The organism is Phytopseudomonas straminea (assembly GCF_900112645.1).
Lineage (GTDB): Bacteria > Pseudomonadota > Gammaproteobacteria > Pseudomonadales > Pseudomonadaceae > Aquipseudomonas > Aquipseudomonas straminea.
In genome coordinates, this window is record NZ_FOMO01000006.1 from 168,586 (window position 1) to 225,620 (window position 57,035).

Below are 57,035 nucleotides of genomic sequence, written 5' to 3' on the forward strand. Positions count from 1 at the left end.
CCTGGCGGCCGGCTGGGGGCAATTCGGTTTCCTGTTCGCGCCCAAGGCGCTCAAAGTCGACTTCAACAAGCTCAACCCCTTCGCCCAGCTCAAGCAGATGTTCTCCGGGCAGAACCTCTCCAACCTGTTGATGAGCGTGCTCAAGGCCATCGTCATTGGCTACACCCTCTACCTGTTGCTGGAGCCGGAACTGGGAACGCTGATCCTGCTGGCCAACTCCGATCTCGACACCTACTGGCAGTCGCTGCTGCAGGTGTTCCGCCACATCCTGCGCATCACCCTGGGGTTGCTGCTGGTGCTGGCGGCCATCGACTTCGGCCTGCAGAAATTCTTCCATGCCAAGCGACTGCGCATGAGCCACGACGATATCAAGAAGGAATACAAACAGTCCGAGGGCGACCCCCACGTCAAGGGCCAGCGGCGCCAGTTCGCCTTCGAGATTCTCAATCAGGAACCCGAAGCCGCGCCGCGCCCGGTGCAGGAAGCCGACGTATTGGTGGTCAACCCGACCCACTACGCCGTCGCGCTGTTCTACCGGCCCGGCAAAACGCCCCTGCCGATGATCCACTGCAAGGGCGAAGACGACGACGCCCTGGCACTGATCGCCCAGGCCAAGGTCGCCAAGGTGCCGGTGGTGCAGAGCGTGTGGCTGGCACGCACCCTGTACAAGACCCGGACCGGCCGCTACATCCCCAGGGCCACCCTGGAAATGGTGGCGCAGATCTACCAGTTGGTGAAGCAGCTCGACGAGGTCGACGACCAGGTGATTCGTACCGATCACCTATGAGTACGCCCTGAACAGCAGCCCCCGGCGTGCTGTTCGGGCACCGGACAAAGTCTCGGGTCAGGCGGCGCGAGGATTGCGCATCAGGTATCGATCAACGTCCTTGCCGTAAAAATCAGGATTCACCTGCCGCCCAAACACGGGATCGAAATGAGCGAGGCGGCCTTCGTTATCCCGACAGGAAAGAATGGTATGCCGCATGAAATCGACCGTATCGGTCGCCTGCCGAACGGAAGCGCCTGGAACATCGGCAACGGAGAAACTCATGGGCGTTGAGAACTCATGGCGTGCAAGATCGTGACTGCCCGCCGCTTGCGCCAGCATTTCAAAGACGGTCGAAAACGTCTCACAGTCTCCCTGTGGCGTCGTCACCATATCGAAGGGGTCTCGCTTGACATCGGCGTGGTAGGAAAGCAACTGAAGCGTTTGATTTTCGCGAGCCAGCTGCGCCAAAAGATCCATGGATGACTCGAACGCCGTTATCCGCGAAAACAACGGATGGTAAAAATCTGCAAACTTCCTGGCTTGGTCGAGCTCAAGCCGATTCTTTTGAATAAGGAACTTGTTCCATTTTGGTATCTCGCGTGACTCGACGATCTGTAGGCGGTCGTTGGCGATTTTATCCAGATTCGCCCTGGCCTCCTGCCGTAAATCAGATCCGCTGGTTTCGGCGTTTTCAGCACCTCGCCCGAGCCCTATTAACACGCTGTTGAGCATCGTTCTGGCTTGAGACGAGTTGCCGTGACTCGGTACGTGTGGCCTGTGGACGACCACTCGCTCATGGCTCGGTCGACTGGCGCCTGATGACCGAGAGGCCTGGCCATGATCGATGCCGATGTGTGCGCTGGCCTGCAGATCACTGACTTGAGCGGTGGGTGGTGACACGGGGATCGTGAGGCACTGAGGGGGGATGCGCATAGTCAATTAAGCCTCGGTGAGTGAGCGACGCGAGGGCCATCATGGCAGGTGCTCCAGCCCTACAAGGGCGAGTTGCTCCTGGCAGATATGGTCGAGGGAGACGATGTCGGTGTCCTGTATGGGCGCCGCATGCCAGACCACCAACTCTCGCTGCAGATTGAGAAACAGGAAGAACTGATCGTAGCGATCCGCCTCGCAAAAACGCCGCGCCAGGGTGGCACGCAGTTGATCGGGGCCCAGGGCCTCCACCTCCACGTGCAACGCAATGCCCCAGCATCGGTGATCGCGGCGACTGATGAATGCCACCCCGGAAGCAAGCGGCCAAACCGCGCCGCGCTCGGCAGCGGCGTGTTCGAGGAAGGTGCGCTTTTCCGAGGTCTGCATCATGCTCAGTTCTCCAGCGGCGTGACGGTGTAGTCCAGGTCGCGCTGGCGATCCTGCTCATTGAGCCCCTGGCGCATGTCGTCAGGCCACCAGATCACCAGGCTCCTAGGGGTGGAGTCAGGACGCTTGCACGCCTGACCTGAACAACCTTTGGGGCTGGCACAACCGGCCAGCACACCGACTATCGACACAACGGCCAATACGCGAAACATCATCATGGCTCCTTATCGCCTAGCAGCGAGGGGCGAAGTTCGAGGGAAGGGTCCAGGGCCTTGGCCTGGCGCATGGCGATGAAAACCTCGCTCTGCTCGCCGGGCTGCAGCCAGGCTTGCGGCCAGGCGCTCACGCCCAAGACCCAGCGACCGCCACACTGGCTCTCGTCGATACGCATGGGCATAGCCGAATCATTGCGCACAGCCACCACTGCCACGCCCCAGTCCTTGCGGGCGAACCACTGGGAGTGCTCGGCATTGACCGTCAGCCCCGGGTCGAACCGGCACAGGGTGTTGTGCTGGAACGAGGCCCTGGCAGCACTGAAGCCCTGCGGCAGCGTGCCGGCGACCAGGTTTTCGAATGCCTCGCGAACATCGTTGCGCGTCGGCCGGTCGGTGACACCGCGACGCGCCTGAACTTCCTTGAGCTGGCGATCGAGGTCATGGGGATTGGCGTGTTGCACGTAGCGCGCTGGATTGACCTGGTCACCGATCAACCGCGGGGTGAGGATGAACAGCCGCTCGCGCTGGGTGTATTCACGGCTGCGCGACTGGAACAGCAGCTTGCCGATGACGGGAATATCGCCCAGCAGCGGAATCTTGTTGAGCCGGTCATTGGCCTCCACGCCATGAAAACCGCCGATCACCAGGGAGCCGTGTTCGGCGATCACCGCCTGGGTGCTGACGTTGCCACGACGCACGGACGGCTGTTCGTCCTTGATCTGCGATTCGACGATCTGTCCATCTTCGATATCGACAATCAACTGAACCTGGGAGCGACCGTTGTGATTCAACGAACGTGGAATTACCTGCAGGCTGGTGCCAGCGGTGATGGGTGCGATATTGGCGACACGCTCGGCCAGTGCGGTGAGGTACTCGGTGCGGCTGAAATCGATGACGGCCGGCTGGTTTTCCAGCGTCAGGATCGACGGGTTGCCGACGATCGAGGCGGCGCCATTGCCTTCAAGCGCTCGGAGGTCGGCGGAGAATCGCCCGGCATCCTGGATAAACAGCGTCGAGGGCGCGCCTGGCTGGAGGAGGTTGGCACCGCCCGTCACACTGCCGGCCGTGAGCGACCAGCGGCTGGACAGTTCAGCCAGCTCGTTGCGATCGATGTCGAGAATCACCGCATCGATCTCGATCACATTGCGCGGCACGTCCAGCTGGGCAATCAGCCCCTGGTACATGGCCTTGCGCGCCGGCAGGTCGTAGATCAGCACCGCGTTGTTGCGTACATCGGCGCTGACGCGGATCTTGCCACTGGTGCGCGAGCTGGCGCTTCGGCTGTTCGATCCCGACGCAGGCGTCATCCCCAGGCCGCGCTCTATGCCGGTGCCGAGGACGGGACCGTCCATATTGGCCAGGGCGTCGTAGGCCAGGGATATCGAGTTGGAGCCCCCGGCGCCTCCGGCGAGTCCACTGATGCTCGAGGCGCCTTGCGCGCCGCTCTGACCGCTGGTTCGAGAGCGTGACTCCAGCAACTCCTGGAGGATGCGGGCCACCCCGGCGACCTGCAGTTGCTGGTCGCGGTAGCTGATGGTGCGGTCGGCCGCGTTGGCGTACTTCAGGGGAAAGACGATGACATCCTGCTTCTCCGCCTCCTCCGGCTCTTCGACCTTTTCGCTGTAGTCACGGATCAATTGCACGTACTTGGCCGGGCCGCGTACCAGCACCGCCCCCTCATCCGCCAGCAGCCCCCAACCGAAGCGGGGATCGAGCAGGCCGATGCTGCCGAGCGCCGCTTCAAGATCGTCCACCGCCTCCGCAGAAACCTCGATGCGCGCGGAGGTCTGCTCCTGGGTCGGGCTGATGTACAGGGTGTCGTTGAAGACGAACCACTGGAAGTGGTACTCGCGCCCCAGCCGATCGAGAAACCCCTGGGGATTGTCGGCGCGAATGCGCCCGTCGACCACGCCGTCCATGGGTGGCATATCGAGCGCCAGGCCGAACTCGCGGGCGAAGTCGCCCAGCGCGGTCATCAATTCCGCCTGCTGAGCGTCATAGGCGTAGGCCGTACGCTTCCAGCTTTCCGGCGGGAGCGCGAGTGCAGGCATCGCGACAACGAAATACAACCACGGTAGCCATCTCAGGGCCTTGCGCATCGGTTACTCCTGTCAGCGGGCGTCAATGCCCTTCGGGTTGAACGGGGTGGAATCGGTAAAATCGAACGGGCGAGCACTGGCCAGGCTGAGCATTGCGGCCCGCTGGTTGGCCAGGTTTTCCAGGGACGTCAGGATCTGCGAGGCCTGGATGGGCAGTGGGAACCACTCCACCAGAACCAGGGCATGCGCCTGGGGATCGAAAGCCAGGGCGCCCCGGCAGCCACAGGCTAGGCCAGCACCCGCCTCGCCCAGCAAGACGGCAATGCGCGCAAGGTCCCAGCCCTGACAGATCTCCAGGCTGCAGCGCAAGCCTGCGCCATGCGGGCTTACCTGGAACGGAGCGTCATCGACCCAGCACTCGAGGCTGGCCGGATACCCTTCGTCGCACCATGCCGCGAACGCCTGGGTGAATTCACTGAATGCCATCGATGATGGCCTTGGTCAGGCCATGCTGCGCACGCAGTTCCTCGCCCACTACCGTGCCGGTCAACTGGGCTCGGCGGGCGGCATCGGTATAGGCCTCGAAGTCTTCGAGGCTGCCGGTATCGACCACCTGCCCCAGGGCATCCTCCAGGCCGCTCTTGGCGTTCTGGTGTGCCCGGTCCAGACTGTTGCGCAACGCATTGATACTGGTCATGCCTGTTCTCCTTGTTGATGGGGAAATACCTGCGAGTGCTGCAGCGGCGGCGCCTGGCCGGCGAGCGCGCTGCGCAAGCCGTCCCAATCGAGTTCCAGCGCCCCCTGGGCGTGGCTCAGGCGTAGCGCCTGCAACCCGAGCTGGGAGCTCTCGTGCACGGTCCACAGGCTGGCGAATGGCGAAGCGTCCAGCCAGGCCCGTACCGCTTGCGCCTGCTGCGGATGACAACTGAGCGTAGCCGCGGCCTGGGCAGCCGGACTGGCGCCCAGATTGCGCAGCACGGCGTGGATACGCTGGGGCAGATCCGTCTCATCGAGCAGGCGACTCAGGGCCTGGCTCAGCAGGCGGTCGAGACTGCCCAGCACCTCGTGCTGAAGTGCCGCGTGCTCGTCGGCGAAGGCCTGCAGCTGGAGATTCGCCTGCTCCCAGAAAGCCGCCTGGGCATCCTGCAGGTACTGCTGACACTGCTGTTCTGCAGCCTGAAGTAGTTCATCCGCCTGTTGCCTGGCCTGCTCGAGCAACTGCTCGGCGCGCCGCACCTCGTCGAGGGTCTCACGACGCAGCAGCGGCTCGTGCAGCACCTGCTCGGGCACCGCCAACCTACGCTTGACCAGCATGCTCACCTCCCCGCGCCACGCGCCAGAGCACCGCTGACCAGAGCGTATCCAGGCGATGGCCAGGCAGCCCGGGCGGAAGCCCGTCGAGCGCCGCCGACGGCCACTGCAGCCGTACCCTCGCCCAGCGCTGCGGCCCGACCCAGGCGCCCAGCAGAAGACGCGCGTCGACCGGCCCAGCGGGTAGCCAGAGCCCAGGGCGTAACGCTTTCGCCAGGCTGCGGCACCAACGCTCGTCGACACTCGGCAGTGCGTCACAAGAACGCGACAAGGCGCATACGCCTTCGACAAGATGCAGCGTGAAAACCTGTTCGGCTTCGGACAAACCGATCCAGCGTAACAGCCCCTGGTGAGGCTCCGGGGGTTGCGCCAGTCGCACCGCGCGGCTTTCTGCGATGCACGCATGGCGGCTGATGGGTGAGCGAAGGGCCAGGGCCATGTGCTCGGCATTGGCACCGACGGGCCATCCCGGGGAAGCGGGGTCGCCGGCCGCATACCACCAGCGAATCCAGCCGGCTGCCAGCCCGTCCATCAGGTACGGCTCGGCAAGGTGGTGGTGGAGCGCCGCGGCGCAAGGCGCGAAAGCAATGCCTGCCGCCAGTCGGCACGCGCGGCCAGAACGATGACCAGCAACAGCAGAATGAGAAACGCTGGCGCGCCCCATAGAACCCGCTGCCAAAAGCCCAGTTGGTGCTCCTCAAGCAGGAAGGGCCCGAACCTGACAAGGGGCTCGGCGTCGTCGAAGGCCGCTGCCGGAACGAAGACGATGGAAAACTTTCCGGAGTCGGCACTGACCGTGTCGGCCATGCCGGGAATGCTGCTGGACACCATCATCTGGATGCGCTGACGCACGGCATCCGGCTCCAGCCGTTCCGAGTGCTTGATGAATACCGCGGCCGACGCCGGCTGTACGGGCTCACCGGGCGCGACCCGCTCCGGCAACACCACGTGTACACGGGCGACGATGACGCCATCGATCTGCGACAGCGTTGACTCAAGTTCCTGGGATAGGGCATAGATGTAACGCGCCCGTTCCTCCAGCGGCGTGGAGATGACGCCCTCTTTCTTGAAGATTTCACCGATGCTGGTACGGGCACGGCGCGGCAGGCCGGCGGACTCCAGGATACGAATGGCGCGGTTGGTATCGGCGCGATCCACGGAGACGACGATGCCACTTTTTTCCGTGCGCTTGCCGGTGTCGATCCGGTAATCGCCCAGGGAGGCGATCACGTCATTGGCATCCTGTTCGGACAGCCCGCTGAACAGGTCGGTCTGCTCGCTGCAACCTGCAAGCAGCAGTACACAGAGCCCTACCACTAGACATCTTTTCACAGTGCGGCCTACTGCATGTTGGTCAGCTTTTCGATGGCCTGGCCACCCTTGCTGATTGCCTTGGTGGTGATGGCCATTTCCAGCGAGTACTGCGACAGCGCCCTGCTCATCTTCGCTATCGAGGTCGGGTCGTTGTCCATCACCGCCTGTTTCATGCTGCGCATGGCATCGTCCGAGAGCCGATCCACCGAGCCCATGCGCCCGCCCACCGCCTCGGCCAGGAAGGCGCCACTCTGACTCGGCTCCTCGACGGCCGCCCCACGCATCAGCGAGTTGAACAGTTCGATATCGGCTCGCGACGGCTCGTTGACCAGGCCCTGCTCAAGCTCCAGGCCCCCGTTCTTGACCACTTTCTTGAGGTCGTCCATTGCAGAAATGCTCATGCCACTCAACTCCAGCAAAGGTGATCGATTGAATACGGCGCACCCGAGGTGCTCGACCCCACGCCAGTGGCATGGGGCCAGGCGCCGCCCATCAGGCCTGCTGCTTGCCACCCGGCAGCATCAGATTGACTATCGCGTCGGCCGCATCCCTGGCGCCCTGTTCGACATTGCGCGACTCGAGCTTGCTGGTGAGGTTCTGCAACTCGTTCACCACACCACCCAGCAGTTGCGTCAGCTCCTTGAGAATGTCGCCCTGCGCCTGACCGGGATTGCCCTCCGGGCTGCCCAGACCACCGGAGCCGCCCAGCGAATCCTGACCGGGCGCTGCGCCTGATGCAGAAGCACCACCGGGTACCTGCTGCCCCGATGCCCTGGCATCGAGCTGAGAGCCGATCATGTCGATGGCCGACTGAAACGACTCGGCTTCGCTCTTGTTGAAGTGCTTGTCCTCGATCAGCTCCTTGCCCCAGGACCCCGCATCGGGCGGCGGAAACTGCTGAGGATTGGCATCCATGAACTTGGCGACTTCCATCATCATGCCGGCGTCTTTCTGCTCGAACTTACTACCCTCGCCATCAGGCTTGAGCATGCCGTCCAGCGAAGACTTGGCCAGGCCGCTGAGAACACGGTCGAGCAGATCACCACCTCCCTGCTGCCCCATGCCGGGCGCACCACCGCCCTCCGTGCCACCCGCTGCGCCAGGACCACCGCCGCCGGCTGGCGACTGACCGAAATCCTTGCCCAGCTTGTCGGAGATCAACTGCTCCAGGATCTTAGTCAGCAGTTGCTCGATGCCCCCGCCCAGGCCGCCGGCCTGGCCACCGAGCCCACCAGCGCCGTTGCCGCCGCCGCTGCCACCGGACATCTTGTCCTTGACCATCTGCCCCAGGCCGGAATCGGCGTTACCGCCAGCCTTGAGCAGTGCCTGAACCAGTTGCTTGATGACGTCTTCCAGCCCCTGCGCACCGTTCTTTCCCTGCAGCGGCCTGTCTGTGAAGCCAACCAGGCTACTTTGCTCAGCGGCCGGTCTGTTGATAACCATGTTCATGTCCATGCCTCCTTCATCAGGCGCCCTCTGCCGGAGAGGGCATCAATCAGTAGCTGATACCCTTGGCGTTCTGCGCCGAGGAACTGATCGCCTTGTTCGAGGCATCCTGCTGCGCCGAATTGATGGAAGAGGCCACGTTCTGGCTTTGCACGTTGCGATTGGCCTCGCCCTGGATCTTCTGCAGCTCGGCAGAATGCGCATCGTTTTTCTTGTTCTCGCTGCGGATGGCATCGAGGGCGGCACTGTCGGTGGAGGTATCCCGGAGCCCGTTGGCACTGTCCTGACGCGCCGTGGTTTGGCCGAGATATTGAGCGGTGGTGTTGTAAGCGTTCTGCACGCCTTTAATCGGATCCATTGGTTCTATCCTCTCGATGATTGATGGCAACGCTCGGTGGTTGCGTTGGATGGGTGGCAAGGACCCGAAGATCGGTTCCAAACAATCCGCAGAGCGTTCTCGCCCCGGCAATGGTCGGCGGGCTCACACATCGAGATCCTTCATCCGCTGGTAGAGGGTGCGGCGAGGGATATCCAGCTCACTGGTGACCGCGGCAATGCAGTGGTCATTGCGCTTGAGCGACTGCTGGATGAGGGTCTTCTCGATCAGCCGCAACTGGTTCTTGAGGCCAGTTTCCGAGGACTCGTCCGGGTCGTCGTCGATCAGAGGCATGCCGAGTACGTGGCGTCGAGCGGCGGATTTGAGCTCGCGGTAATTGCCAGGCCAACCATGGCTGAGCAGCAGCACTTCGACCCGCTCGTCGATCACCGGGGCAGGCATGTTGAGCTCGACCTCGGCGGTGGCAACGAAATGCCTGAAAACCGACACGATATGACCGGGACGCTGACGCAGCGGCGGCAGGCTGAGACTCATCACACTAAGCCGGTAATACAGATCGCGGCGAAACAGCCCCCCCTCCATCAGCAGATCGAGCGAACGCTGGGCGGAGGCCACTACACCTATATCCAGGGGTATGACCCGAGTCGATCCCAAGCGCTCAACCTGGCGGCTCTCCAAGACCCTCAGGAGCTTGACCTGCAGATTGAGGGGCATGCTGTCGATCTCGTCGAGATAAAGCGTGCCCCTGTGTGCCGCTTCGAAATACCCGCTGCGGTCTCTATCCGCCCCGGTGAAAGCCCCGGCATTGACACCGAATAGTTCGCTCTCGAACAAGGTCTCCGGGATGGCCGCGCAATTCACCGCGACGAAGGGCCCCTTGGGCCTTGAAAGTTTGTGTAGATGTCGCGCGACCGTATCCTTGCCAGTGCCCGTTTCACCCAACAGCAGCACATCAATACCCAACTCGGAAATACTCTGTCCTAATACGTCCAAACTCGAAATTCCATTCTCGAGCACCAACAGATCTAGAGCAGACTCCATACTTCATCCCCGACCACTGGAATATTACCTATGCGACTAGTCAACCCTGAAGTGATTGCTCCTTGAGCGCACCGGTAGTACACGCCAGTTCCCTGATACGAAAATGCAGGGTTCGCCTGGGAACACTCAGCTCTTTGGCTACCGCTTCCAGGCGCCCCTCATGGCGGTGCAATGCATCGGTGATAAGTGCTTTTTCAATTCGCTTCATCTGCACTCTCAAACCGGTATGAGTGCTGACATGTTCCATTGCTAATGCTTCAGAATTCAGTAAAGAGACACCCATCACAAAACGCTTGGCCGCCGCTTGCAGTTCACGAACATTACCAGGCCAGGAATGACCGAGTAACAGCATCGCAACGGGAGACTCGAGAACAGGTACTTCTCGCTTCAGACGAGTTGCCGCCGTGCGCGCGAAATTTTCAAACAATGGCAATATTTCGCCGCGTCGCTCGCGCAACGGTGGAAGTCGAACAGTCACCTCATTGAGACGAAAGAACAGATCACTGCGAAAACTTCCTTGTTTCACCAACTTTGCCAATGGTCGTTGGGCGGAAGCGATGACTCTTAGATCAAGGGGAATAAAGTCCGTACTGCCGAGCCGACCCACGCCGCGCTCTTCCAGCACACGTAGGAGCTTGGCCTGGAGCGCCAGGGGCATGCTGTCGATCTCATCAAGGTACAAGGTGCCCTTGTCGGAGGCCTCGATATAGCCTGACCGCGCGCGCAAAGCCCCGGTATAGGCACCACTGGCAGCACCGAACAGCTGACTTTCGGCGAGCGACTCCGGGATGGCTGCACAGTTAATCCCTACAAAGGCACCAGGCCGCCCAGAATGTTTGTGAATGAGCTGCGCCAGCATGTCTTTCCCCGTGCCGGTTTCCCCGCAAACGAGAATATCGACATTCTGACTGATCATCGGTAGGGAAACGCCCAGTTTCAGAGTGTCACTCAGGCACTTGCAGGGTCCCTGGCAATTGGAGATTGTTTCAACCATCAAAAAGCCTCTCAACAGTTCCCGCCGATACGTGGCGCGCTCTCGAGAGGTATGTCGAACAGACAATAAGCCTCTCAGCCGCTAACTTTTGAAGAGCGATCAGTATCGACATTATGATTATTTTCTCGGCGGGAACCTTGCAACGCTCAGCTGCAGTGATAACCGCCTTTGGAACGCTTTTGCCCGAAGTAGTGACTGCCCACAAAAGGATCAGTTCAATGGCGGTTTAAAAAAACACCGCTCCGACGTAATGCCATACCGTTTGTCTTTTTAATCCATTCTTCAATGCAGCCAATCCCAAACAACCAAACTACCGTGACACCCATTAGCAAGTACCATGCGCTCTGCCGCGAGGCTTTCGACGAAGACCGGGCATTATCGTCGACAACACAATGCCTCCCAGCGAGAGATCAATTAGCCAGTATAAAATACTTAACTCGGATAATTATTAATTCGTCTAGCAAAACTGCTGAGCAGCCAGACGTACACTCCCTCTCAATCAATTAAATACATATTAGAGCTTAGAGAATTACTGTTGCATCTTGGTTTCAAGCGATAGCAAAGCAAAAAAGTACATATCTCCTCGATCGCCAAAGTTCGCAAATGAAAAGCGCCTCCCCAGCAGAAACAAATTGATACATATGCTTACAAGCACGCCTCTCCGAGCAATGTCTATTGCGACGCCGCGATCAGCACCTATAAATGGCTATTCGAGTTATGGCCGCGAGTGGCCGTCAGGCGGGCACTTATTCATAGGGAAATGGTGTGGAGATAGGTGGCGCCTTCCAGCCAGCTTGCCTAGCCATACCGTTCAAGATCGAGCAGATACGCCGGGGCGCAGTGCCTATAGGCAAAGAGACAGACCACGTGCTGGTGCTTCCCATGACGGAACCTCACGCTTGTCATTATAGTTGTACGCCACGAAGGGCGCTGAGTGTCATCTCTTTGCAGATGCTGTGCCAGAAAGCCAAGTGCCCTATATAGAGCATCAGCACCCGCCCAAGAAAGGTACTAGCTGGCGGGAAATTGCCTGCGAGAGTCGCAAGCTGGCGGAATCTTGCTAGAAAACGCTGGATGAGCCACGCATGTACCGACACAGCAGCGGCCCGAGTCATTCAAACTCGCTGGCGGCCATATGCAAGCAGGCATCTACTGTGTCGACGCGGCGCCTCATGCGAGTGCGCCGGGCCCGATCTATGAACGCAATTAAGGGGCGTGTTAAACCGCCTTGAGCCGCAGCTCCTTGGGCATGGAGAAGGTTACGTTCTCCGGGCGGCCGTCCAGCTCCTGAACGTTGCCGGCTCCCCACTCGCCCAGTTTGTCGATCACCCCGCGCACCAGCACTTCCGGTGCTGAGGCGCCGGCGGTGATGCCGATGCCATTGGCGCCGTCGAACCACTCGCGCTTGAGATCCTCGGCGCCGTCGATCAGATAGGCGGGGGTGCCCATACGCTCGGCAAGCTCGCGCAGGCGATTGGAGTTGGAGCTGTTCGGGCTGCCGACCACCAGCAGGACGTCGCACTCGTCGGCCAGTTGCTTGACCGCATCCTGGCGGTTCTGGGTGGCGTAGCAGATGTCGTCCTTGCGCGGTCCGCCGATGCTGGGGAAGCGCGCGCGCAGAGCGTCGATGACCTTGCTGGTGTCATCCATCGACAGCGTGGTCTGGGTGACGAAGGCGAGATTTTCCGGATCGCGCACCTGCAGCTTGGCGACGTCGTCCTCGTCCTCGACCAGATAGATGGCGCCGCCGTTGCTGGCATCGTACTGGCCCATGGTACCTTCGACTTCCGGGTGGCCTTCGTGGCCGATCAGGATGCACTCGCGGCCGTCACGGCTGTAGCGCACCACTTCCAGATGCACCTTGGTGACCAGCGGGCAGGTGGCGTCGAACACCTTCAAGCCGCGGTTGGCGGCTTCGTTGCGCACCGCCTGGGACACGCCGTGGGCGCTGAAGATGACGATCACGTCATCGGGCACCTGATCCAGCTCTTCGACGAACACCGCGCCACGGTTGCGCAGGTCCTCGACCACGAACTTGTTGTGCACCACTTCGTGGCGCACGTAGATCGGCGGGCCGAACACCTCAAGGGCGCGGTTGACGATCTCGATGGCGCGGTCGACACCGGCGCAGAAACCGCGGGGATTGGCGAGTTTGATTTGCATGGCACGCTCGGCACGGAAAGCTTGAGTGGAGAGTCTATCCCACGAGCCGCGATGGGCTCAGGGGATAGACAGCGCGTTCACGAGTAATGTCCGCCTGCGACTGACGCCCGGTCAGATCGCCTGCACGTCGATGATCTCGACGTCGAAGGTCAGCGTCTTGCCGGCCAGCGGGTGGTTGAAGTCGATGGTCACCTGGGCGTCGTCGAACACCTTGACCACGCCTGGCAGCTCGGTGTTGGCGGCGTCGTTGAAGATCACCAGCAGGCCTTCGGACAGTTCCATGTCCTGGAACTGCGAGCGCGGCATCACCTGCACGTTCTGCGGGTTGTGCTGGCCGAAGCCCTGCTCAGGCTCGACGGTCAGGCTGCGCTTGTCGCCCGCCTTGAAACCGTAGAGCGCGGCTTCGAAGCCCGGCAGCAGGTTGCCATCTCCGACCTTGAAGGTCGCCGGCTGCTTGTCGAAAGTGCTGTCGACCACATCGCCGTTATCCAGCTTCAGCGCGAAGTGCAGGGTCACCTGCCGATCCGGGCCGATACGTACATCAGTCACGTGCCACCTCTTCTTCGGGCTTCTTGCTCTTGAACATATCCAGCGCCAGCAGGACAGCGCCTACTGTGATGGCGCTGTCGGCGATGTTGAACGCCGGGAAGTACCAGCTGCTCTGCCAGTGCACCAGAATGAAGTCGACCACGTGGCCGAAGATCACCCGATCAACCAGATTGCCCAGCGCACCACCGAGCACCAGGGCCAGGCCGACGGCCAGCCAGGTTTCATCGGCCTTGAGGCGTTTCATCCATACCACCAGTACCACGCTGACCGCTACGGCGATCAGGGTGAACAGCCAGCGCTGCCAGCCAGACGCACCGGCCAGGAAGCTGAAAGCTGCACCGGTGTTGTAGGCCAGGGTCCAGTCCAGCACATTGGGGATCACGGTGATGCGTTCCCACATCTGCAGGTTGTTGTCGAACCAGAACTTGGTGACCTGGTCGATCACGAACACCACGACGCTGAGCCACACCCAGCCGAGCTTGCCGAAACGGGCGCTCATTGATTCATCTCCGCGAAGCGGGCCAGGGCGTTACGCATGGTGGCGCACCTCACCCGAACCTTCGATGTTGCTGATGCAACGGCCGCACAGCTCCGGATGCTCGGCGTGAGTACCGACATCAGCTCGCAGGTGCCAGCAACGACCGCACTTGGCGTGGGCAGATTTGACGATCTTCAGCTTCAGGCCTTCGACTTCGGTGACCACCGCATCGGCCGGCGCATCGCTCAGCGGTGCGGTGGCGGCAGCGGAGGTGATCAGCGCGAACCGCAGTTCGTCGCCGAGCTTGGCCAGGTCATCACGCAGGGCGTCGTCACCGAACAGAGTCACTTCGGCCTGCAGGCTGGCGCCGATGGCCTTGCTCGCGCGCAGGTTCTCCAGCTCCTTGTTGACCGCGCCCTTGACCGCCATGACGCGCTCCCAATAGGCGTTGTCCAGTTCGAAGCCTTCCGGCAGACGGGCCAGGTTCTCGTACCAGGTGGCCAGCATCACCGACTCGGCGCGCTCGCCCGGCAGGAACTGCCAGATTTCCTCGGCGGTGAACGACAGGATCGGCGCGATCCAGCGCACCAGCGCTTCGCAGATGTGGAACAGCGCGCTCTGGCAGGAACGGCGGGCGACGCTGTCCGGCGCGGTGGTGTACTGGCGGTCCTTGATGATGTCCAGGTAGAAGCCGCCCAGCTCCTGCACGCAGAAGTTGTGCACCTTGGAGTAGACGTTCCAGAAGCGGTATTCGCCGTAGGCTTCGGTCAGCTCGTCCTGCAGATGCGCGGTGGCGTCGACGGCCCAGCGGTCGAGATCGAGCATCTGCTCGACCGGCAGCAGGTCGGTAGCCGGGTTGAAACCATTGAGGTTGGCCAGCATGAAACGCGCAGTATTGCGGATGCGCCGGTAGGCGTCGGCGCTGCGCTGCAGGATCTGGTCGGAAACCGCCATCTCGCCGGAGTAGTCGGTGGAAGCCACCCACAGGCGCAGGATGTCGGCGCCCATGCTGTCGATCACCTTCTGCGGCGCGACCACGTTGCCGAGGGACTTGGACTGCTTGCGGCCCTGCTCGTCGACGGTGAAGCCGTGGGTCAGCAGTTCCTTGTACGGCGCGTGACCATCGATGGCGCAGCCGGTCAGCAGCGAGGAATGGAACCAGCCACGGTGCTGGTCGGAACCTTCCAGGTACAGATCGGCAACCGGGCCATCGGCATGCGCCAGCTCGGCGTGGGAGCCACGCAGCACGTGCCAGTGAGTGGTGCCGGAGTCGAACCACACGTCCAGGGTGTCGCGGCTCTTGTCGTACTGGTCGGCCTCGGCGCCCAGCAGCTCGGCGGGGTCGAGCTTGAACCAGGCTTCGATGCCCTCTTGCTCGACGCGCTTGGCGACTTCTTCCATCAGTTCGACGGTACGCGGATGCAGCTCGCCGCTTTCCTTATGGGTGAAGAACGGGATCGGCACACCCCAGTTGCGCTGACGCGAGATGCACCAGTCCGGACGGCCGGCGATCATGCTGTGCAGGCGGGCCTGGCCCCAGGCCGGAACGAACTTGGTGTCTTCGATGGCCGCCAGGGAGCGCTCACGCAAAGTGCCGCCCTCCTTCGGCTTGCTGTCCATGCCGACGAACCACTGCGCGGTGGCGCGGTAGATCAGCGGCGTCTTGTGGCGCCAGCAGTGCATGTAGCTGTGGCTGATGGTGGCGTGCTTGAGCAGCGCGCCAACTTCTTCGAGCTTGGCGACGATCGCCGGCGTGGCTTTCCAGATGAACTGGCCGCCGAAGAACGGCAGCGAGTCCACGTACACACCGTTGCTCTGCACCGGGTTGAGGATTTCGTCATTACTCATGCCGTAGCGCTTGCAGCTCTGGAAGTCGTCCTCGCCATAGGCCGGCGCGGAGTGGACGACACCAGTACCGGCGCCCAGCTCGACGTACTCGGCCAGGTACAGCGGCGACAGGCGGTCATAGAACGGATGACGGAAGTTGATCAGTTCCAGCGCCGAGCCCTGGGCGGTGGCGACCACCTGGCCTTCGAGGCCGAAGCGCTGCAGGCAGCTCTCGACCATTTCCTCGGCAAGCAGCAGCAGGCGGTCGCCGACGTCCACCAGCGCATAGGTGAATTCCGGGTGCACGTTCAGCGCCTGGTTGGCCGGAATGGTCCAGGGCGTGGTGGTCCAGATAACGATGGCGGTCGGCTTGCTCAGGCTGCCCAGGCCAAAAGCGGCGGCCAGCTTGTCGGCATCTTCGACCGGGAAGGCCACGTCGATGGCTTCGGATTTCTTGTCCTGGTACTCGACCTCGGCCTCGGCCAGCGCCGAGCCGCAGTCGAAGCAGAAGTTGACCGGTTTGAGGCCCTTGAACACGAAGCCGTTCTTGACCATTTCCGCCAGGGCGCGGATCTCGCCAGCCTCGTTGGCGAAGTTCATCGTCAGGTACGGGTTGTTCCAGTCACCCAGCACACCGAGGCGGATGAAGTTGGCCTTCTGCTCCTCGACCTGCTCGGCCGCATAGGTGCGGCAACGCTCGCGGGTCAGGTCGGCCGGCTGGTTCTTGCCGAAGGTAGTCTCGACCTTGTGCTCGATCGGCAGGCCATGGCAGTCCCAGCCCGGCACGTACGGCGCGTCATAGCCGGCCAGGGTCTTGGAACGGGTGATGATGTCCTTTAGGATCTTGTTCAGCGCGTGACCGATGTGAATGCTGCCGTTGGCATAGGGCGGGCCGTCATGCAGCAGGAATTTCGGGCGGCCTTCGCCGGCCTTGCGCAGCTTTTCGTAGAGACCAATATCAATCCAGCGCTGCAGGGTCTGCGGCTCGCGTTGCGGCAGGCCAGCCTTCATCGGGAAGGGAGTATCGGGCAGGTTCAGCGTGGCTTTGTAATCGGTCATGTCGGGCTCTTCATCAGCGGTTGGCGCTGCCAGTGGTCGCGGGCAGCGGCAATGTCGGCCGCAATGGCCGTCTTCAATGCCTCGAGCGAGGCGAAACGCTGCTCATCGCGCAGCTTGTGGTGGAAAGCCACCGTCAAACGCCGGCCATACAGGTCACCGGCAAAATCCAGCAGGTGCACCTCGAGGTGGGCGCTCCCGTCACCGGCCACGCTGGGGCGCACACCGATATTGGCAACGCCCGGCCATGGCTGGCCGTCTATCTCGACACTGACCAGGTACACCCCGGTCAGCGGTACACGTTTGCGCTTGAGCTGCACGTTGGCGGTCGGCGCATTGAGCTGACGACCGAGCTTCTGGCCGTGCAGCACCCGCCCGACGATGCGAAAGGGCCGGCCGAGCATGCGTTCGGCGACGATGAAATCGCCGCTGGCCAGGGCCTCGCGCACTCGCGTGCTGCTGACGCGCTGCCCATCGATCTCCACGGTCTTGGCCGCTTCGACAGTGAAGCCTTCACGCTGCGCGGCCTCGGCCAGAAAAGCAAAGTCACCGGCGCGGTCGCAGCCGAAGCGGAAATCGTCGCCTACTTCCAAGTGCAATACACCGAGCCCATCAATCAGCGCACGCTGCACGAACTCCGCAGCGCTGAGCTCACGCAGGCGCGGGTTGAAGGTCAGGCACAGCACCCGATCAACACCTTCGGCGGCCAGCAAGGCGAGCTTGTCGCGCAGCCGGCTCAGACGTGCCGGAGCGCCTTCGGGATCGAAGTATTCACGCGGCTGCGGCTCGAACAGCACCACGCAGCTCGGCACGCCCAGCTCTGACGCGCGCTCACGCAAACGCGCCAGAATCGCCTGGTGGCCACGGTGAACGCCGTCGAAATTACCGATGGTGGCGACACAGCCCCGATGCTGGGGCCGCAGATTATGAAGGCCTCGAACCAGCTGCATAACGCGCTTCTTGCTCACAAAGTGGCCAATTATACGCACAGCGGCCGGCGCCGGGTAGCGGATACGCCGCGCTCATTTGGCGCTGCCAGTCAGCGCCGTACTGCCCATCAGGCAATCGAACGGCGGGAGAAGTCGCGCAGACGGAACCCCAGGATACCCAGCACAGCGAAATAGCTCAGCGCACCGGCTGCGACCAGCGCAGCAAGGCGCAGCAGGCGGGCCAGCATGCTGCCCTCGCTCCAGTCCGGCATCAGCCAGAGCATGCCGACCAGCACCACGACCATCACCAGCACCGCCGCCAGCAGCTTGCTGGCGAACATCGCCCAGCCCGGTTGCGGCTGGTAGAAGCCGCGGGCGCGTAGCTTCCAGAACAGCAGGCCGGCGTTGATGCAGGCCGCCAGGCCAATGGACAGCGCCAGGCCAGCATGGGCCAGGGGGATGACAAAGATGAACAGCACGTTCATCACCTGGGTCATCAGCAGGGTGAACATTGCGATGCGCACCGGCGTGCGAATGTCCTGGCGCGCATAGAAGGCCGGCGCCAGCACCTTGACCAGCAGCATGCCCAACAGGCCCAGCGAGTACGCCAGCAGAGCACGCTGGGTCATCTCGGCGTCAGTGGCGGTGAAGTTGCCGTACTGGAACAGCGACACCACCAGCGGCTCGGACAGCAGCGCCAGCGCCAGGGCGCAGGGCAGCGCCAGCAGGATGCACAGGCGCAGGCCCCAATCGAGCAGTTTCGAGTAGGCGGCCGGGTCCTCGGCGGCGTGGGTCTTGGCCAGCGAAGGCAGCAGAATGGTACCCAGAGCGACGCCTAGCACCCCGGACGGCAGCTCCATCAGGCGGTCGGCGTAGTACATCCACGACACGGAACCGGCGACCAGAAAGGAGGCGAAGATGGTGTTGATGATCAGCGAGATCTGCGCCACCGACACACCGAGGATCGCCGGGCCCATCTGCCGCAGCACGCGCCACACACCACTGTCGCGAAGATTCAGGCGCGGCAGCACCAAGAGGCCGATCTTGCGCAGGTGAGGCAGTTGATAGAGCAGCTGCAACAGGCCGCCGACCAGCACGGCCCAGCCCATGGCCATTATCGGCGGGTCGAAATACGGGGTCAGGAACAGCGCGAAAATGATCATGCTGACGTTCAGCAGGGTCGGCACGAAAGCCGGCACGGCGAAACGGTTCCAGGTATTGAGCAGCGCGCTGGCGAACGACGACAGGGAGATCAGCAGAATATAAGGAAAGGTCACCCGCAGCAGATCGCTGGTCAGCTCGAAGCGCTCGGGGTTGTCGCTGAAACCGGGTGCCGAGGCCCAGACGATCCAGGGCGCGGCCAGCACGCCGAGCAGGGTCACCAGGGCGAGAATCAGCGTCAACTGACCGGCGACATAAGCCACGAAGGTGCGGGTTGCTTCTTCACCCTTCTGCGTCTTGTACTCCGCCAGAATCGGTACGAATGCCTGGGAAAAGGCGCCCTCGGCGAAAATGCGGCGCAGCAGGTTGGGCAGCTTGAAGGCCACCACGAAGGCATCCGAGGCGATCCCCGCACCGAAGATCCGGGCCATGATGGTGTCGCGCACGAAACCCAGAACCCGCGACAACATGGTGATGGAACTGACGGCGGCCAGCGACTTGAGAAGATTCATTCGGCAGGGATGCTCAATCGGCAATTACGGGATCGAATTCGGCGCGCGCAGCACACGCCAGCAACAGACCGCGCCGACACACGAAGGTGCGACGACGCCAGTGCGGCCGGGAGTGTAGAATCGCCGACGCGATAAAGCATCCTTCGCGTCGCATGCCCGACGACGACTGACGCAGTATCGACCTTGACAAGTGCCGCGCTCGCCTGCATGATTCGCGGCCTTATTTGTCAGTAACCCCTAGTTTTCGAGGAGCTTGACGGTGGCCAATACACCTTCTGCCAAAAAACGCGCAAAACAGGCTGAGAAGCGTCGTAGCCATAACGCCAGCCTGCGCTCCATGGTTCGTACCTACATCAAGAACGTAGTAAAGGCTATCGACGCCAAAGACCACGAGAAAGCACAAGCTGCTTACGTTCTGGCTGTGCCTGTTATCGACCGTATGGCCGACAAAGGCATCATCCACAAGAACAAGGCCGCTCGTCACAAGAGCCGCCTGAACGGTCACGTCAAAGCACTGAGCCAAGCTGCAGCTGCCTAAGCGTACCGCTTCATGAGAAACCGGCCTCAGGGCCGGTTTTTTATTGCCTGCAGAAAAGCACCTCCACGCCCAAACCGCCCAACCCACCAGAGCCATTCAAGCCACAAGCGAAGCGGCCGATATCCAGACCGATAGCGCAAACACCTGCGCGCGACCGGAAGGAAACGAGTCATGTGGTTGAGAGGTTTGGACATTGGCAAACGTGCCAGCCTGGCGTTCGCACTGCTTGCAGCAATCGTGCTGGGGCTCGGAATTTTCTCGCTGTCGCAGATGAATCGTATGGACGATGCCTCGGACGATCTGCGCGACAACTGGCTGCCCTCGCTAATGGCCGCCGAGGAAATCAGCAACGGCATCAGCCGCCTGCGCGCCCTCACCCTACGGGTGACAATACTGAGCAATGAAGGCGACCGGCAGAGCACACTCAACCTCCTCGACGAGCTCGCCAAAACCATACCGAGCCAATTCGATGCTTACGTCCCACTGATCAGCGGCCCCAACGAGCGACAACTGTACGACCAGCTGCGAAGCGCCTACGAAAGCTACGCCAATGTGCAACAACAGGTCGTGAATGCCGTGCGCAACGACCGCCCAGGCGATGCCGTAAGCCTGATCAACGGGCCACTGGTGGGCCTCGCCGACGAACTGGCAGCGTCCATCACCCAACTCGCCAACTTCAACAACGCGGGCGCGAAGCAATCGACCGACACCAGCCAGAGCGCCTTCAACAGCGCAGTGGCGATGGTCATCGCCACGCTGGTTGCCAGTCTTGTCGTCACTATCATTCTGGCCCTGGTACTCACCCGGAGCATCGTGCGGCCACTGGGCGAGGCCCTCAATGCTGCCGACGTTATCGCCTCTGGCGACCTGACCCAACGTATCCAGATCCGCGGCAGCGACGAGCCGGCACGCCTGATGGGCGCCCTGCAGACCATGCAGAAGAATCTGCACGGGGCGATCCAGAGCATCGCCGACTCCTCCAACCAGTTGGCCTCTGCTTCCGAGGAACTGCACGCGGTAACCGAAGACTCCACCCGCGGCCTGCACCAGCAGAGCACCGAAATCGATCAGGCCGCCACAGCGGTCAATGAGATGACTGCCGCCGTGGAGGAAGTGGCGCGCAATGCGGTGAGCACCTCGGAAGCCTCGAAGGAGTCAAACACCACCGCACTACGCGGCCGCGAGCAGGTGCGCGAAACCGTCGACTCGATCAGCCAGCTGGCCCGCGACGTGACCGACACGTCCGGGGAAGTGGAACGCCTGGCCGAACAGATTCGCGAAATCAGCAAGGTGCTCGACGTGATCCGCTCGATTGCCGAGCAGACCAATCTGCTGGCCCTCAACGCAGCCATCGAAGCAGCACGCGCCGGGGAAGCCGGCCGTGGCTTTGCGGTGGTTGCCGACGAAGTACGCGCCCTCGCCCACCGCACGCAGCAGTCGACCCAGGAAATCGAAGGCATGATCGGCGGCATTCAGAGCGGCACCGAGAAAACCGTGACTGCCATGCAGCACAGTAATCAGCGCGCCCATTCGACCCTTGAGGTCGCCAAGGCCGCCGGCAGCGCCCTGGAGCAGATCACCAAAGCCATCGCCATGATCAACGAGCGCAACCTGGTGATCGCCAGCGCCTCGGAAGAGCAGGCTCAGGTGGCGCGGGAGGTCGACCGCAATCTGGCGAACATCCGCGACCTGTCGCTACAGACCTCGGCCGGCGCCAACCAGACCAGCGCCTCCAGCCAGGAGCTGTCGCGCCTGGCGGTGGACCTCAATGCACTGGTGACGCGCTTCAAGATCTGATGATCGGCGGCGAAGGCCCTCGACTCAGCTACCTTTCGGCCAGGGCAGGATCGGAATAGCAGTTACTGCGTTCTGCGGACTGCCTTCGATGATGCGGTCGCTATAGACCAGGTACACCAGAGTGTTGCGCTTCTGATCGAAGAAGCGCACGACTTGCATGGTCTTGAACACCAGCGAGGTACGCTCACGAAAGACCTCATCGCCATCCTTGAGCTCACCAGCAAAGCTGATCGGGCCGACCTGACGGCAAGCGATCGAAGCTTCGGCGCGATCCTCGGCCAAGCCGAGACCACCCTTCACGCCACCGGTCTTGGCGCGCGACAGGTAGCAGGTAACCCCTGAAACCTTGGGATCATCGAAGGCCTCAACGACGATCTTGTCATTGGGGCCCAGCCACTTGAATACCGTGGAAACCTGGCCGATCTCCTCGGCCATGGCGCCCAGCGGCAGCGTTATCAGCGTCACAGCAACCAACAGAAGCTTACGCATCGCCACCTCCCAGAAGATCAGACCAGAATCAGATTGTCGCGGTGTACCAGCTCCGGCTCATCGACATAGCCGAGCAGGCGCTCGATCTCGTCCGACGGGCGACCGATGATCTTCTGCGCCTCCAGGGCACTGTAGTTGACCAGACCGCGCGCCACCTCACGACCATCCGGCGCCACGCAGACCACCATTTCGCCGCGACGGAAGCTGCCCTGCACGGCCTTCACGCCAACCGGCAGCAGGCTCTTGCGGTCGGAGACCAGCGCCTTGACCGCGCCATCGTCCAGCACCAGGGTGCCGCGGGTCTGCAGGTGCCCGGCCAGCCACTGCTTGCGCGCCGCCAGCATGCCGCGCTCGGGCACCAGCAGGGTGCCGAGCAGCTCGCCCGCCTTGAGGCGTGCCAGCACCTGCTCGATGGCGCCACCAACGATCACCGTGTGAGCACCGGAACGAGCAGCCAGGCGCGCCGCGCGCAGCTTGGTCTGCATGCCGCCACGCCCCAGGGCACCACCCACGCCACCGGCCACGGCGTCGAGCGTCGGGTCGTCGGCACGGGCTTCGTGGATCAGCTGGGCATCGGGGTTGTTACGCGGATCGGCATCGAACATGCCGTCGCGGTCGGTAAGAATCACCAGCAGATCGGCTTCCACCAGGTTGGCCACCAATGCGGCCAGGGTGTCGTTGTCACCGAAACGGATGCCCTCGGTGACCACGGTGTCGTTCTCGTTGATCACCGGCACCACATCGAGGTCGATCAGGGTACGCAGGGTGCTGCGCGCATTGAGGTAGCGCTTGCGGTCGGACAGGTCGTCATGGGTCAGGAGGATCTGCGCGGTACGTCGACCATGCTCGCCGAAGCTCGACTCCCAGGCCTGCACCAGGCCCATCTGGCCAATCGCGGCGGCCGCCTGCAGCTCGTGAACGGCACTCGGGCGCGCCGTCCAGCCCAGACGGCTCATGCCCGCCGCCACGGCACCGGAGGAAACCAGCACCAGCTCGACGCCCTGCGCCCGCAGCGCGACCATCTGCTCGACCCACACCGCCATGGCGCCACGGTCGAGCCCCTTGCCATCGGCGGTCAGCAAGGCACTACCAATCTTCACGACCCAGCGCTGCGCACCGCTTACCTTGTCACGCATGTTTTCCAACCCCAGCCAGAAGCACATTTTCGCAAGCCGTCACCGGCGGCAACGGCCAAACCTACAAAAACGCCGCTAAAAAAAGCGGCGTCTGTCGTCCATCAATCCCGGACGTAAATGATTTCCGGTCCGTCCTCGTCGTCTTCCTCGTCCCAGAAGCTGTCGTCCTCGTCGACATCGCCCACTGCCCGCACACCGGAGCGGCGCAGCGCACGCTTGTCGTCCAGCGCCTGCAGCTGGGCACGCGCCTCATCTTCGATGCGCTGGTCGAGCTCGGCAAGCTCGGCGGCGTATTCGGGGTTCTCCTGAATACGCTCGGCGCGCGCTTCGAGGAAATCCATGATGTCGTAGCACAGCTGCTCGGTGCCTTCTCGCGCCAGAGCGGAAACCACGTAGACCGGGCCTTCCCACTCCAGCCGCGCGACGATCTCGGCGATGCGCTGCTCCTTCTCCTCATCGAGGATCTGGTCGGCCTTATTGAGCACCAGCCAGCGCTCACGATCGGCCAGCGCCGGGCTGAACTTGGTCAGCTCCGCGACAATGGTAGCCGCAGCCTCGGCCGGATCGGTCTGATCCAGCGGCGCCATATCCACGAGGTGCAGCAGCAGGCGGGTACGCGCCAGGTGCTTGAGGAAGCGAATACCCAGGCCAGCACCTTCGGAAGCACCTTCGATCAGCCCCGGAATGTCGGCGACCACGAAACTCTTGTAGCGATCAACGCTGACCACACCCAGGTTCGGCACCAGAGTGGTGAACGGGTAGTCGGCAACCTTCGGCTTGGCAGCCGACACAGCACGAATGAAGGTACTCTTGCCAGCGTTCGGCAGACCGAGCAGGCCGACGTCGGCCAGTACCTTCAGTTCCAGCTTGAGATCACGAGCCTCGCCCGGCTTGCCCGGCGTGGTCTGGCGCGGAGCACGGTTGGTGCTGGACTTGAAGCGGGTGTTGCCCAGCCCGTGCCAGCCGCCCTGGGCGACCATCAGGCGCTGACCGGCCTGGGTCAGGTCGCCAATCACTTCCTGGGTACCGGCATCGATGACCGTGGTGCCGATCGGCACCGGCAGGATCAGGTCTTCACCCTTGGCGCCGGTGCAGTCGGTGCTGCCGCCCTTCTCGCCATTGGGCGCCTGGAAACGGCGGGTATAGCGGTAATCCACCAGGGTATTGAGGTTGGCCATGGCCTCGATGTAGATCGAGCCGCCATCACCACCATCACCGCCGTTGGGGCCGCCGTTCTCGATGAACTTCTCGCGACGGAAGCTCATCATGCCGTTGCCACCATCGCCGGCCTTTACAGAAATCGATACTTCATCGACGAATTTCATGGGTACACCTCCCGCCATAATCGCGGGTTACTGAAACAGGAAACACCGGGTGCTTGCGAAATTGCCCTGAAACCACCCGCATCAACCCAGGACAGTTTGGCAAGAACCCACAACCCTGTACGCCTGCTGCAAGCCGAATCGGACGAAGCGGTAAACCGGGCGCAACAGGATACAGAAACAAAAAAGCCCCGTCGCAGGACGGGGCTTTTCCAGCAACTTCGCGATTAGGCCGCGACGACGCTTACGTAACGGCGACCGAAGGCACCTTTTACTTCGAACTTGATCACGCCTTCGATTTTCGCGAACAGGGTGTGATCCTTGCCCATGCCAACGCCGTAGCCAGCGTGGAACTGGGTGCCGCGCTGACGCACGATGATGTTGCCAGGAACGATTTTCTGGCCGCCATACATCTTCACGCCAAGGCGTTTGGCTTCTGAGTCGCGACCGTTGCGGGTACTACCGCCAGCTTTTTTGTGTGCCATGAGTTCAATACTCCTATAAAGGGCTCAAGCGAAATGAATCAGGCCTGAATACCGGTGATTTTGATCTCAGTGAACCACTGACGGTGGCCCTGACGCTTCATGTGGTGCTTGCGGCGACGGAACTTGATGATGGTCACTTTATCGTGACGGCCTTGGGAAACGACTTCAGCCGAAACCTTGGCACCTTCGACGACAGGAGCGCCGATGGTGACGTCATCACCGTTGCCAACCAGCAACACGCGATCGAAAGTCAGAGCTTCGCCAGCGGCCAGCTCCAGTTTCTCGACCTTGAGGAATTCGCCTTCGGTGACTTTGTATTGCTTGCCACCAGTAACAATTACTGCGTACATGGTAAATCTCCGTTGATCCTGCTCACCCAGCGCTTTATAGGAATAACTGTTGGCTGGCATGGCTGCTCGGGGCCGGATGGACACCCGTGCAATTGCGTAAGGCAGGGAAATACCCAGGGGGAAGTTCAGGGTGCGCGATTGTACGCAAGCCTCTTCAGCAGCGCAAGCGCCGCCTGCCGTCGCCTTGACAGCCCCCACCCTGCCCCCTAGCATGCCGCGCAAACTAGGGCCTATTAAGGCCGATAGTGCCTGTCCAAGGAGCTTATGTCGCTGATGCAACCCCAGACTTTCTACAGTGTGGTAGCGGATGATTTCGCCGCTGTTGACGGCATTATCCGTCAGCAAGTGGTGTCCCGCGTCCCGCTGGTCGAGAAGATCGGCGACTACATCATCTCCGCTGGCGGCAAGCGCCTGCGCCCGCTGCTGGTACTGCTCAGTGGCAAGGCGCTGGGCCTGAACGACGAACGCCTGCGCCTGCTGGCTGCCACCATCGAATTCCTGCACACCGCCACCCTGCTGCACGACGACGTGGTCGACATGTCCGACATGCGCCGTGGCCGTAGCACCGCCAATGCCCAGTGGGGCAACGCACCGAGCGTGCTGGTCGGCGACTTCCTCTATTCGCGCTCGTTCGAAATGATGGTCGAACTCGACTCGATGCCGGTGATGCGGATTCTCTCCAAGGCCACCCGGGTGATCGCCGAAGGCGAAGTGCTGCAGCTATCAAAGATTCGCGACGCCAGCACGACCGAAGAAACCTACATGGAAGTCATCCGCGCCAAGACCGCCATGCTGTTCGAAGCTTCGACCCAGAGCGCCGCGGCACTGGCCGAAGCGAGCGCCGAGCAGAACGAAGCGCTGCGCCTGTTCGGTGATCACCTGGGTGTGGCCTTCCAACTGGTCGACGACCTGCTCGACTACAAGGGCGATGCCGCCACTCTGGGCAAGAACGTCGGCGACGATTTGGCCGAAGGCAAACCCACCCTGCCGCTGATCTACACCATGCGCGAAGGCAACGCCGAGCAGGCTGCCCTGGTGCGCAAGGCGATTCAGAAAGGTGGCCTGGAAGACCTGGAAAGCATCCGCGAAGCCGTGCAGGCCGCCGGCGCTCTGGACTACACCGCCAATCAGGCACGCCAGTACGCCGAGCGTGCCATCGCCTGCCTGGAAGTGCTGCCGGCCAGCGTCTACCGCGACGCCCTGGTCGAGCTGAGCCACTTCGCCGTGGCCCGCACGCACTGACCACTCAGGCACCGCATCACAAGAAGCCCGCCCCCGCGACGGGCTTTTTTATGCCCGCCCCTTTCCACTCCGTCAGCCACGCCATCGACGAGCGGTGCGATTAAACCTTGCTATTAAAGTAATAAGAATTATTCTCATATCTACCAATCACTCAGGGAGATGCGAGCATGACCTATCTAATCGACGCCTGGCTGGACCGCCCTCATCCCTACCTGCGCATCCTGCACCGCGAGACCGGCGAAGTCTGCGCCGTACTCGAAGAGGAGGCACTGGACGAATTGCGTAAACAGGGTGACCTGGATCTGCACGAGCTGAGCTCGAGCGAGCCGCTGATCCTCAAGGAACTGGTGCGCAGCCTGTTCCTGTATTGCTATGCCCGGGCCTTGCGCCCGTGATACTTATCCGAAGGCTCGCAAGCTAGAGCCCTGCAATGCCTATGCGTCCCCACGAAAATAGGCGAAGAAGTGGCCGGGGTCGCGACCGACTGTACTGTCGTACATGAGCTTCTCGCCTATTTTTAAACGCCGCAGGGCCGACGCGCAGCAGCCTTCGCAGGTGCTTACAGGATGTCGAGCAGCTCGACATCAAACACCAGCACGCTGTGCGGCGGGATGCTGCCAACGCCCTGGGCGCCATAGGCAAGCTCGCTCGGCACGTACAGGCGCCATTTGCTGCCGGTACCCATCAGTTGCAGGGCCTCGGTCCAGCCGGCGATCACGCCGCCGACCGGGAATTCCGCCGGCTGGCCACGTTCGTAGGAGCTGTCGAATACGCTGCCGTCGATCAGGGTGCCATGGTAGTGGGTGCGCACGCTGTCCTCACGCGATGGCTTGGCGCCCTCGCCTGCGGTCAGCACTTCGTACTGCAGGCCGGAGGCCAGCACGGTGACGCCTTCGCGCTTGGCATTCTCGGCCAGGAAGGCCAGGCCGGCGCCGGCAGCCGCGTCGGCCTTGGCCTTGGCTTCGGCCTGCATGACGTCGCGGATTACCTTGAAGCTGGCCGACAGTTCGGCCTCGCCGACGCGGCTCTCCTGGCCGGCGAAAGCATCGCGCAGACCAGCCAGAATGGCATCCAGGCTCACGCCCGGCGGCGGGTTGTCGCGCAGCTGGCCACCAAGTTGACGGCCAATGCCGTAGCTGACGCGTGCTTCGTCAGTGGAAAGATCGAGTTCGGACATATCGCCGCTCCGCTAGTAGGAAAAAAGGCCGGCTAGCCTATCACGGCTCCCGCCGTCGCCTGTGCCTTAGAACCTGTTCACGATCTAGCGAGCTAGAGCCATACAAGGCAAAAACAGGCGAGGAAGCGGAGTTTACGTGCTGTAAATGAGCATTCTGAGACTGTTTTTAACGCCGTAGGGCCGACGCGCAGCAGATCGTGAACAGGTTCTTACCAGCGGCTGCGCAGGCCGACCGGCACACGCAGGGCGTCGCGAGTGCCGCTCGGCAAGCCGCACATCTCGTCGTAGGCCGAGGCATGCACCAGAAACAGCGGCACGTCCGGCAGCTCTTCGAGCAGGTCACGAGCATGTTCCACCGAGCGCAGGTGCAGGTTGCGCCCCGCCTCGTCGCGCAGGTAGGCGCGTTGCTCGACGCCGAGAATCTGCAGCAGGTAGATGCCGCCTTCCAGGGAAATCAATTCGAGTTCGCTCACCGCACCATCGCGAGCCGCTCGCAGCAATTCGGGCAGAGTCATGGCATGTCCTCCCAGGCAAGAAGTACCACTATACGATTGTCACCACGCCGATAACAAAACGCCCGGCGTTCCACAGGGAAGGCCGGGCGTTGCGCAGGCAACGGGATCAGTGCTTGGTCAACTTGTCCAGGTAACCCATGGCAAAGGCCGAGACCACGAAGGTCATGTGGATGATCACGTACCACTTCAGGTGCTCGGGATCATGATTGCGCGCGTCCATGAACACCCGCAACAGGTGGATCGAGGAAATCGCCACGATGGACGCCGCGACCTTCATCTTCAGCGAGCTGGAATCCATCTTGCCGAGCCAGGCGAGCTTTTCCTTGCTGTCGTCGATATCCAGCTGGGAAACGAAGTTCTCGTAGCCGGACATCATCACCATCACCAGCAGGCCGCCGACCAAGGCCATGTCGACCAGCGACAGCAGCACCAGGATCAGATCGGCCTCGGCCATGCTGAAAATGCCGGGCAGGATGTGGAAGATTTCCTGGAAGAACTTCAGGGCCAGCGCCAGCAGGCCCAGTGACAGACCGAAATAGATGGGGGCCAGCAGCCAGCGCGATGCGTACATCGCGTTCTCGATAAAGCGTTCCATGGGCTCTCACAGGTGGTGAACAGGCGAGCGAGTATACCCAGCGCTCAAGTACAGGCAAGCCGCGGCGCATGGGCTGAATACGGCCAAGCTCAAGGCCTATCGGTGATTGTGGATAAGATTTTCTGCCGTGCGTTTCCGGGCTGACCAGCCGGTCGCCCTACGAACGGTTCCACACTGCCGCTTCAGCTCTCGGGCCACGACAGCGATACGGGCCGGGACGCGCCGTGAGCACCATTCAAACGGCGCAGCTGAGCCTGGGCGTGCAGGCGCCAGATCAGCGGTTCGTGGCAGGGGCCATAACCTTGGGCGGCGAGGCTTTCGGCAATGTCATCGAGCAGGCGCTCGACCACCAGAGGCCCGTGGAATGGGCCTTGCGCCTTGACAGCGGAGGGTTGTCGGGCAGTCAGGCCGGCGACGCAGATCAGCGTCCACAGCCCTTGATCGCCCGCCAGGGGCAGCGCCACACACTCGATGCGCGTGGTCACGCCGAGGCAATCACGGGTCAGGCAGAGGCTACGCGACATGGCGGCGATCCTCGCAGAGACAGACCTGCAGCCTACACCTGTAGCGCCCGCTGGCAAAGACAGGTTTATACACACAAACTGTGGATAACCTTGTGCATGACAGGTGTGCAAACAACCCCATGCCGCCGATTGAAGGGTGGCGGGCGAGCCGATCGGCGAGTGATCAGCCCGCCAACGGCCCTACTCCGCGGTCGGCTTTTTCGTCCGGGGTTTTTTGGGCTTCTCCGGCAGCGCCGCGGTGAGCGCTTCCTTGGCCTGTTCGGGCTTTTCTTCCTCACCCATGCCGATCTCGGCGATCTCGCGCAAGCGCTCGACCACCCGCGCGTTCACGCTGCCCTTGGGGAAATGGCCCTTGTCGTTCGGCGTGCCGGCATCCTCACCGACAAGCAGGCTCAGCGCCTCATCCACATGGCGCACGGCGTAGATATGGAACTGTCCGGCGCGCACGGCCTGCAACACACGCTCGTCGAGCATCAGGGTGGACACGTTGGAATGCGGGATGATCGCGCCCTGCTCGCCGGTCAGCCCGCGGGCCTCGCAGAGGCGGAAGAAGCCTTCGATCTTCTCGTTGACGCCACCGACCGCCTGCACCTCACCGAACTGGTTGATCGACCCGGTGATGGCGAAGCACTGCTTGAGCGGCGTGCGCGACAGCGCCGAGATCAGCGTGCACACCTCGCCGAGCGAGGCGCTGTCGCCATCCACGTAGCCGTAGGACTGCTCCAGGGCGATGCTCGCGGAGATTTCCAGGGGGAATTCCTGGGCGTAGCGGCTGCCGAGGAAACCGGTGAGGATCATCACGCCCTTGGAGTGGATCGGCTGGCCGAGGTTGACCTCGCGTTCGATGTCGACGATGCCCGAACCGCCCGGATAAACCGTGGCGGAGATGCGCGCCGGCACGCCAAAGGCCGAGTCGCCGACTTCCAGCACGGTCAGGCCGTTGCACTTGCCGATGGCCGCGCCGACGGTGTCGATGAGGATGATGCCGGCGAGCATGTCATCGATGATCCGCGCCGAGACGCGCCCGGTGCGGGTGGCCTTGGCCTTGAGCGCACGCTCGATATGGTCGGCGTCGGTCACTGCCTCGCCGGCCAGATTGCGAATGAAGTCCGCCTCGCTGACCAGCTGGAACAGGTCGCCGATGCGCGCCGACAACCGCCCCTGGTGTTCGGCCAGGCGCGCGCTGTAGGTGGCTAGGCGAGCCACCGCAGCAGCGGTGAGCGGCGCCATGCCCTCTTCAGTGGTGCGGGTCTTCATCAGCTGGGCGAACTGCTCCAGACTGTCGTCGGCCAGCGGGATGTCCTCGTCGAAGTCGACCAGCACCCGGAACATCTCCTGGAAGTCCGGATCGGCGTCCTGCAACGCGTAGTACAGCTGGCGCGAACCGATGATCACCACCTTGAGCTGCAGCGGCACGGTTTCCGGATTCAGGGTCACGGTGGCGATGCGACCGAGGTCGGCCAGCGGCGATTCCATCTTCAGCTTGCGCGACTGCAGAGCGCGCTTGAGCGCCTCCCAGACGAACGGCTCGCTGAGGAATTTCTCAGCCTCGAGGATCAGGAAACCGCCATTGGCGCGATGCAGCGCACCGGGGCGCAGCTGGCGATAACTGGTGTAGAGCGCGCCCTGGTCGGTGTTGTATTCGATGCGGCCGAACAGGTTGTCGTAGGTCGGGTGCGGCTCGAACACCACCGGCGCGCCGCCATCGACGTGGTGGCCGACGATCAGGCTCGGGCAATACAGCTCTTCGAGCAGCTTGCGGGTCTGGGCATCGGGCTTTTCCACCTCGATCAGCAGGTCGATCACGCTTTTCAGCAGATCCACCTGCATGGCCTGCAGGTAGGCGCACACACCGGCGTTCTCGGCGTACTTCTCCGACAGCGGCGCCAAAAGCGGCTGCAGCGCCACGGTGATGGTTTCCTCATTGAGCTGGCGCAACTGGTTGCTCGACTCGCGCTTCCACTGCGGCAGGCTGGCCAGCTCCTCGTTGAGGCGCTCTTCCAGGGCAGCGATATCAGCGTGGAAGCGCTCGCGCTCGGTTTCCGGCAGTTGGGCGAATTCGGCCTCGTCCAGGGCCTTGCCGTCGAGCATCGGCGTGAAGGCGATGTTGGTGCTGTCGCGGTACAGGGCGATGCCGCGCTCCAGGGACAGACGCTCGATGACGTCCAGCGCCTGGTCATAGCGCTTGTTGAAAGCGCGGTCGATGGCGCTCTTCTTCTGCTGGAACGACGGATGCTCGAAGACCGCCGGAAAGGTGGCCAGCAGGTTGTCGATCAATGCGTTGATGTCGGCGATGAACTCGCTGGCTGTGCCGGGCGCCAGCTCCACCGCGCGCGGCTCGCGGGGCTCGTCGAAGTGGTTGACGTAAACCCGATCCGGCGGCGTTTCCAGGCGTTTGCCCTCGGCCTGCAGGTAACGTTTGACGAACGAGAAGCGGCCGGTGCCCGGCTCGCCCATGACGAATACGTTGTAGCCGGGGCGCGGCATGGCCACGCCGAACTGCAGGGCCTGCACGGCGCGCTCCTGGCCGAGTACGCCACGGAAGGGTTCCAGGTCATCGGTGGTAGTGAAGGCGAACTGCTTGGGCGAGAAGGGACGGGTGAGTGCATCGGGCGCCAGGCGCAGGCCGGCTGCAACGGGATCGGGCATCGGGGATCCTTAAATACCGCGGAGAGTTGCCTGCATTCTCGCGCCGCCCACTTCCCGCTGGCAAGGCGCAATACCAACAGGTGCAAAGCAAAACGCCCGCAACGGGTGCGGGCGCTTGGCGGTGCAGCGAGGCTTACAGGTAGAAGGCTTTCAGCGGCGGGAATCCGTTGAATTCCACCGCGCTGTAGCTGGTGGTGTAGGCACCGGTGGAGAACCAGTAGAGGCGGTCACCGCTAGCCAGGTTCAAGGGCAGGCCGTACTTGTAATGCTCGTACATGATGTCGGCGCTGTCGCAGGTCGGGCCGGCGATCACCACCTCTTCCATCTCGCCCTTCTTCTCGGTCCAGATCGGGAACTTGATGGACTCATCCATGGTTTCGATCAGGCCGCTGAACTTGCCCACGTCGGTGTACACCCAGCGCTCGACGGCGGTACGCGACTTGCGCGCCACCAGCACCACTTCACTGACCAGCACGCCGGCGTTGGCAATCAGCGAACGGCCCGGCTCGAGGATGATTTCCGGCAGCTCGTCGCCGAAATCTTCCTTGAGGAAGCGGATGATTTCCTCGGCGTAGGTTTCCAGGCTGTTGGTGCGGGTGATGTAGTTGGCCGGGAAGCCGCCGCCCATGTTGATCATCTGCAGCTCGATGCCGTCTTCTTCTTTCAGACGCTCGAAGATCACCTTGACCTTGGCGATGGCCGCGTCCCACACATCAATGTCGCGCTGCTGGCTGCCTACGTGGAAGGAAATGCCGTAGGGCACCAGGCCGAGCTGTTTGGCAAGAATCAGCAGATCCAGGGCCATGTCCGGCTGGCAGCCGAACTTGCGGCTTAGCGGCCAGTCGGCCGAGGTCGAGCCTTCGGTGAGGATGCGCACGTAGATCTTCGAGCCCGGCGCGGCCTTGGCGATGTTGCGCAGGTCGGCTTCGGAGTCGGTGGCGAACAGGCGCACACCCTTCTCGTAGAAGTACCGGACGTCGCGGGCTTTCTTGATGGTATTGCCGTAGCTGATGCGCTCCGGGCCCACGCCGGCGGACATCACCTTGTCGAGCTCGTAGATCGAGGCGATGTCGAAGCTCGAACCCTTGTCGCGCAGCAACTCGATGATTTCGATGGCCGGGTTGGCCTTGACGGCGTAGTACACCTTGGCGAATTCGAAACCGGCGCGCAGGTCGTCGTAGGCCTGACTGATGATCGCGGTGTCGATCACCACGAACGGGGTTTCCTGCTGGTCGGCGAAGGCCTTCATTTTGTTGAAGGTTTCGCGTGGGTAGTAGTCTTCGACCTTGATCGACATGCGGGTCTCCAAATGGCTAAACCATGAACACTAGGATTCGGGCAGTTGAACCGGGCACAGGTTCAACGTCGGGGGCGACCGATTTCTGCAATCGGCCGGAAAGCCTGTTGCCAGGCCAGGAACGTCTGATCAGTTTCCCCACTTTGGTTCGCCTACTTCCCAAGGCATGTCGCCGAGAATTGCCTGACCTGAAAACAGGTCGAACAACCTCTCGTCGTCAGTACTTGAGCCGAATGGATCGTTGCCAGCATGGACGTTCGGGCGCGGACTTTAAGACCATGACTCGCTCAGATCAATCAAAAATTGCCCGTGACGGAAACTGATTTTCCAGGCGTTTCGGATTCCACACGAATCGCGGCGAAATGCTGCACAGCCGCGGGTTGCACGAGCACTCAGCACACCGGGGCGACAGCCTTGCACCGAGGCTTTTCAGGATGATGACTTCAAGCGTAGACGAGCCCCGGAATCGGGGCTCGCAAGACGGCTGGCGCCAGTAGGCAGCGCCAGCCTATGGAGGGCGGGCTTAGCGGAAGCGCTCGACTTCGCGGTGCAGATCGGTAGCCAGGGTTTCCAGCTCTTTGGAAGTGTGCGCCAGATTGGCGATCACTTCGCGCTGCTCGCCGTTGGCCAGGGCGATGCTCTGCAGGTTGCTGCTCAGCACCGTGGCGGTGCTGCTCTGCTCGGCGGTGGCGGTCGTGATGGCGGCGAACTGCTCGCCGGCAGCGCTGGTCTGCTCGGCGATATGGGTCAGCGCCGCGGCGACCTTGGCATTGAGTTCCAGGCCGTTCTGCATCAGCTGGCGGCCCTGCTCCATGGTGCTGATCGCACTGCTGGTCTCGCCCTGGATGCTGCTGATCATGCTGGAAATTTCGGTGGTCGCCTCGCGGGTCCGACCGGCCAGGCTGCGCACCTCGTCGGCGACCACGGCGAAACCGCGGCCCTGCTCGCCGGCACGCGCTGCCTCGATGGCCGCATTGAGCGCCAGCAGGTTGGTCTGGTCGGCAATCGAGGTGATCACGCTGAGAATGCCGCCGATTTCCTGGGAGCGCTGGCCCAGGCTGTCGATGACCTTGGCGGCGCTGTTGACCGACTGGGAAATCTGCTCCAAGGCAGCAGACGCTTCTTCCATCGAGGTACGGCCGATGCGAGTCTGGCTGGCGTTCTCGCTGGCCATGCGCTCGGTGCTGCGCATGTTGTCGGCGATGTTCAGCGAAGTGGCGCTGAATTCCTCTACCGCGCCGGCCATGCTGCTGATCTCGCCGGACTGCTGCTCGATGCCTTCATAGGCACCACGCGACAGGCCGGACAGCGCTTCGGCGCGCTGGCTGACGTTGCCGGCGGCGCCGCGGATGCGCGCGACCATGGTCGACAGCGCCTCGCTCATCTGGTTGAAGCTGCGCGACAGCTCGCCGATCTCGTCGTGACTCTTGACCTGCAGGCGCACGCTCAGATCACCGGCGCCGAGGGCCTGGGCCTGCTCGACCAGATCACCCAGCGGGCGCAGCTTGCGGCGCAGCAGCCAGATCACCGCCAGCACGGCCAGAACCAGGGTCACCAGGCTGCCGATGGCCAACTGGCTGCCGACGCTCAAGGTCACCGCCTGGATCTCTTGTTCTGGCATGCTAGCCACCACGGTCCACGGGCCGCCGGCGAAGGGCACAGAAACGCTGTAGAACTGTTGCTCGCCATCGCTCCAGAAACCGCCCTTGCCCGGAGTACCAAGCACCTTGGTCATGTTGCCCGTCAGTTGCTCGGGATTCTTGGCGCTGTAGGGCGCCACCAGCCATTTGTTCTGATCGTCGAGCAGCGCCAGGGAGCCGGTGCTGCCGATACGGAAGCGCTGCAGGTTGGCGAACTGGGCGTTCTGCGCGTCGGTGTAATCGAAGCCGACGAACAACACGGCGATCACCCGGCCCGCGCTGTCGCGTACCGGCGTGTACTGGGTCATGTAGAAGCGCTCGAACAGCAGCGCGCGGCCGACGTAGTTGTCGCCGGCCAGCAGGCGGGCGTAGGCCGGATGGTTGCGGTCGAGCACGGTGCCGATGGCGCGGCCACCGTCCTGTTTGGTAAGCGAGGTGGTCACGCGTACGAAGTCGTCGCCATCACGCACGAAGATGGTCGCCACGCCGGCGGTCAGGCGGCGAAATTCATCGACTTCGCTGAAATCGTTGTTCAGCTGGGTGTTGCCCAAGTACAGGGCAGGCGCCTGCAGAGCGCCGACGGTCACGCGTTCATCCGGGCTGACGCGCAGGCCGCCACTAAAGCGGCGCTCGAACAGGCCGGCCAGGCGTTGGGTGCTTTCACGCAGGCTTTCGTGGAAGGTGCTCAGCTGGTCGGCCAGCAGGCGCGCTTCGCTGCCCAGGTGCTCTTCGCGGGTCACCAGGTTGGCGCTGCTCAGTGAGCGCAGGGCGAATACGGTACTAACACTGATCAGCAGCACCAGCATGGCAGCGAGGGCCGTCGCCAATTGCCAGGCGATACGGGAACGGGGTTGGTTCATGAAAATCTCCGAGCTCCATCGTCCCTGTATGGAGAAATTGAATAAATAATGATCAGCCTGTAATTCGGCGAGCGCGGAGAATACTTGAGAGTTTTAGTGCGTCAATGGCCATCATGACGCTATCACCACATTTTTTACGTGGGGTAATGAAAAAGTCTCGTTTCTGAGATTTTTTATTGTTTTTCTAGCGGCGTAACTCGACCTTGGGTAACTGCATGGCTGCGACCTCCGCGAGCAGGAACTCGGCCAGCCGCTCGAAACGCTCCTGGCCACGGCGCGCCTTGGGCCAAACCAGGTAATAGCTTTCGCCGCTGAACACGGCGGTCGGCCAGGGCAACGCCAGGCGGTCCAACAACACGTCCTCGGCGACCATGGCCAGGTCGCCGATCGACACGCCATACCCACGGGCGGCGGCGACGATGCCCAGCTCCAGGGTGTCGAACACCTGGCCGCCCTTGAGCGACACCTGGTCGCTCAAGCCCATGGCCTGCAGCCAGCGGCGCCAGTCACGACGGTCAGGTGTGGGGTGCACCAGCTCGGCCTGTTGCAGGCGCCCCACATCCCAAGGCTTTTCGCCCAGAGCTCCAGGCGCACAGACGGGAATCAGCCATTCCTCGAACAGCCGCACGCTGTGCCATTCGTTGCTGAAGGTGCCGGTGCCGAGCAACACGGCGCAATCGAAAGGCTCATGGAGAAAGTCCACCCGATCGAGATCCATCCAGGCGCTGGTGAGCTGCACCTCGAGGTCGTCATGGCGGGCGCGAAACAGCGACAGGCGCGCCAGCAGCCAACGCATGGTCAAGGTCGAGGGCGCCTTGAGACGCAGGGTGCCCTCCTCCACCCGCAAGGGCGCGCAGGCCCGCTCCAGGGACTCGAAGCCCTCGCGCACGCCCGGCAGCAACAGACTCGCCGGCTCGGTCAGGTGCAGCGCGCGACCACGGCGCTCGAACAGCCGGCAGGCAAAGTGTTCTTCCAGAGTACGAATGTGCCGGCTGACCGCACTCTGAGTGATCGCTAGCTCATCGGCAGCGCGGGTAAAGGACAAATGCCGCGCCGCAGCCTCGAAGGCGCGCAACGCATATAAAGGCGGCAAGTACCGGTTCAACAACCTTTACCATGAGTTTTAATCATGCCTGGCATCGCTATTTTCCTTTTGTGGGCTTTAGCTATAAACCCGAGAATAGCCTGCAATGCTTATCTCCCGACAGCCCGGGAGTAATTATCCAGCCGAAGTTTTACTCATCATGAAAAGTCCCCTTGGTCACGAACTGAGCGCCCTGCTGCGCCTCGCCGGCCCGCTGATCTCCGCGCAGTTGGCCCATGCGCTGATGATCTTCACTGACACGCTGATGATGGCCATGCTCGGTCCAGGGCAACTGGCCGGCGGCGCTCTGGGCGCGACCTGCTACTTCATCTTCTCGATCTTCTGCACCGGGGTGATCGCCGCCGTCGGCAGCATGATCGCCATCCGCCACGGCGCCGGCGACCCGCAGGGCGTCACCCGCCTGCTGCGCAACGGCCTGTGGCTGGCCATCCTGCTGGGCATCATCAATGCGCTGTGCCTCAATGGCCTCGGCCCGCTACTACCGCACCTGGGTCAGGACCCGGCAGCATCCAGCCAGGCCATGCACTTCCTGCGACCGCTATCCCTGGGCCTGCCCGCCTACCTATGCTTCATGGCGCTGCGCGGCTTCACCAGCGCCATTGGCCATCCCGGCCCAGTGATGACCATCAGCATCGTCGGCACCATCGCCAATTTCATTATCAACTACGCGCTGATCAAGGGCTGGTTCGGCGTAGACCTCGGCCTGAGCGGGATCGGCCTGACCACCGCACTGGTCAGCAGCGCCATGGCGCTGGCACTGGGGCTGTACATCCTGATCTCGCCGACCTATCAGCGCTACAAGCTACGCGGCGGCCTGGGTCGCCCGCAGCGCGCCGAACTCCGCGCCCTACTGCGCCTCGGTCTGCCGATTGGCGGCACCTACGCCGCCGAGCAAGGGCTGTTCACCTTCGCCACCCTGTGCATGGGCGCCCTGGGCAGCGTGCAATTGGCGGCGCACCAGATCGCCATGCAATCGGTCGCCCTGGCCTTCATCGTTCCCCACGGCCTGTCCTACGCGGTGACTTTCCGCGTGGGTCTGCATTACGGCGCAGGCCAGCTGCACCTGTCGCGCCTGGCTGGCCACCTGGGCATGGCCATGGGCGCCGCGCTTATGCTGCTGTTCGCCCTGGCGTTCTGGCTGCTGCCGGAATGGATCATCGGCCTGTTCCTCGACCGCCACGATCCGGCGTTCGCCAATATCGTCACCCTGGCGGTAAGCCTGCTGGCGATTGCCGCCTGGTTCGAGCTGTTCGATGGCCTGCAGAGCATCGCCATGGGTGCGATTCGTGGCCTCAACGACGGTCGCCTGACCCTGGTGATCGGCCTGACCGGTTACTGGTGCATTGGCGCACCGCTGGCCTGGCTGCTGGCCTTCCCGTTCGGTTGGGGCGCCCATGGCGTGTGGTGGGGCCTGGCTGCCGGCCTGGCGGTAACGGCAAGTGGCCTGGTGCTGGGTTTTCAGTGGAAGACTGCGCGCCTGCAAAAGCCCAAGGCGATGCAGACTTGCCTGTCCTGATCGGCTAACTAGCAGCGTTTAACAGCGACCACCAAGCAGCGGCTCCCGCACACCAGCCGACAGAAAGTGCCCCAGCTCGGTCAACGGCATGGCTCTGCTGATCAGGTAGCCCTGGGCCTGATCACAGCCGAATTCACGCAGTAGCTGCAGCTGCTCCTCGGTTTCCACACCTTCGGCGACCACCTGCAGATCCAGGTTGTGGGCCAGGCTGATCATCGCCTGCACCAGTTGCTGGCTCTGCGGACGCGTTTCCATGCCGGTGACGAAGCTGCGGTCGATCTTCAGCAGGGCGATGGGGAGGTTGCTCAGGTGCTCGAAGGACGAGAAGCCGGTGCCGAAGTCGTCCAGAGAGAAGCGCACCCCCAGATGCCCCAAGCGGCGCATGGTCTGCAGCACGTAGTCGCTGCGGCGCATCACTGCGGTTTCGGTGAGTTCGAACTCCAGCCAATGACTGTCGATGCCACAGCTGTCGATCAGCCGCTCCAGAGTCGGTAGCAACTGACTGTCCTGGAACTGGCGGAACGATAGGTTGACCGCCATGTGCAGCGCCGGGTGGCCGCGCTCGCGCAACAATTGCATGTCACGCATCGCCCGGTCGATCACCCAGTAGCCCAACGGTACGATCAGCCCACACTCTTCAGCCAGCGGCACGAATTCGCCCGGCAGCAACAGACCGTGGGTTTCGTGCTGCCAACGCACCAGCGCTTCCAGGCCGACGATACGCCCGCTCTTGAGGCACAACCTGGGCTGGTAATGCAGTTGCAGTTCGCTCTTGCGCAACGCCCGGCGCAGCTCGCGCTGCAGGTCGATCTGGCAGCGCATGCCCTGATCGAGGCGCTCGTCATACAGATGAAAGGTGCAGCCCTGGCGGCCTTTAGCCTGTTGCATGGCGATATGCGCGTGCCACATCAGCGTGTCCGCGGTGCTTGCCGGCTTGGCCAGCGCCACACCGAGGCTGCAGCCAAGCAGCAGGCTCTCGCCTTCGACCCAGTACGGTTCACCCAGCGCCTCGAGCAGGTGTTGCACCCAGGTGAGCAGCCGCGCAGGTTCGTCCTGACTGTCGACCAGCAGGGCGAATTCGTCGCCGCCCAGGCGCGCCAGTTGATCGCCTCGCACCAGATATTGTTTGAGACGCGCCACCACTTGCTGGATCAGCAGGTCGCCGGCGTGGTCGCCCAGGGCATCGTTGGCCTGGCGAAAGTTGTCCAGATCTAGCTGCACCAGCGCCAGACCGCCGCGGCTCGGCTTATCCAGACGTGCGGCTAAAAGCGTGTGAAAGCCCTGACGGTTGGCGATGCCGGTCAGTGCGTCCCGCTCGGTAAGGCGCTGCAAGGTGAGGCGCAGACGGCCCTGCTCACGTACGTAGCGCAGGCTACGGCGCAGGACATCGGCGCTGAGCTGATCGCGCACCAGCCAGTCGCAGACCTGGGGTGGCGTATCGTCCGGTTCCTGTTCCAGCAAAAGGATGATCGGCGCCGTACAGCGCCGCGAGTCGGGCAGGTGCGCGGGGGTGGTGAGCAGCACCGCGTCGCCGGCGTCGTCGAGCAGTTGCCGGGCGTCCGGCCAGCTGGAGGCGCAGCTTAACGGCAGTGGAGCGTCCGCGGCGTCCAGACGCTCACGCAACAGCTCGCTCCACTGCGGCGTCTCGGCCAGCAATACCAGGCGCAACGGCTCGACGAATGCGCTCAAGAAAAATCCCCCGATGCACGAAAAAGATGAGCGCCTGCGGCGCTGCTGAATGCGCCGGTTCCGGCGTCAAATCAATCACTTCCGTGTAAGTCGCCGGACATCCTGCGATAAAACCCGGGCAATCGACAAGCCCGCCCGCGCAACGAGTGCGCAGAACATGCCCCATTGCACGGTTGTCGGCTAGCACCGCAAAGCCACGAAATGGCCGGCGACTTTCGGCTAAAATGCGCGGCCATTTTCCTCTGCGATAGACACGATGTCCCGACTCAACCCCCGGCAACAGGAAGCCGTGAACTACGTCGGCGGCCCTCTTTTGGTGCTCGCCGGTGCAGGCTCCGGCAAGACCAGCGTAATTACCCGCAAGATCGCCCACCTGGTGCAGAACTGCGGCATCCGCGCCCAGCACATCGTCGCCATGACCTTCACCAACAAGGCCGCGCGCGAAATGAAAGAGCGCGTCGGCACCCTGCTCAAAGGCTCCGAAGCCCGCGGTTTGACGGTGTCGACCTTTCACAACCTGGGCATGAACATCATCCGCAAGGAGTACGCACGCCTGGGCTACAAGCCTGGCTTCTCGATCTTCGATGACGGCGACATCAAGGCGCTGCTCACCGACATCATGCAGAAGGAGTACGCCGGCGACGACGGCGCCGATGAGGTCAAGAACTACATCGACAGTTGGAAGAACGACCTCATCCTGCCCGACGAGGCCCTGGCGGGCGCGCGCAACCCCAAGGAGCAGACCGCCGCCATCGTCTACCTGCATTACCAGCGCACGCTCAAGGCTTACAACGCGGTGGATTTCAACGACCTGATCCTGCTGCCGGTCAAGCTGTTCCAAGAGCACCAGGACATTCTGGAGAAGTGGCAGAACCGCATCCGCTACCTGCTCGTCGACGAATACCAGGACACCAACTCCAGCCAGTACCTGCTGGTGAAGCTCTTGGTAGGCATGCGCAACCAGATCACCGTGGTCGGCGACGACGACCAGTCGATCTACGCCTGGCGCGGCGCGCGTCCAGAGAACCTCAATCTGCTCAAGGAAGACTACCCGTCGCTCAAGGTGGTGATGCTCGAGCAGAACTACCGCTCCACCAGCCGCATTCTCAAATGCGCCAACGTGCTGATCGCCAACAACCCCCACGCCTTCGAGAAGCAGCTGTGGAGCGAGATGGGCATGGGCGACGAGATCCGTGTGATCCGCACCCGCAACGAAGACGCCGAGTGCGAGCGGGTGGCGCTGGAGATTCTCACCGAACACCTGCGTACCCAACGCCCGTACAGCGATTTCGCCATCCTCTACCGCGGCAACTACCAGGCCAAGCTGATGGAGCTGAAACTGCAGCACCACCAGATCCCTTATCGGCTGTCCGGCGGCACCAGCTTCTTCGCCCGCCAGGAAGTGAAGGACCTGATGAGTTACTTCCGCCTGCTGGTCAACCCGGACGACGACAACGCCTTCCTGCGCGTGATCAACGTGCCGCGCCGGGAGATCGGTTCCACGACCCTGGAAAAGCTCGGCAACTATGCCAACGAGCGCAAGATCAGCATGTACGCGGCCAGCGACGAGATCGGCCTGGGCGAGCACCTGGACAGCCGCTACACCGAGCGCCTGGCGCGGTTCAAGCGCTGGATGGACGGCGTGCGCGAGCAGTGCGTGGTCAACGAGCCGATCGCCGCGATCCGCAGCATGGTCATGGACATCGACTACGAGAACTGGCTGCGCCAGAACGCCTCCAGCGACAAGGTCGCCGAGGCGCGCATGGGCAACGTGTGGTTCCTCGTCGATGCGCTGAAAAACACCCTCGACAAGGACGAGGAAGGCGATATGACCATCGAGGACGCCATCGGCAAGCTGGTGCTGCGCGACATGCTCGAGCGCCAGCAGGAAGAGGAAGAAGGCGCCGACGGCGTGCAGATGATGACCATGCACGCCTCCAAGGGTCTGGAGTTTCCGTCGGTGTATATCATCGGTTTCGAGGAGGAGATCCTGCCGCACCGCTCCAGCATCGAATCCGACACCATCGAGGAAGAGCGCCGCCTGGCCTACGTGGGCATCACCCGCGCCAAGCGCAACCTGGCGCTGACCTTCGCCGCCAAGCGCAAGCAGTACGGCGAAATCGTCGAATGCTCGCCAAGCCGCTTCCTCGACGAGCTGCCCCCGGAGGATCTGGTCTGGGAAGGTCAGGAAGAAGCCCCGGTCGAGGTCAAGGCCGCTCGCGGCAACGACGCCCTGGCCAGCATGCGGGCGATGCTCAAGCGCTAACTGCGCAGCACCGTAGCCCGGGTCGAGCGCAGCGACACCCGGGAAATTTTCCTGGGTATCGCACTGCTCAACCCAGGCTACGTTTTCACCAAGCCCAATGTCTCCATGGGCACCAGTGCAACATTTCGTAGTCAGAGTGAAAGGCCGGCTCCAGCAGTCGGCTCCGTTATCGTCAGCTCCCCTTGCAGAGGCCCGGCACCATGCGCACGCTCACTCTCGACCTCGACCTCGACACCCTGACCCAGTTGATCAACGGCCGTGAAACCCTCGAACACTGGCTCGACATGGAAGCCGGCACGGTGCTGAGCCTGTCGCCGGAAGACCAGGGCAGCGATGAGCGCCAGCAGGTACAGCTCAACCCCGACCGCTACGCCCGGGTGCCGAATCTCGACATGGCCCAGCGCGTGGCGATGCGCGAATCCTTTCTGTTCACCCTCAACGACCTCAATGCCCATCCGCTGCTCAGCGCCGCGCTGACCGGCCGCAAGCCGCTCAAGGCCTTCGATTACGAGATCGACTACTTCCCTGCCCTGCGCCAGCAATGGCAAGAGTACGAGCAGAAGCAACTGCGCGAATACGCCCTCAACTGGCTGTTCGAGCTGGGCCTGGAGCCGGCACCGGATAAGCTGCCGCTGGACCCGCGCGGCATTCCGCGGGACATTCTGCGCCGTCTGACGCGCAGCGCCTGAGCGCTCGGCTGGGCCAGGCCACTGACGAGCGGAGCGGGCGCGCTGCGTTTTCGCTACAAATGATCAGCGTTTTGAGCGAAAATCCGCCGCTTTGCTCGTGAGCACAGAGGATCGATCGTGGAGTCGTTGAAACAGAAGATATGCAGTGAAGGTACCGTCCTCTCCGAGCAGGTGCTCAAGGTCGATGCCTTTCTCAACCACCAGATCGATCCCAAGCTGATGCAAGAGATCGGCCACGAGTTCGCCGAGCGCTTCAAGGGTCAGGGCATCACCAAGATCGTCACCATCGAAGCCTCGGGCATTGCACCGGCCGTGATGGCCGGCCTGGAACTGGGCGTGCCGGTGATCTTCGCCCGCAAGTACCAGTCGCTGACGCTGAAGGACAACCTGTATATTTCCAAGGTGTTCTCCTTCACCAAGCAGACCGAGAGCACCCTGGCGATTTCCTCCAAGCACCTGAACGCCAATGATCACGTGCTGCTGGTCGACGACTTCCTGGCCAACGGCCACGCCGCCAAGGCGCTGATCGACCTGGTCGGCCAGGCCGGCGCCAGCATCGCCGGTATCGGCGTGGTGATCGAGAAGTCCTTCCAGAGCGGTCGCAGCACCCTGGACGCCCAGGGTTACCGGATCGAATCCCTGGCGCGCATCAAGTCTCTGGAAGGCGGCAAGGTCACCTTTCTCGAGTAGCCTGTAGTCCGGCCAGCACCAGACGCTGGTACAGCTCCTCGCGCAAACCCTCGGGCCGCTCCAGGCCCATGCGCTGCAGGGCTTCTGGAAACGCCTCGGCAGGCGGCGCATCGAACGCCGCCTTGCCCAGCTCCAGCACTTCGCTCAGGCGAAACTTCCCTTTAAGCCAGGTCAGCGCCCGCAACAGCGCTTGCTCCTCATCGCTGAAATCGCTGCCTAACGGGTACTCGGCGAACACCGGCCGGTGGCCTGCGGCGATCCGTTCGAGGCGCTCGGGCGTGTTGTCGGCGTAGCGCGCGTCTAGGCGAAAATTCTTCGGCAGCTTACCGGCCTCGATGGCCTGCTCCATCAGCTCACCCTGAAAGCGTGAATCACTCACCGCCAACAGCGCCTCGATCACCTGGGAGTCGGTCTTGCCGCGCAGGTCGGCGATGCCGTACTCGGTGATCACCACGTCACGCAGGTGGCGTGGAATGGTCACGTGGCCGTACTCCCAGACGATGTTGGAGCGGACCTCGCCGGCCGACTCGCGCCAGCTGCGCAGCAGCAGAATCGAGCGAGCGCCCGGCAACGCGTGGCCCTGGGCAACGAAGTTGTACTGCCCGCCCACGCCGCTGAGCACCCTGCCATCCTCGAGCTGATCGGCTACCGCCGCGCCGAGCAGGGTGACGGTGAAGGCACTGTTGATGAAGCGGGCATCCACGCGATGCAGGCGCTTGAGCTCTTCCTGCCCGTACAGCTCGTTGATGAAGCCGATACCGGTCATGCCGAAACGGCTGCGCTGCTCCGTCGTCATGGCATTGAGGCGCTGGTAGAAGGATTGCGGCCCGAGAAAGAAGCCGCCGTGCACCACCACGCCGTGCGCGGCGGGCGTCAGGTAATCACGCAGTGCCGCCTGGCTGAGGGGATCGGCCAGGTCAGTCGAGCATTGCTGATCGGTGGGCAGCAGCAGGTTCTCGCCCTGCATCTTCAGGTTGGCATCCAGCAGGCCGCCCTCCTGCATCCAGGCCAGCGCAGCGTCGTCCAGGCGCGTGGGCAGGCCGGCATCGAGCATCGCCTGAATACTGCGCGGCTGGCCATTGGCATCCAGCGCGCCAGCACTGGCCAGGCGCTGCACACGTACGTCCGGGTAGACGACACGGCGAATCACCCCGGCTTCGGCCAGGTCCAGCAGGCCGTTGACGAACATTTCGCTGCAGCCGTACAGCCCGGTTTGAAACGGCTCGAGATCGCCCAGTTTGCTACTTAGCGGATGCACCTGATCGCCCTGCAGCTCATCGAGCGCCGCGCGGTACGCCGGGTTATCGGCATGACGCTGCAGCAACGCGGCGCAGACCGCATCGCCCATAGCGCCGATACCGATCTGCAGGCTGCCGCCGTCGCGCACCAGGGTGCTGGCGTACAAGCCGATGCAGTGATCCTGCACCGTGACCGGCATGTTCGGCGTGGAAAACAGCGTGCTGGCTTCGCTCTCCTGCAGCTGAATGTCGAAGACCTCACGGGATAGCTCGGCATCGCCCGCCATGTACGGCAACTGCTCGTGAACCTGGGCCACGCAGAGGATGGTTTCGCCGCGGGCGCGCCGCTCCTGCAGCATCGGCAGCAGGTCGAGGGTGATGTCAGGGTTGCAGCTGAGGCTGTAATGCTGGGGGCGCGCGGCGTCGACTGCGACCAGCTGGGCCACCACGTTAACGCCCTTGGCGTTCAGGTCACGGGCGGCGTGGCTGTAGTTGCTGCTGGTGTAGTCCTGCTGGGTCGGTGCGCTGTCGAGCAGGGTGCCGGGCTGCAGGAAGAACTGCTCGATACGCACGTTGGGCGGCAGCCTGTCGGCCTGCAGGTCGGCGAGAAAATCCAGCTCCAGGTAATCGCCGTAGACCCGCTCGACGAAGGGGTCGAGAAAGCGCTGCTGCAGTTCCTGGTCAGCCCGCGGGCGGCCGAGGCACAGCGCCGTGTAGATGGTCAGCTCCCGTTCGGGCATCTCGCGCAGCCGCGCATACAGCGCGTTGACCCAGCGGTTGGGCTTGCCCAGGCCGAGGGGCAGACCGAGATGAATCGGCCCGTCGATGGTGCTCAGCACATGGTCGACAGCTTGCTCGAGGGTACGGGATTGGGGCATGCGGTTCTCCAGGCCAACGGTCGGGATCGTCGTCTTTGGACTCCCCCGTTGCGCCTTTTGCTGCATGTCGTCATCAGTCTGAAACAACAAAGCCGCCTGGCGGCGGCTTTGTGGGGGATGATGCAGAGCTTAGAGGCCGGACATCTTCTGGATGGCCGCACGCAATTCGTCATCCGAGCAGTCGCCACAGGTGCCCTTCGGCGGCATGGCGTTGATGCCGTTGATGGCCGCGGCAAGAATGCCGTCCAGCCCGCCCTGGTGGTCGGCACGGTCTTTCCAGGCTGCCGTGTCGCCGATCTTCGGTGCGCCGAGCAGGCCGCTGGTGTGGCAGGCCGTGCAGTGTTTGGCAATGATGTCATCGGCGCTGCGCGTGGCACCGGCGGCGGCAGTCGCCACGATTTCAACGCCTTTGCATTCCTGACCGGCGATGCACACTTGCCCGACTGGTTTGATCCGCTCGGCGATCGCCTCGTCGGTGTTCGCCTGAGCCGTCACGGCCCACAGCGCCAGGGCAATGGCCGGCGCTACCAGCATGCTGCTAATTGGGTTCACTCAGATGCCCTCATGGATGACTAATCACGCTCGCGGCCAGGGTTTGGCAAGCCGGCAAAGTATACCGACTGGCCCGAGTGGCAGGATGCGTGACCCCATGACGCAGATCAACGACGGCGCAGATTGCTGCGCACGTGCATTGGATCCATACGAAAAGTCTCCGAGCGAAGGTCAGGCGAGGCAAAAATCGGTGAGGCCGCGGAGTTTACGAGCTGTAAATGAGCAGGCCGACTGCGCTGGCACTCCAGCCGATTTTTAACGAAGCATCACCGAGCGCAGGTACTTTTCGTGCGGATCCTAGAAGTTGGCGGGCGTGGTGGCGCTGATCAGGCGCGCCGGCTGATCGAAGGGATTGCGGAAGCGGTGCGGCCGGCTGCTCTCGAAGTAGTAGCTGTCGCCGCTCTCGAGGATGAACACCTCGTCACCGACGGTCAGCTCCAGGCGCCCTTCCACCAGCATGCCGGTCTCCTCGCCCTCGTGGGCGTACATCTCCAGGCCGGTGTCGCTGTGTGGCGGGTAGGTTTCATCAAGAAAGGAAATGGCGCGGCTGGGGTGGGCTTTGCCGATCAACTTCATGGTGATCGCGCCGCTGTGGATATCGGTCAGCTCACTGGCCCGGTAGACCACCTGCACCTGGCTGTCCTGTTCCGCTTCCAGGGAGAAGAACTCCACCAGCGACATCGGGATGCCGGCTAGAACCTTCTTGAGCGAGCTGATCGAGGGGCTCACGCTGTTCTTCTCGATCATCGAAATGGTGCTGTTGGTAACCCCCGCCCGCTTGGCGAGTTCGCGCTGGGAAAGCCCCTTTTGCTTGCGGATAGATTGCAGGCGAAGACCGACGTCCAATGTTGGATACCCCCAGGTGAAGCCATGAAAAGTGGTCTTATCATGGCGACAGTGTTCAGTATTTACAACAGCCCGAACACCCGGGGCTCCATCGCGCCTAGGCTTCGCTGTAGATCAGCGGCACCCGCCGCACATTGCAGAACAGCTGATAGGGAATGGTGCCGGCGGCCAGGGCGACGTCGCTGGCCAGCACGCCGCGCCCCCAGAACTCGACGCGGCTGCCCAGGCCAGCGCCCGGCAGGTCACTGAGGTCGACGGTGAGCATGTCCATGGAAACACGACCGATGATCCGCGAGGGCTGGCCGTCGATCAGCACCGGGGTGCCGGTCGGCGCGTGACGCGGATAACCGTCGGCGTAACCCATGGCGACCACACCGACACGGGTGGCACGCTCGCTGACGAAACGCGCGCCGTAGCCGACCGGCTCGCCGGCCGGCAGGTCACGCACGCTGATGACGCGCGACTCCAGGGTCATCACCGGCTGCAGCCGGGCGGCGACGTCCTGGGTCCGCTCGAACGGCGTGGCGCCGTAGAGCATGATGCCGGGCCGCGACCAGTCACTGGGGATACTCGGCCAGCCCAGCAGGGCCGGCGAATTGCGCAGGCTGACCTCGGCGGCAAGGCCTTCGCGGGCCTGCTGAAACACCGCCAGTTGTTCATTACTGCGCGGGCAGTCGAGCTCGTCGGCGCGGGAGAAGTGGCTCATCAGCACGATCTTCACCACCTTGCCGCTGGCCAGCAGGCGCCGGTAGGCGGCCTGATAGTCGGCCGGGTGGAAACCGACGCGATGCATGCCGCTGTCCAGCTTGAGCCAGACGTTCAGCGGGCGCTTCAGGTCCGCCTGCTCGATGGCTTCCAACTGCCACCCGGCGTGCACCACGCACCACAGGTCATGCTCGTCGATCAGCGCCAGCTCGCTGGCCTCGAAGAAGCCTTCAAGCAACAGGATCGGCGCGCTGATGCCCTCGGCGCGCAGCTGCAGCGCTTCTTCGATACAGGCCACGGCGAAGCCGTCGGCATCCGCCTGCAGCGCCTGGGCGCAACGTACCGCGCCATGCCCATAGGCATCGGCCTTGACCACTGCCAGCGAGCGGGCGCCAGCCAGTTCACGGGCCAGTTGGTAATTGTGACGCAGGGCTTGCAGGTCGATCAGGGCACGGGCGGGACGCATGGTTATCTCGAAGGGCGGAAAATCACGGAGCAAGGTGAACGGTCAGTGGAGTGCTTTCGTGGGAGCGGGTAAGGACGAAGCGCCCTCCGGCTCCCACAAGTCGGCCAGTTCTCAGGCCAGACGTGCTGCGAGCCTCAGGGCAGCGCAGCAATCACCGTCATTTCCACCAGCACATCGGGCGAATACAGCTTGGCCTCGACGCAGGCGCGGGCGGGCGAGTGGCCGGCCGGCACCCAGGCGTCCCAGACCTTGTTCATGCCGTCGCGGTCGTCGATGTCTTTGAGGAAGATGGTGATCGACAGGATGCGCGTCTTGTCGGTGCCCGCCTCGGCCAGGAAGGCATCGATGCTGTCCAGGGTCGCCTTGGTCTGCGCTTCGATGCCGTCGCTGTGGGTTTCATCCAACTGGCCAGCCAGGTAGACGGTACCGTTGTGAATGACGATTTCGCTCAGACGCGGCTCAGTTCGCAGGCGCTGTATGGACATGCTTGTTCAACTCCTTGGGGCTACCGTAACGGGAAATATCCAGGCCTTCGCTGCTGATCTGCGGGCGCTTCCTGGCGATCAGGTCGGCCAGCAGGCGACCGGAGCCGCAGGCCATGGTCCAGCCTAGGGTACCGTGTCCGGTGTTCAGAAACAGGTTTCGATAGGGGGTGGCGCCAACGATGGGCGTGCCATCAGGGGTCGCCGGGCGCAAACCGGTCCAGAAATCCGCCTGGCTCAGGTCACCGCCCTGGGGATACAGATCACCGACGATCATTTCCAAAGTTTCGCGACGACGTGGGTTGAGGCTCAGGTCGAAGCCGGCGATTTCGGCCATGCCGCCCACACGGATGCGCTGGTCGAAGCGGGTGATGGCGACCTTGTAGGTTTCGTCGAGGATGGTCGACGTCGGCGCCATGTCCGGGTTGGTGATCGGCACCGTCAGCGAGTACCCCTTGAGCGGATAGACCGGCGCGCGAATGCCCAGCGGCTTGAGCAGTTGCGGGCTGTAGCTGCCCAGGGCGAGTACGTAGCGGTCGGCGGTTTCCAGCTTGCCGTCAATCCACACGCCGTTGATACGGTCACCGGCGACATCCAGGCGCTGGATGTTCTTGCCGAAACGGAACTGCACGCCCAGCGCGGTGGCCATCTCGGCCAGTTTGCGGGTGAACAGCTGGCAGTCACCGGTCTGGTCATTGGGCAGACGCAGGGCGCCAGCGAGTTTGTCGGTGACGCTGGCCAGGGCCGGTTCGACCTTGGCGATGCCGGCGCGATCGAGCAGCTCGTAGGGCACGCCGGATTGCTCGAGCACCGAGATATCCTTGGCGGCGTTGTCCAGCTGCGCCTGGGTGCGGAACAGCTGGGTGGTACCAAGCTGGCGTGCTTCGTAGCCAATGCCGGTTTCCGCGCGCAGCTCGTCGAGGCAATCACGGCTGTACTCGGACAGGCGCACCATGCGTTCCTTGTTCACCGCGTAGCGGGCGGCGGTGCAGTTGCGCAGCATCTGCGCCATCCACAGGTACTGATCAACATCGCCAGTCAGCTTGATGGCCAGCGGCGCGTGCTTTAGCAGCAGCCACTTCATCGCCTTCAACGGGATACCCGGCGCCGCCCAGGGCGAGGCATAACCCGGCGATACCTGGCCGGCGTTGGCGAAGCTGGTTTCCATGGCCGGGCCGTCCTGGCGATCAACGACCACCACCTCGAAGCCCTGGCGGGCCAGGTAATACGCACTGGCCGTACCGATCACACCGCTACCAAGCACCAGAACCCGCATGTTGTTCTCCTCGCCGCGACGATGCACTGGCGTATTACGATTTGAGAAGTCGATGCGTACAGTATAGAAAGTGAATGGCAGTGCTTTTCACTGTATACAACCGTATATTCGAAGGGAATTCTGGCTTTATCAGCCTTTCACGGAGAGGTGCCGAGCATGCGTACGCAACACCAGAGCCGCCGCGAGCTGGACAAGATCGACCGCAACATCCTGCGCATCCTCCAGGAGGACGGGCGCATCTCCTTCACCGAGCTGGGCGAACGGGTCGGCCTGTCGACCACACCCTGCACCGAGCGGGTCCGCCGCCTGGAGCGCGAAGGCATCATCATGGGCTACCACGCCCGCCTCAACCCGCAGAACCTCAAGGCCAGCCTGCTGGTGTTCGTGGAGATCAGCCTGGACTACAAGTCCGGCGATACCTTCGAGGATTTCCGCCGCGCCGTGCTCAAGCTGCCCCACGTGCTGGAATGCCACCTGGTGTCCGGCGACTTCGACTACCTGGTGAAGGCGCGCATCAACGAGATGGCCAGCTACCGTAAATTGCTCGGCGACATCCTGCTCAAGCTACCCCACGTACGCGAGTCGAAGAGCTACATCGTGATGGAAGAGGTCAAGGAGAGCCTGGCGCTGCCCGTGCCGGAGTGACCTAGACGAGCACCTGTCGCGTCGAGGCGATCAGCTGGTGCACCTGCTGTTCGACACGCGCTTCGATCGGCTGCTCGGGCCCGCGACCATGGGGGCACGGCAGGTTCGGCGTGGTGCCGAACAGCCGGCAGATCAGCGGGCGCTGGTCGTACACCTGGCAGCCATTCGGCCCCAGGTGCACGCAGTTGTACTCGGCCAAGGCGGCGTCCTGCTCGGCGCGGGTCTTGCGCGGCAGGCGCGCCATTTCCTCGGAGGAAGCGGTGACCGGGCCGCAGCAATCGTGACAGCCAGGCACGCAATCGAAGCGCGGAATCTGGCGGCGCAACAGGTCGATCTTGCGGCTGGTGCAACTCATGGTCGGGGGCTCTGGAACGGCAGGCGGGCATGGTACAGCCGAGCCCAGGCCAGGCAAAGCTCGGCCTGCTCGGTAATCGGCGGTTGGCTCGCAGCGGATTGCGCGCTTATGCTTCGTCAATTTTTACCCACACCGAAATCAGGATTTCGCACATGACCGCCCGTGCCCACCCGCCGGTTCATAGCGCCGAGCATGCGCCCTCCTACTACGCCGCCAGCGTCAACCAGCAGCTCGACTTTCCGGTGCTGCAAGGCGAGCAGCGCGCCGACGTGTGCATCGTCGGCGGCGGGTTCTCGGGCCTGAACACGGCCATCGAGCTGGCTCAAAAAGGCCTGTCGGTGGTACTGGTCGAAGCGCATCGCATCGGTTGGGGCGCCAGCGGGCGCAACGGTGGGCAACTGATTCGCGGCGTCGGCCATGGCGTCGAGCAGTTCGAATCGGTGATCGGCAAGGACGGGGTGCGCGAGCTGAAACTGATGGGCCTGGAAGCGGTGGAGCTGGTGCGCCGGCGAGTCGCCCAGTTCGAGATCGCCTGCGACCTGACCTGGGGCTACTGCGACCTAGCCAACAAGCCGCGCGACCTGGCCGGCTTCGCCGAGGATGCCGCAGAACTGCAGGGCCTCGGCTATCGCCACGAGCTGCGCCTGCTACAACCGGAACAGATGCACGAGGTGGTCGGCTCACAGCGCTATGTCGGCGGCATGATCGACATGGGCTCCGGGCATCTGCACCCCCTCAACCTGGCACTCGGCGAAGCCGCTGCTGCGCGGAGCCTGGGCGTGCGCCTTTTCGAGCATTCGCCGGCCATGCGCATCGACTATGGTAGCGAGATCCGCGTGCACACCGCCCAGGGCGTGGTACGCGCCCCTCAACTGGTGCTGGCCTGCAACGCCTACATCCGCGACCTGAACCCGACACTGGGCGGCAAAGTGCTGCCCGCCGGCAGCTACATCATCGCCACCGAGCCGCTGAGCGAGGAGCAGGCCAGCGCGCTGATCCCGCAGAACATGGCGCTTTGCGACCAGCGGGTGGCCGTTGACTATTATCGGCTTTCAGCCGACCGCCGCCTGCTGTTCGGCGGTGCCTGCCGATACTCCGGCACCGATCCGTCCGATATCGCCGCCTATATGCGGCCAAAGATGCTCGCGGTATTCCCGCAGTTGCAGGACGTGCGTATCGACTACCAGTGGGGCGGGATGATCGGCATCGGCGCCAATCGCCTGCCGCAGATCGGCCGCCTCAAGGATCAGCCCAACGTGTTCTACGCCCAGGCCTATGCGGGCCATGGCGTGAATGCCACGCACCTGGCCGGCAAGCTGCTCGCAGAAGCCATCGCCGGGCAAGCAGGCGGCGGCTTCGAGCTGTTCGCCAAGATGCCGCACATGACCTTTCCCGGCGGTCGCCATCTGCGCTCGCCGCTGCTGGCGCTGGGCATGCTCTGGCACCGACTCAAGGAACTGGCCTGATAGCGCTGGTAGCCTGCGTTTGAGCGCAGCGATACCCAGGAAAAGGGGTCCCGGGTATCGCTGCGCTCAACGCCGGGCTACCTGTCTAGAGTTTCCAGAACGGCAGCGTGGCTTCGCGCTGCGCCTGCTCGCGGCTCAGGCCGATGTCCTGCAGTTGAGCATCGCTGAGCTTGAGCAGCGCGCGCCGGGTGGTCAGGCGACGGATGAAACGCTGCCAGCGATGCGTCATTACCGTGCGCGCCGGCACCGCGGCCAGTCGCAGCCCGTTACCGCCTTCCAGCTCGCTGCCTTTCAAGGTCAATCGCACATCGCTCAGCCCGTTCATGTCGCTCTCCTGCGCATTGAGGTCATGGGAGATCATGATGGCGGTCAGCGAAAAAGCATGACAGATGCAAAGAAAGGGAATTAAATCCATACAGATTAACCATCGAGTGAACTGAATGGTTCCGCGAAGAGCCATCTGTATGGTTCAACTGGCTCCCTTGCATACAGGTGCGTGAACATGACCCTCTATACCAACCTGGCCGACCTGATTGGCGAACGCATCGAGCAGGGCCTTTACCGGCCGGGCGACCGCCTGCCCTCGGTGCGCGCCCTGAGCCAGGAGCACGGAGTCAGCCTGAGTACCGTGCAGCAGGCCTACCGCCACCTGGAAGACCGCGGCCTGGCGCTACCGAAACCGAAATCCGGCTACTTCGTGCCGCAAGGCCGCGACAAGCCGGCGCTGCCGAAGATCAGCCGGGCGCCGCAACGCCCCGTGGACGTCTCGCAGTGGGATCAGGTGCTGGAACAGATCGCCCCTTCGCCACGCAATGATTTTGTCCAGCTGGGCCGCGGCCGCCCGGACATCGACAGCCCGACGCTCAAGCCCCTGTTGCGTGCGTTGTCGCGGCTGAGCCGCAAGCAGGACCTGCACACCCTGACCTACGGCAGCATCTACGGTGACGTGCGCCTGCGCGAACAGGTCGCCCGCCTGACCCTGGACTCCGGCTGCCAGCTGACCTATGAGGACATAGTCATCACCACCGGATGCCACGAGGCGCTGTCGGCGGCGATCCGGGCGATCTGCGTGCCGGGCGATATCGTCGCCGTCGATTCGCCGAGCTTCCACGGCGTGATGCAGGCACTCAAAGGCTTCGGCATGAAGGCTCTGGAGTTGCCCACCGACCCGCTCACCGGCATCAGCCTCGAGGCGCTGGAGCTGGCCCTGGAACAATGGCCGATCAAAGCCATTCAGCTCACCCCCAACTGCAACAACCCGCTGGGCTACATCATGCCCGAGGCCAACAAGCGCGCTCTGCTGGCCCTCGCCCAGCGCCACGACGTGGCGATCATCGAGGACGACGTGTACGGCGAGCTGGCCTTTCACTACCCGCGCCCACGCACCATCAAATCCTACGATGACGACGGCCGCGTGCTGTTGTGCAGCTCGTTTTCCAAGACCCTGGCGCCCGGCTTCCGTGTCGGCTGGATCGCGCCAGGCCGCTACCTCGACCAGGTGCTGCACATGAAATACCTGGGCACCGGCGCCACCGCACAGCTGCCGCAACTGGCGCTGGCCGAATACATCGAAGGCGGCCACTACGAACCGCACCTGCGCCGCATGCGCGGCCAGTACGCACGCAACCTGGAACAGATGAGCGACTGGGTCAGCCGCTACTTTCCGCCTTCGGTGCGGGTCAGCCGGCCCCAGGGCAGCTTCATGCTGTGGGTCGAGATGCCCGAGGGTTTCGACAGCCAGCGCCTGAACCGCGAACTGGCTGCGCACAAGATCCAGGTCGCACCGGGCAGCATCTTTTCCGCCGCCGGCAAGTACCGCAATTGCCTGCGCATGAACTACGCCACGCGCCCCAGCCCGATCATCGAGGCAGCGGTGCGCAAGGTGGGCGAAACCGTCGCGACCATGCTGGAAGAGTCACCACCGCCGAGAAACTGAATCTTTCCCGGCGCAGCAGCGTCCTATCAGCACATCCGGACAGCCGATTGGAGGCTGCAACTGTGCCCTTGCGCGTGCTCTTTATCGCCCTGCTGATTCTCGGCGGCTGTACCAACCAGGTGCCCATCGTGCCCAGCCAGGCCATTCCCGCGGCCGAGTCGTCATTCGGCGCCGGGCTCGAAGCGCGCGCCGCCGAGCATCAGGGGCACTCCGGCTTTCGCCTGCTGCCGGCCAGCAACGAAGCCTTCGCCGCCCGTGCCGAACTGATTCGCGCCGCGCAGCACAGCCTCGATCTGCAGTACTACATCGTGCACGACGGCCTGAGCACCCGCGCACTGGTCAAGGAGCTGCTGCAAGCCGCCGACCGTGGTGTGCGCATCCGCATCCTGCTCGACGACACTACCAGCGACGGCGAGGACTACAAGATCGCCCTGTTGGCCGCCCATCCAAATATCGAAATCCGCGTGTTCAACCCGCTGCACCTGGGGCGCCTGACCGGCGTGACGCGAGTGATCGGCCGCGGCCTGAATCTCTCCCAGCAGCACCGGCGCATGCACAACAAGCTGTGGCTGGCCGACAGCGCGGCGGCCATCGTCGGCGGGCGCAACCTGGGCGATGAGTATTTCGATGCCGAGCCGAACATGAACTTCACCGACATCGACATGCTCGCCGTCGGCCCGGTGGCCCACGACCTGGCGCAAAGTTTCGACCAGTACTGGAACAGCCGGCTGAGCCAGCCTATCGAGGAATTCGTCTGGCGCCAGCCCTCGCTGAAAACCCTCGACAAGGCGCGCAAGGGCCTGCGCGAATACCTCGACACCGCCCGCGTCGAGCAGCCCGAACTCTACGAACGCCTGCTCGCCTATCAGCACACGCCGAAGCTGAACGTCTGGCTCGACGAGCTGATCTGGGCACCCGGCATCGCCCTGTGGGACGCACCGAGCAAAGTGCTGGCCAGCGGCGAACCAGACCCGCATCTGCTGCTCACCACGCAGCTCGCGCCGCACATCCAGGCGGCCAAGAGCGATCTGGTGATGGTCTCCGCCTACTTCGTGCCAGCGCCGGCCGGCCTGGAGTACCTGATCGGCCTGGCCGACAACGGCGTGGAGATCCGCCTGCTGACCAATGCCCTGGAAGCCACCGACGTGCCGGCGGTACATGGCGGCTACGCGCCCTATCGCCAGGAAATGCTCGAACATGGCATGCGTCTGTACGAGTTACGCAGCGAACCAGGCGCCGATTCGCCGCCGGCCTACAGCCTCAGTGGCAGCTCCAATTCCAGCCTGCACAGCAAGGCCATCGTCATCGACAAGCAGAAATCCTTCGTTGGCTCCTTCAACGTCGACCCGCGCTCGGTGCTGTGGAATACCGAGGTCGGCGTACTGGTCGACAGCCCGAAGCTGGCCGCTTACCTGCGCGAGCTGGCCCTGCAGGGCATGAAACCGTCGGTGAGCTACGAGGTGCGCCTACAGCACGACGCCAACGGCGCGACGCGGATGGTCTGGATCGGCGAGGACGACGGCAAGGAATTCGTCCTCACCGAGGAACCCGGCAGCCGCTGGCGGCGCTTCAATGCCTGGTTCGCACGGGCCATCGGCCTGGAGAAAATGCTATAGCGCGACGCGCTCGTCGAAGGCGTGGGGCCGCCAGGCCAACCAGATAAAGGCTGCCGCGCCGACCGCCATCAGCATCGGCAATGCATGTCCGCTGATCCATTGGCTGACCGCGCCGGTAGCCAGCGGCCCGACCAGGCAGCCAATGCCCCACAACTGCGCCACATGGGCATTGGCGCGCACCAGCTGATCGTCACGAAAACGTTCGCCGATGAGAATCAGCGACAGGGTGAACAGACCACCCGCACTGGCGCCGAACAGCACCAACACCGGCCAGATCACCGGCGTATGCAACAGCAGCGGAATGCCCAGGCTGGAGAGCAGCAGCACCACGCCGCATAGGCGGAATAGCGTCACCCGCGAGATGCGGTCGGCAAGCAGGCCGATGGGCAGCTGCAGCACCGCATCACCCACCACCACTACGCTGGCCATGAACAGCGCCACTTCCTGGGTAAAGCCCTGGCGCAGCCCGTAGATCGGCAACAGGGTTAGCATCATCGCCTCGAAGGCGGCAAACAGCATCACTGCCCAGGCGATGGCCGGCATGC

General features: G+C 63.0%; 55 protein-coding genes (2 of these 55 only partly in view). 13 read left to right on the forward strand and 42 right to left on the reverse strand.

The features are described from left to right. Positions 1–787: the 3' portion of a type III secretion system export apparatus subunit SctU gene (gene sctU, locus BM279_RS16245; protein ID WP_075931596.1), read on the forward strand. It extends 290 nt beyond the left edge of the window; 787 of the gene's 1,077 nt are visible here — the last part of the coding sequence; its start codon lies off the left edge, out of view; the stop codon is at positions 785–787. Between the two features lie 57 nt (positions 788–844). Here sctU and BM279_RS16250 read toward each other — a convergent pair whose 3' ends face one another. The 19 genes from BM279_RS16250 to murJ all read right to left on the reverse strand — a co-directional run bounded on the left by BM279_RS16250 (position 845) and on the right by murJ (position 19,458). Next, positions 845–1,501 carry a hypothetical protein gene (locus tag BM279_RS16250; RefSeq protein ID WP_093505416.1) on the reverse strand — a complete coding sequence of 219 codons (657 nt, stop codon included), beginning with the start codon at positions 1,499–1,501 and terminating at the stop codon, positions 845–847. A 240-nt stretch (positions 1,502–1,741) separates the two neighbouring features. Then, entirely contained in the window at positions 1,742–2,089 is a 348-nt protein-coding gene (locus BM279_RS16255; RefSeq protein WP_075931595.1) for a type III secretion protein HrpV, read from the reverse strand. Between the two features lie 2 nt (positions 2,090–2,091). After that, a complete protein-coding gene (gene hrpT / locus BM279_RS16260; RefSeq protein ID WP_075931594.1) occupies positions 2,092–2,301 on the reverse strand; it encodes an HrpT family type III secretion system protein in 210 nt (69 codons plus the stop codon). Continuing rightward, positions 2,301–4,400 carry a type III secretion system outer membrane ring subunit SctC gene (sctC, locus tag BM279_RS16265; protein WP_093505418.1) on the reverse strand — a complete coding sequence of 700 codons (2,100 nt, stop codon included), beginning with the start codon at positions 4,398–4,400 and terminating at the stop codon, positions 2,301–2,303. Before sctC ends, hrpT begins: the two co-directional genes overlap by 1 nt. Before the next feature lie 12 nt (positions 4,401–4,412). Beyond that, positions 4,413–4,826 carry a hypothetical protein gene (locus BM279_RS16270; protein ID WP_093505420.1) on the reverse strand — a complete coding sequence of 138 codons (414 nt, stop codon included), beginning with the start codon at positions 4,824–4,826 and terminating at the stop codon, positions 4,413–4,415. Then, entirely contained in the window at positions 4,813–5,037 is a 225-nt protein-coding gene (locus BM279_RS16275; RefSeq protein ID WP_093505422.1) for a type III secretion protein, read from the reverse strand. The genes BM279_RS16270 and BM279_RS16275 overlap by 14 nt, the downstream gene beginning before the upstream one ends. After that, positions 5,034–5,654, reverse strand: coding sequence for a type III secretion system stator protein SctL (sctL, locus tag BM279_RS23220; RefSeq protein ID WP_143103609.1), 621 nt, complete (start codon positions 5,652–5,654; stop codon positions 5,034–5,036). Before sctL ends, BM279_RS16275 begins: the two co-directional genes overlap by 4 nt. A gap of 528 nt (positions 5,655–6,182) precedes the next feature. Continuing rightward, positions 6,183–6,968 (reverse strand): type III secretion system inner membrane ring lipoprotein SctJ, encoded by a 786-nt coding sequence (gene sctJ, locus BM279_RS16285; RefSeq protein WP_372239571.1) that lies wholly within the window; start codon positions 6,966–6,968, stop codon positions 6,183–6,185. A gap of 23 nt (positions 6,969–6,991) precedes the next feature. Further along, positions 6,992–7,366, reverse strand: a complete 375-nt coding sequence (gene sctI, locus BM279_RS16290) for a type III secretion system inner rod subunit SctI (protein WP_093505428.1) — start codon at positions 7,364–7,366, stop codon at positions 6,992–6,994. 91 nt (positions 7,367–7,457) lie between these two features. Beyond that, positions 7,458–8,414, reverse strand: coding sequence for a DNA-binding protein (locus BM279_RS16295; RefSeq protein WP_147176930.1), 957 nt, complete (start codon positions 8,412–8,414; stop codon positions 7,458–7,460). A gap of 46 nt (positions 8,415–8,460) precedes the next feature. Continuing rightward, entirely contained in the window at positions 8,461–8,769 is a 309-nt protein-coding gene (locus tag BM279_RS16300) for a type III secretion system major pilin HrpA (RefSeq protein ID WP_093505432.1), read from the reverse strand. A 123-nt stretch (positions 8,770–8,892) separates the two neighbouring features. Beyond that, positions 8,893–9,789, reverse strand: a complete 897-nt coding sequence (locus tag BM279_RS16305; protein ID WP_075931585.1) for a sigma 54-interacting transcriptional regulator — start codon at positions 9,787–9,789, stop codon at positions 8,893–8,895. Positions 9,790–9,829: 40 nt separating this feature from the next. Beyond that, the gene (locus BM279_RS16310; protein WP_244154178.1) at positions 9,830–10,705 is read right to left on the reverse strand and encodes a sigma 54-interacting transcriptional regulator; all 876 of its coding nucleotides are present in this window, start codon (positions 10,703–10,705) and stop codon (positions 9,830–9,832) included. 1,296 nt (positions 10,706–12,001) lie between these two features. After that, positions 12,002–12,946: a 4-hydroxy-3-methylbut-2-enyl diphosphate reductase gene (gene ispH, locus BM279_RS16315; protein WP_093505436.1), complete on the reverse strand. Its 945-nt coding sequence runs from the start codon at positions 12,944–12,946 to the stop codon at positions 12,002–12,004. Between the two features lie 111 nt (positions 12,947–13,057). Further along, entirely contained in the window at positions 13,058–13,495 is a 438-nt protein-coding gene (locus BM279_RS16320) for an FKBP-type peptidyl-prolyl cis-trans isomerase (protein WP_093505438.1), read from the reverse strand. After that, positions 13,488–13,994, reverse strand: a complete 507-nt coding sequence (gene lspA, locus BM279_RS16325; RefSeq protein WP_093505440.1) for a signal peptidase II — start codon at positions 13,992–13,994, stop codon at positions 13,488–13,490. The genes BM279_RS16320 and lspA overlap by 8 nt, the downstream gene beginning before the upstream one ends. Before the next feature lie 30 nt (positions 13,995–14,024). Then, complete coding sequence (gene ileS, locus BM279_RS16330) at positions 14,025–16,859, reverse strand: isoleucine--tRNA ligase (RefSeq protein WP_093505442.1); 2,835 nt, start codon at positions 16,857–16,859, stop codon at positions 14,025–14,027. Next, positions 16,856–17,806, reverse strand: coding sequence for a bifunctional riboflavin kinase/FAD synthetase (gene ribF, locus BM279_RS16335; RefSeq protein WP_093505444.1), 951 nt, complete (start codon positions 17,804–17,806; stop codon positions 16,856–16,858). Before ribF ends, ileS begins: the two co-directional genes overlap by 4 nt. A 107-nt stretch (positions 17,807–17,913) precedes the next feature. Next, positions 17,914–19,458: a murein biosynthesis integral membrane protein MurJ gene (murJ, locus tag BM279_RS16340; protein WP_093505446.1), complete on the reverse strand. Its 1,545-nt coding sequence runs from the start codon at positions 19,456–19,458 to the stop codon at positions 17,914–17,916. Positions 19,459–19,717: 259 nt separating this feature from the next. On the opposite strand from murJ, the gene rpsT reads away from it, so the two are divergent. Continuing rightward, positions 19,718–19,996: a 30S ribosomal protein S20 gene (rpsT, locus tag BM279_RS16345; RefSeq protein WP_070882692.1), complete on the forward strand. Its 279-nt coding sequence runs from the start codon at positions 19,718–19,720 to the stop codon at positions 19,994–19,996. Between the two features lie 171 nt (positions 19,997–20,167). Then, positions 20,168–21,793, forward strand: coding sequence for a methyl-accepting chemotaxis protein (locus tag BM279_RS16350; protein WP_093505448.1), 1,626 nt, complete (start codon positions 20,168–20,170; stop codon positions 21,791–21,793). 24 nt (positions 21,794–21,817) lie between these two features. On the opposite strand, the gene BM279_RS16355 is transcribed toward BM279_RS16350, so the two are convergent. The 5 genes from BM279_RS16355 to rplU form a co-directional block, all read right to left on the reverse strand. Then, positions 21,818–22,282: a CreA family protein gene (locus tag BM279_RS16355; protein WP_093505450.1), complete on the reverse strand. Its 465-nt coding sequence runs from the start codon at positions 22,280–22,282 to the stop codon at positions 21,818–21,820. 17 nt (positions 22,283–22,299) lie between these two features. Further along, entirely contained in the window at positions 22,300–23,418 is a 1,119-nt protein-coding gene (gene proB, locus BM279_RS16360; RefSeq protein ID WP_093505581.1) for a glutamate 5-kinase, read from the reverse strand. A gap of 101 nt (positions 23,419–23,519) precedes the next feature. Continuing rightward, the gene (gene cgtA / locus BM279_RS16365) at positions 23,520–24,743 is read right to left on the reverse strand and encodes an Obg family GTPase CgtA (protein WP_027909436.1); all 1,224 of its coding nucleotides are present in this window, start codon (positions 24,741–24,743) and stop codon (positions 23,520–23,522) included. A gap of 224 nt (positions 24,744–24,967) precedes the next feature. Continuing rightward, complete coding sequence (gene rpmA / locus BM279_RS16370; protein WP_013789841.1) at positions 24,968–25,225, reverse strand: 50S ribosomal protein L27; 258 nt, start codon at positions 25,223–25,225, stop codon at positions 24,968–24,970. A gap of 38 nt (positions 25,226–25,263) precedes the next feature. Then, positions 25,264–25,575: a 50S ribosomal protein L21 gene (gene rplU / locus BM279_RS16375; protein ID WP_013789840.1), complete on the reverse strand. Its 312-nt coding sequence runs from the start codon at positions 25,573–25,575 to the stop codon at positions 25,264–25,266. A gap of 273 nt (positions 25,576–25,848) precedes the next feature. Here rplU and BM279_RS16380 point away from each other — a divergent pair, with 273 nt between their 5' ends. Both BM279_RS16380 and BM279_RS16385 read left to right on the forward strand, forming a co-directional pair. Next, a complete protein-coding gene (locus BM279_RS16380) occupies positions 25,849–26,817 on the forward strand; it encodes a polyprenyl synthetase family protein (protein WP_093505583.1) in 969 nt (322 codons plus the stop codon). A gap of 167 nt (positions 26,818–26,984) precedes the next feature. Further along, positions 26,985–27,212, forward strand: coding sequence for a PA4570 family protein (locus BM279_RS16385; protein WP_070887188.1), 228 nt, complete (start codon positions 26,985–26,987; stop codon positions 27,210–27,212). Positions 27,213–27,376: 164 nt separating this feature from the next. On the opposite strand, the gene bamJ is transcribed toward BM279_RS16385, so the two are convergent. The 8 genes from bamJ to BM279_RS16425 all read right to left on the reverse strand — a co-directional run bounded on the left by bamJ (position 27,377) and on the right by BM279_RS16425 (position 37,179). Beyond that, a complete protein-coding gene (bamJ, locus tag BM279_RS16390) occupies positions 27,377–27,994 on the reverse strand; it encodes a BamJ family beta-barrel-assembly machinery protein (RefSeq protein ID WP_093505452.1) in 618 nt (205 codons plus the stop codon). 209 nt (positions 27,995–28,203) lie between these two features. Next, positions 28,204–28,509, reverse strand: coding sequence for a DUF6482 family protein (locus tag BM279_RS16395; protein WP_093505454.1), 306 nt, complete (start codon positions 28,507–28,509; stop codon positions 28,204–28,206). Positions 28,510–28,615: 106 nt separating this feature from the next. Next, positions 28,616–29,104: a TIGR00645 family protein gene (locus BM279_RS16400; RefSeq protein WP_013789835.1), complete on the reverse strand. Its 489-nt coding sequence runs from the start codon at positions 29,102–29,104 to the stop codon at positions 28,616–28,618. Positions 29,105–29,286: 182 nt separating this feature from the next. After that, positions 29,287–29,628, reverse strand: coding sequence for a PA4575 family protein (locus BM279_RS16405; protein ID WP_093505456.1), 342 nt, complete (start codon positions 29,626–29,628; stop codon positions 29,287–29,289). A gap of 180 nt (positions 29,629–29,808) precedes the next feature. Further along, a complete protein-coding gene (locus tag BM279_RS16410; protein ID WP_093505458.1) occupies positions 29,809–32,277 on the reverse strand; it encodes a Lon protease family protein in 2,469 nt (822 codons plus the stop codon). Between the two features lie 133 nt (positions 32,278–32,410). Beyond that, the gene (locus tag BM279_RS16415; RefSeq protein WP_093505460.1) at positions 32,411–33,574 is read right to left on the reverse strand and encodes a type III PLP-dependent enzyme; all 1,164 of its coding nucleotides are present in this window, start codon (positions 33,572–33,574) and stop codon (positions 32,411–32,413) included. Positions 33,575–34,097: 523 nt separating this feature from the next. Next, positions 34,098–36,074, reverse strand: coding sequence for a methyl-accepting chemotaxis protein (locus BM279_RS16420; RefSeq protein WP_093505462.1), 1,977 nt, complete (start codon positions 36,072–36,074; stop codon positions 34,098–34,100). A 184-nt stretch (positions 36,075–36,258) separates the two neighbouring features. Beyond that, a complete protein-coding gene (locus BM279_RS16425; protein ID WP_093505464.1) occupies positions 36,259–37,179 on the reverse strand; it encodes a LysR substrate-binding domain-containing protein in 921 nt (306 codons plus the stop codon). Positions 37,180–37,318: 139 nt separating this feature from the next. Between BM279_RS16425 and BM279_RS16430 the strand changes: the two genes are divergently transcribed. Then, a complete protein-coding gene (locus BM279_RS16430; protein WP_093505466.1) occupies positions 37,319–38,695 on the forward strand; it encodes a NorM family multidrug efflux MATE transporter in 1,377 nt (458 codons plus the stop codon). An 18-nt stretch (positions 38,696–38,713) separates the two neighbouring features. Here BM279_RS16430 and BM279_RS16435 read toward each other — a convergent pair whose 3' ends face one another. Next, a complete protein-coding gene (locus BM279_RS16435) occupies positions 38,714–40,384 on the reverse strand; it encodes a putative bifunctional diguanylate cyclase/phosphodiesterase (protein WP_093505468.1) in 1,671 nt (556 codons plus the stop codon). Between the two features lie 256 nt (positions 40,385–40,640). Here BM279_RS16435 and rep point away from each other — a divergent pair, with 256 nt between their 5' ends. The 3 genes from rep (at position 40,641) to BM279_RS16450 (ending at position 44,029) form a co-directional block, all read left to right on the forward strand. After that, the gene (gene rep / locus BM279_RS16440) at positions 40,641–42,650 is read left to right on the forward strand and encodes a DNA helicase Rep (RefSeq protein WP_093505470.1); all 2,010 of its coding nucleotides are present in this window, start codon (positions 40,641–40,643) and stop codon (positions 42,648–42,650) included. A 200-nt stretch (positions 42,651–42,850) separates the two neighbouring features. Further along, the gene (locus BM279_RS16445) at positions 42,851–43,339 is read left to right on the forward strand and encodes a UPF0158 family protein (RefSeq protein WP_093505472.1); all 489 of its coding nucleotides are present in this window, start codon (positions 42,851–42,853) and stop codon (positions 43,337–43,339) included. A gap of 117 nt (positions 43,340–43,456) precedes the next feature. Then, positions 43,457–44,029, forward strand: a complete 573-nt coding sequence (locus BM279_RS16450; RefSeq protein ID WP_013789825.1) for a xanthine phosphoribosyltransferase — start codon at positions 43,457–43,459, stop codon at positions 44,027–44,029. Here BM279_RS16450 and BM279_RS16455 read toward each other — a convergent pair. From BM279_RS16455 to dadA, 6 genes are all read right to left on the reverse strand, one after another. Further along, positions 44,013–46,145: an acetyl-CoA hydrolase/transferase C-terminal domain-containing protein gene (locus BM279_RS16455; protein WP_093505474.1), complete on the reverse strand. Its 2,133-nt coding sequence runs from the start codon at positions 46,143–46,145 to the stop codon at positions 44,013–44,015. The two genes, BM279_RS16450 and BM279_RS16455, sit on opposite strands and share 17 nt — an antisense overlap. 129 nt (positions 46,146–46,274) lie before the next feature. Beyond that, positions 46,275–46,697, reverse strand: a complete 423-nt coding sequence (locus BM279_RS16460) for a c-type cytochrome (RefSeq protein WP_093505476.1) — start codon at positions 46,695–46,697, stop codon at positions 46,275–46,277. A gap of 297 nt (positions 46,698–46,994) precedes the next feature. Then, positions 46,995–47,543, reverse strand: coding sequence for a cupin domain-containing protein (locus BM279_RS16465; protein ID WP_013789822.1), 549 nt, complete (start codon positions 47,541–47,543; stop codon positions 46,995–46,997). 97 nt (positions 47,544–47,640) lie between these two features. Further along, positions 47,641–48,714, reverse strand: coding sequence for an alanine racemase (alr, locus tag BM279_RS16470; RefSeq protein ID WP_093505479.1), 1,074 nt, complete (start codon positions 48,712–48,714; stop codon positions 47,641–47,643). Between the two features lie 134 nt (positions 48,715–48,848). Beyond that, positions 48,849–49,199, reverse strand: coding sequence for a RidA family protein (locus BM279_RS16475; RefSeq protein WP_093505481.1), 351 nt, complete (start codon positions 49,197–49,199; stop codon positions 48,849–48,851). Beyond that, positions 49,174–50,472, reverse strand: a complete 1,299-nt coding sequence (dadA, locus tag BM279_RS16480; protein WP_093505484.1) for a D-amino acid dehydrogenase — start codon at positions 50,470–50,472, stop codon at positions 49,174–49,176. The genes BM279_RS16475 and dadA overlap by 26 nt, the downstream gene beginning before the upstream one ends. Positions 50,473–50,628: 156 nt before the next feature. Between dadA and dadR the strand changes: the two genes are divergently transcribed. Next, positions 50,629–51,117, forward strand: a complete 489-nt coding sequence (gene dadR, locus BM279_RS16485; RefSeq protein WP_013789818.1) for a transcriptional regulator DadR — start codon at positions 50,629–50,631, stop codon at positions 51,115–51,117. A gap of 1 nt (position 51,118) precedes the next feature. Here dadR and BM279_RS16490 read toward each other — a convergent pair whose 3' ends face one another. Next, positions 51,119–51,472, reverse strand: coding sequence for a YkgJ family cysteine cluster protein (locus tag BM279_RS16490; protein WP_093505486.1), 354 nt, complete (start codon positions 51,470–51,472; stop codon positions 51,119–51,121). Positions 51,473–51,624: 152 nt separating this feature from the next. Between BM279_RS16490 and BM279_RS16495 the strand changes: the two genes are divergently transcribed. Beyond that, positions 51,625–52,938 carry an NAD(P)/FAD-dependent oxidoreductase gene (locus tag BM279_RS16495; RefSeq protein WP_093505488.1) on the forward strand — a complete coding sequence of 438 codons (1,314 nt, stop codon included), beginning with the start codon at positions 51,625–51,627 and terminating at the stop codon, positions 52,936–52,938. A gap of 85 nt (positions 52,939–53,023) precedes the next feature. Here the strand turns inward: BM279_RS16495 and BM279_RS16500 are convergent, their stop codons facing one another. Next, complete coding sequence (locus BM279_RS16500; protein ID WP_093505490.1) at positions 53,024–53,263, reverse strand: DUF1127 domain-containing protein; 240 nt, start codon at positions 53,261–53,263, stop codon at positions 53,024–53,026. A gap of 177 nt (positions 53,264–53,440) precedes the next feature. Between BM279_RS16500 and BM279_RS16505 the strand changes: the two genes are divergently transcribed. Continuing rightward, positions 53,441–54,874 carry an aminotransferase-like domain-containing protein gene (locus BM279_RS16505; protein ID WP_093505492.1) on the forward strand — a complete coding sequence of 478 codons (1,434 nt, stop codon included), beginning with the start codon at positions 53,441–53,443 and terminating at the stop codon, positions 54,872–54,874. Positions 54,875–54,921: 47 nt separating this feature from the next. Then, a complete protein-coding gene (locus BM279_RS16510) occupies positions 54,922–56,490 on the forward strand; it encodes a phospholipase D family protein (RefSeq protein WP_425272692.1) in 1,569 nt (522 codons plus the stop codon). Here BM279_RS16510 and BM279_RS16515 read toward each other — a convergent pair. After that, positions 56,485–57,035 carry the 3' portion of an MFS transporter gene (locus BM279_RS16515; RefSeq protein ID WP_093505496.1) on the reverse strand. The gene runs 592 nt beyond the window's last position, so only the last 551 of its 1,143 coding nucleotides appear in the window; its start codon lies off the right edge, out of view; the stop codon is at positions 56,485–56,487. The two genes, BM279_RS16510 and BM279_RS16515, sit on opposite strands and share 6 nt — an antisense overlap.

Excerpts from the sequence above, each read along its gene's own strand:
- BM279_RS16445 (WP_093505472.1), top strand. The coding sequence starts at position 42,851 with ATGCGCACGCTCACTCTCGACCTCGACCTCGACACCCTGACCCAGTTG.
- sctI (WP_093505428.1), bottom strand. The coding sequence starts at position 7,366 with ATGAGCATTTCTGCAATGGACGACCTCAAGAAAGTGGTCAAGAACGGG.
- proB (WP_093505581.1), bottom strand. The coding sequence starts at position 23,418 with ATGCGTGACAAGGTAAGCGGTGCGCAGCGCTGGGTCGTGAAGATTGGT.
- BM279_RS16505 (WP_093505492.1), top strand. The coding sequence starts at position 53,441 with ATGACCCTCTATACCAACCTGGCCGACCTGATTGGCGAACGCATCGAG.
- BM279_RS16355 (WP_093505450.1), bottom strand. The coding sequence starts at position 22,282 with ATGCGTAAGCTTCTGTTGGTTGCTGTGACGCTGATAACGCTGCCGCTG.
- BM279_RS16250 (WP_093505416.1), bottom strand. The coding sequence starts at position 1,501 with ATGCTCAACAGCGTGTTAATAGGGCTCGGGCGAGGTGCTGAAAACGCC.
- BM279_RS16305 (WP_075931585.1), bottom strand. The coding sequence starts at position 9,789 with ATGGAGTCTGCTCTAGATCTGTTGGTGCTCGAGAATGGAATTTCGAGT.
- BM279_RS16395 (WP_093505454.1), bottom strand. The coding sequence starts at position 28,509 with ATGACTCTGCCCGAATTGCTGCGAGCGGCTCGCGATGGTGCGGTGAGC.
- sctC (WP_093505418.1), bottom strand. The coding sequence starts at position 4,400 with ATGCGCAAGGCCCTGAGATGGCTACCGTGGTTGTATTTCGTTGTCGCG.
- BM279_RS16500 (WP_093505490.1), bottom strand. The coding sequence starts at position 53,263 with ATGAACGGGCTGAGCGATGTGCGATTGACCTTGAAAGGCAGCGAGCTG.
- BM279_RS16350 (WP_093505448.1), top strand. The coding sequence starts at position 20,168 with ATGTGGTTGAGAGGTTTGGACATTGGCAAACGTGCCAGCCTGGCGTTC.
- BM279_RS16300 (WP_093505432.1), bottom strand. The coding sequence starts at position 8,769 with ATGGATCCGATTAAAGGCGTGCAGAACGCTTACAACACCACCGCTCAA.
- BM279_RS16295 (WP_147176930.1), bottom strand. The coding sequence starts at position 8,414 with ATGAACATGGTTATCAACAGACCGGCCGCTGAGCAAAGTAGCCTGGTT.
- lspA (WP_093505440.1), bottom strand. The coding sequence starts at position 13,994 with ATGAGCGCCCGTTTCGGCAAGCTCGGCTGGGTGTGGCTCAGCGTCGTG.
- BM279_RS16475 (WP_093505481.1), bottom strand. The coding sequence starts at position 49,199 with ATGTCCATACAGCGCCTGCGAACTGAGCCGCGTCTGAGCGAAATCGTC.
- hrpT (WP_075931594.1), bottom strand. The coding sequence starts at position 2,301 with ATGATGTTTCGCGTATTGGCCGTTGTGTCGATAGTCGGTGTGCTGGCC.
- ispH (WP_093505436.1), bottom strand. The coding sequence starts at position 12,946 with ATGCAAATCAAACTCGCCAATCCCCGCGGTTTCTGCGCCGGTGTCGAC.
- BM279_RS16430 (WP_093505466.1), top strand. The coding sequence starts at position 37,319 with ATGAAAAGTCCCCTTGGTCACGAACTGAGCGCCCTGCTGCGCCTCGCC.
- ribF (WP_093505444.1), bottom strand. The coding sequence starts at position 17,806 with ATGCAGCTGGTTCGAGGCCTTCATAATCTGCGGCCCCAGCATCGGGGC.
- bamJ (WP_093505452.1), bottom strand. The coding sequence starts at position 27,994 with ATGTCCGAACTCGATCTTTCCACTGACGAAGCACGCGTCAGCTACGGC.
- BM279_RS16415 (WP_093505460.1), bottom strand. The coding sequence starts at position 33,574 with ATGTCGATCAAGGTCGAAGACTACTACCCACGCGAAACCTTCAACAAA.
- dadR (WP_013789818.1), top strand. The coding sequence starts at position 50,629 with ATGCGTACGCAACACCAGAGCCGCCGCGAGCTGGACAAGATCGACCGC.
- BM279_RS16405 (WP_093505456.1), bottom strand. The coding sequence starts at position 29,628 with ATGTCGCGTAGCCTCTGCCTGACCCGTGATTGCCTCGGCGTGACCACG.
- ileS (WP_093505442.1), bottom strand. The coding sequence starts at position 16,859 with ATGACCGATTACAAAGCCACGCTGAACCTGCCCGATACTCCCTTCCCG.
- BM279_RS16255 (WP_075931595.1), bottom strand. The coding sequence starts at position 2,089 with ATGATGCAGACCTCGGAAAAGCGCACCTTCCTCGAACACGCCGCTGCC.
- BM279_RS16420 (WP_093505462.1), bottom strand. The coding sequence starts at position 36,074 with ATGAACCAACCCCGTTCCCGTATCGCCTGGCAATTGGCGACGGCCCTC.
- murJ (WP_093505446.1), bottom strand. The coding sequence starts at position 19,458 with ATGAATCTTCTCAAGTCGCTGGCCGCCGTCAGTTCCATCACCATGTTG.
- rplU (WP_013789840.1), bottom strand. The coding sequence starts at position 25,575 with ATGTACGCAGTAATTGTTACTGGTGGCAAGCAATACAAAGTCACCGAA.
- BM279_RS16410 (WP_093505458.1), bottom strand. The coding sequence starts at position 32,277 with ATGCCCGATCCCGTTGCAGCCGGCCTGCGCCTGGCGCCCGATGCACTC.
- BM279_RS16270 (WP_093505420.1), bottom strand. The coding sequence starts at position 4,826 with ATGGCATTCAGTGAATTCACCCAGGCGTTCGCGGCATGGTGCGACGAA.
- rep (WP_093505470.1), top strand. The coding sequence starts at position 40,641 with ATGTCCCGACTCAACCCCCGGCAACAGGAAGCCGTGAACTACGTCGGC.
- BM279_RS16275 (WP_093505422.1), bottom strand. The coding sequence starts at position 5,037 with ATGACCAGTATCAATGCGTTGCGCAACAGTCTGGACCGGGCACACCAG.
- sctL (WP_143103609.1), bottom strand. The coding sequence starts at position 5,654 with ATGCTGGTCAAGCGTAGGTTGGCGGTGCCCGAGCAGGTGCTGCACGAG.
- alr (WP_093505479.1), bottom strand. The coding sequence starts at position 48,714 with ATGCGTCCCGCCCGTGCCCTGATCGACCTGCAAGCCCTGCGTCACAAT.
- dadA (WP_093505484.1), bottom strand. The coding sequence starts at position 50,472 with ATGCGGGTTCTGGTGCTTGGTAGCGGTGTGATCGGTACGGCCAGTGCG.
- BM279_RS16380 (WP_093505583.1), top strand. The coding sequence starts at position 25,849 with ATGCAACCCCAGACTTTCTACAGTGTGGTAGCGGATGATTTCGCCGCT.
- BM279_RS16385 (WP_070887188.1), top strand. The coding sequence starts at position 26,985 with ATGACCTATCTAATCGACGCCTGGCTGGACCGCCCTCATCCCTACCTG.
- BM279_RS16495 (WP_093505488.1), top strand. The coding sequence starts at position 51,625 with ATGACCGCCCGTGCCCACCCGCCGGTTCATAGCGCCGAGCATGCGCCC.
- rpmA (WP_013789841.1), bottom strand. The coding sequence starts at position 25,225 with ATGGCACACAAAAAAGCTGGCGGTAGTACCCGCAACGGTCGCGACTCA.
- BM279_RS16400 (WP_013789835.1), bottom strand. The coding sequence starts at position 29,104 with ATGGAACGCTTTATCGAGAACGCGATGTACGCATCGCGCTGGCTGCTG.
- BM279_RS16490 (WP_093505486.1), bottom strand. The coding sequence starts at position 51,472 with ATGAGTTGCACCAGCCGCAAGATCGACCTGTTGCGCCGCCAGATTCCG.
- BM279_RS16310 (WP_244154178.1), bottom strand. The coding sequence starts at position 10,705 with ATGATCAGTCAGAATGTCGATATTCTCGTTTGCGGGGAAACCGGCACG.
- BM279_RS16455 (WP_093505474.1), bottom strand. The coding sequence starts at position 46,145 with ATGCCCCAATCCCGTACCCTCGAGCAAGCTGTCGACCATGTGCTGAGC.
- cgtA (WP_027909436.1), bottom strand. The coding sequence starts at position 24,743 with ATGAAATTCGTCGATGAAGTATCGATTTCTGTAAAGGCCGGCGATGGT.